63 protein-coding genes and 2 other annotated features (2 of these 65 only partly in view) are annotated in these 57,671 nt (G+C 42.3%); of the genes, 54 read left to right on the forward strand and 9 right to left on the reverse strand.

All coding sequences use genetic code 11. The features are described from left to right. The 8 genes from lon to hemL form a co-directional block, all read left to right on the forward strand. A protein-coding gene (gene lon / locus CSV67_RS01080) for an endopeptidase La (RefSeq protein ID WP_099629781.1) crosses the window boundary here: on the forward strand, window positions 1-54 show its end. The gene continues 2,268 nt to the left of window position 1, outside the view; the window shows 54 of its 2,322 coding nt (coding positions 2,269-2,322); its start codon lies off the left edge, out of view; it ends in the stop codon at window positions 52-54. After that, complete coding sequence (gene yihA, locus CSV67_RS01085) at window positions 51-632, forward strand: ribosome biogenesis GTP-binding protein YihA/YsxC (RefSeq protein ID WP_099629782.1); 582 nt, start codon at window positions 51-53, stop codon at window positions 630-632. The genes lon and yihA overlap by 4 nt, the downstream gene beginning before the upstream one ends. Before the next feature lie 129 nt (window positions 633-761). Beyond that, window positions 762-2,138 (forward strand): glutamyl-tRNA reductase, encoded by a 1,377-nt coding sequence (gene hemA / locus CSV67_RS01090; protein WP_099629783.1) that lies wholly within the window; start codon window positions 762-764, stop codon window positions 2,136-2,138. 221 nt (window positions 2,139-2,359) lie between these two features. Continuing rightward, the gene (ccsA, locus tag CSV67_RS01095; RefSeq protein WP_099629784.1) at window positions 2,360-3,190 is read left to right on the forward strand and encodes a cytochrome c biogenesis protein CcsA; all 831 of its coding nucleotides are present in this window, start codon (window positions 2,360-2,362) and stop codon (window positions 3,188-3,190) included. Window positions 3,191-3,205: 15 nt separating this feature from the next. Continuing rightward, window positions 3,206-4,135 (forward strand): hydroxymethylbilane synthase, encoded by a 930-nt coding sequence (gene hemC / locus CSV67_RS01100; protein WP_099629785.1) that lies wholly within the window; start codon window positions 3,206-3,208, stop codon window positions 4,133-4,135. Then, a complete protein-coding gene (locus tag CSV67_RS01105; RefSeq protein ID WP_099629786.1) occupies window positions 4,128-4,910 on the forward strand; it encodes a uroporphyrinogen-III synthase in 783 nt (260 codons plus the stop codon). The genes hemC and CSV67_RS01105 overlap by 8 nt, the downstream gene beginning before the upstream one ends. After that, the gene (hemB, locus tag CSV67_RS01110) at window positions 4,891-5,871 is read left to right on the forward strand and encodes a porphobilinogen synthase (RefSeq protein ID WP_099629787.1); all 981 of its coding nucleotides are present in this window, start codon (window positions 4,891-4,893) and stop codon (window positions 5,869-5,871) included. The genes CSV67_RS01105 and hemB overlap by 20 nt, the downstream gene beginning before the upstream one ends. Window position 5,872: 1 nt before the next feature. After that, the gene (gene hemL, locus CSV67_RS01115; RefSeq protein WP_099629788.1) at window positions 5,873-7,168 is read left to right on the forward strand and encodes a glutamate-1-semialdehyde 2,1-aminomutase; all 1,296 of its coding nucleotides are present in this window, start codon (window positions 5,873-5,875) and stop codon (window positions 7,166-7,168) included. A gap of 98 nt (window positions 7,169-7,266) precedes the next feature. On the opposite strand, the gene CSV67_RS16970 is transcribed toward hemL, so the two are convergent. Next, on the reverse strand, window positions 7,267-7,395 hold the full coding sequence (locus CSV67_RS16970) for a hypothetical protein (protein ID WP_255397313.1): 129 nt from the start codon (window positions 7,393-7,395) through the stop codon (window positions 7,267-7,269). A gap of 70 nt (window positions 7,396-7,465) precedes the next feature. On the opposite strand from CSV67_RS16970, the gene CSV67_RS01120 reads away from it, so the two are divergent. The 5 genes from CSV67_RS01120 to CSV67_RS01145 all read left to right on the forward strand — a co-directional run bounded on the left by CSV67_RS01120 (window position 7,466) and on the right by CSV67_RS01145 (window position 14,620). Beyond that, window positions 7,466-8,089 carry a hypothetical protein gene (locus tag CSV67_RS01120; protein ID WP_099629789.1) on the forward strand — a complete coding sequence of 208 codons (624 nt, stop codon included), beginning with the start codon at window positions 7,466-7,468 and terminating at the stop codon, window positions 8,087-8,089. 227 nt (window positions 8,090-8,316) lie between these two features. Further along, window positions 8,317-8,534: a binding site (T-box leader), on the forward strand. Window positions 8,535-8,587: 53 nt separating this feature from the next. After that, window positions 8,588-11,233, forward strand: a complete 2,646-nt coding sequence (locus CSV67_RS01130; protein ID WP_099629791.1) for a valine--tRNA ligase — start codon at window positions 8,588-8,590, stop codon at window positions 11,231-11,233. A 495-nt stretch (window positions 11,234-11,728) separates the two neighbouring features. Further along, window positions 11,729-12,760: a S66 family peptidase gene (locus tag CSV67_RS01135; RefSeq protein ID WP_099629792.1), complete on the forward strand. Its 1,032-nt coding sequence runs from the start codon at window positions 11,729-11,731 to the stop codon at window positions 12,758-12,760. Window positions 12,761-12,810: 50 nt separating this feature from the next. Beyond that, window positions 12,811-13,377 carry a hypothetical protein gene (locus tag CSV67_RS01140; RefSeq protein WP_158232855.1) on the forward strand — a complete coding sequence of 189 codons (567 nt, stop codon included), beginning with the start codon at window positions 12,811-12,813 and terminating at the stop codon, window positions 13,375-13,377. Between the two features lie 649 nt (window positions 13,378-14,026). Continuing rightward, a complete protein-coding gene (locus CSV67_RS01145; protein ID WP_099629794.1) occupies window positions 14,027-14,620 on the forward strand; it encodes a dienelactone hydrolase family protein in 594 nt (197 codons plus the stop codon). A gap of 49 nt (window positions 14,621-14,669) precedes the next feature. Here CSV67_RS01145 and CSV67_RS01150 read toward each other — a convergent pair whose 3' ends face one another. Then, on the reverse strand, window positions 14,670-15,254 hold the full coding sequence (locus CSV67_RS01150) for a helix-turn-helix domain-containing protein (protein ID WP_099629795.1): 585 nt from the start codon (window positions 15,252-15,254) through the stop codon (window positions 14,670-14,672). 158 nt (window positions 15,255-15,412) lie between these two features. Between CSV67_RS01150 and CSV67_RS01155 the strand changes: the two genes are divergently transcribed. Further along, window positions 15,413-15,619: a DUF6980 family protein gene (locus CSV67_RS01155; RefSeq protein WP_099629796.1), complete on the forward strand. Its 207-nt coding sequence runs from the start codon at window positions 15,413-15,415 to the stop codon at window positions 15,617-15,619. 243 nt (window positions 15,620-15,862) lie between these two features. Here the strand turns inward: CSV67_RS01155 and CSV67_RS01160 are convergent, their stop codons facing one another. The 3 genes from CSV67_RS01160 to CSV67_RS01170 are packed head-to-tail and all read right to left on the reverse strand — an operon-like array spanning window position 15,863 to window position 18,428. After that, the gene (locus CSV67_RS01160; RefSeq protein ID WP_099629797.1) at window positions 15,863-16,780 is read right to left on the reverse strand and encodes an MBL fold metallo-hydrolase; all 918 of its coding nucleotides are present in this window, start codon (window positions 16,778-16,780) and stop codon (window positions 15,863-15,865) included. Then, on the reverse strand, window positions 16,777-17,565 hold the full coding sequence (locus CSV67_RS01165; RefSeq protein WP_099629798.1) for an ATP-grasp domain-containing protein: 789 nt from the start codon (window positions 17,563-17,565) through the stop codon (window positions 16,777-16,779). Before CSV67_RS01165 ends, CSV67_RS01160 begins: the two co-directional genes overlap by 4 nt. Continuing rightward, on the reverse strand, window positions 17,562-18,428 hold the full coding sequence (locus CSV67_RS01170) for an ATP-grasp domain-containing protein (RefSeq protein ID WP_099629799.1): 867 nt from the start codon (window positions 18,426-18,428) through the stop codon (window positions 17,562-17,564). Before CSV67_RS01170 ends, CSV67_RS01165 begins: the two co-directional genes overlap by 4 nt. 59 nt (window positions 18,429-18,487) lie before the next feature. On the opposite strand from CSV67_RS01170, the gene CSV67_RS01175 reads away from it, so the two are divergent. From CSV67_RS01175 to CSV67_RS01335, 33 genes are all read left to right on the forward strand, one after another. Continuing rightward, window positions 18,488-19,699, forward strand: a complete 1,212-nt coding sequence (locus CSV67_RS01175; RefSeq protein ID WP_099629800.1) for a bifunctional folylpolyglutamate synthase/dihydrofolate synthase — start codon at window positions 18,488-18,490, stop codon at window positions 19,697-19,699. An 89-nt stretch (window positions 19,700-19,788) separates the two neighbouring features. Then, window positions 19,789-20,229: a type II secretion system protein gene (locus CSV67_RS01180; RefSeq protein ID WP_099629801.1), complete on the forward strand. Its 441-nt coding sequence runs from the start codon at window positions 19,789-19,791 to the stop codon at window positions 20,227-20,229. Then, window positions 20,226-20,705, forward strand: coding sequence for a hypothetical protein (locus CSV67_RS01185; RefSeq protein WP_099629802.1), 480 nt, complete (start codon window positions 20,226-20,228; stop codon window positions 20,703-20,705). Before CSV67_RS01180 ends, CSV67_RS01185 begins: the two co-directional genes overlap by 4 nt. A gap of 17 nt (window positions 20,706-20,722) precedes the next feature. Beyond that, entirely contained in the window at window positions 20,723-22,219 is a 1,497-nt protein-coding gene (locus CSV67_RS01190; protein WP_099629803.1) for a hypothetical protein, read from the forward strand. Window positions 22,220-22,239: 20 nt separating this feature from the next. Beyond that, window positions 22,240-23,721, forward strand: coding sequence for a VanW family protein (locus CSV67_RS01195; protein ID WP_099629804.1), 1,482 nt, complete (start codon window positions 22,240-22,242; stop codon window positions 23,719-23,721). A 15-nt stretch (window positions 23,722-23,736) separates the two neighbouring features. Then, complete coding sequence (locus CSV67_RS01200) at window positions 23,737-25,404, forward strand: GspE/PulE family protein (RefSeq protein WP_099629805.1); 1,668 nt, start codon at window positions 23,737-23,739, stop codon at window positions 25,402-25,404. Window positions 25,405-25,415: 11 nt separating this feature from the next. Further along, entirely contained in the window at window positions 25,416-26,453 is a 1,038-nt protein-coding gene (locus CSV67_RS01205) for a type IV pilus twitching motility protein PilT (RefSeq protein ID WP_099629806.1), read from the forward strand. 2 nt (window positions 26,454-26,455) lie between these two features. Beyond that, on the forward strand, window positions 26,456-27,667 hold the full coding sequence (locus CSV67_RS01210; protein ID WP_099629807.1) for a type II secretion system F family protein: 1,212 nt from the start codon (window positions 26,456-26,458) through the stop codon (window positions 27,665-27,667). A 117-nt stretch (window positions 27,668-27,784) separates the two neighbouring features. Next, window positions 27,785-28,210, forward strand: a complete 426-nt coding sequence (locus CSV67_RS01215; RefSeq protein WP_099629808.1) for a type II secretion system protein — start codon at window positions 27,785-27,787, stop codon at window positions 28,208-28,210. A 636-nt stretch (window positions 28,211-28,846) separates the two neighbouring features. Continuing rightward, complete coding sequence (gene pilM, locus CSV67_RS01220; protein WP_099629809.1) at window positions 28,847-29,839, forward strand: type IV pilus biogenesis protein PilM; 993 nt, start codon at window positions 28,847-28,849, stop codon at window positions 29,837-29,839. A gap of 1 nt (window position 29,840) precedes the next feature. Next, a complete protein-coding gene (locus CSV67_RS01225) occupies window positions 29,841-30,527 on the forward strand; it encodes a PilN domain-containing protein (protein ID WP_099629810.1) in 687 nt (228 codons plus the stop codon). Further along, the gene (locus CSV67_RS01230; RefSeq protein ID WP_099629811.1) at window positions 30,520-31,206 is read left to right on the forward strand and encodes a pilus assembly protein PilO; all 687 of its coding nucleotides are present in this window, start codon (window positions 30,520-30,522) and stop codon (window positions 31,204-31,206) included. Before CSV67_RS01225 ends, CSV67_RS01230 begins: the two co-directional genes overlap by 8 nt. Window positions 31,207-31,217: 11 nt before the next feature. Further along, entirely contained in the window at window positions 31,218-31,973 is a 756-nt protein-coding gene (locus CSV67_RS01235) for a prepilin peptidase (protein ID WP_099629812.1), read from the forward strand. A gap of 91 nt (window positions 31,974-32,064) precedes the next feature. Further along, window positions 32,065-32,691: a hypothetical protein gene (locus tag CSV67_RS01240; RefSeq protein WP_099629813.1), complete on the forward strand. Its 627-nt coding sequence runs from the start codon at window positions 32,065-32,067 to the stop codon at window positions 32,689-32,691. 84 nt (window positions 32,692-32,775) lie between these two features. Continuing rightward, complete coding sequence (locus CSV67_RS01245) at window positions 32,776-33,372, forward strand: Maf family protein (protein WP_099629814.1); 597 nt, start codon at window positions 32,776-32,778, stop codon at window positions 33,370-33,372. After that, on the forward strand, window positions 33,372-34,070 hold the full coding sequence (gene radC, locus CSV67_RS01250) for a RadC family protein (RefSeq protein ID WP_029053688.1): 699 nt from the start codon (window positions 33,372-33,374) through the stop codon (window positions 34,068-34,070). Before CSV67_RS01245 ends, radC begins: the two co-directional genes overlap by 1 nt. A gap of 169 nt (window positions 34,071-34,239) precedes the next feature. Beyond that, window positions 34,240-35,253, forward strand: coding sequence for a rod shape-determining protein (locus tag CSV67_RS01255; RefSeq protein ID WP_099629815.1), 1,014 nt, complete (start codon window positions 34,240-34,242; stop codon window positions 35,251-35,253). Between the two features lie 24 nt (window positions 35,254-35,277). Next, window positions 35,278-36,171 (forward strand): rod shape-determining protein MreC, encoded by an 894-nt coding sequence (gene mreC, locus CSV67_RS01260; protein ID WP_099629816.1) that lies wholly within the window; start codon window positions 35,278-35,280, stop codon window positions 36,169-36,171. Beyond that, complete coding sequence (gene mreD / locus CSV67_RS01265) at window positions 36,168-36,689, forward strand: rod shape-determining protein MreD (protein WP_099629817.1); 522 nt, start codon at window positions 36,168-36,170, stop codon at window positions 36,687-36,689. Before mreC ends, mreD begins: the two co-directional genes overlap by 4 nt. 19 nt (window positions 36,690-36,708) lie before the next feature. Then, entirely contained in the window at window positions 36,709-37,380 is a 672-nt protein-coding gene (gene minC, locus CSV67_RS01270) for a septum site-determining protein MinC (RefSeq protein ID WP_085131026.1), read from the forward strand. Window position 37,381: 1 nt separating this feature from the next. Beyond that, window positions 37,382-38,182 (forward strand): septum site-determining protein MinD, encoded by an 801-nt coding sequence (gene minD / locus CSV67_RS01275; RefSeq protein WP_099629818.1) that lies wholly within the window; start codon window positions 37,382-37,384, stop codon window positions 38,180-38,182. Between the two features lie 99 nt (window positions 38,183-38,281). Then, window positions 38,282-38,824 (forward strand): peptidoglycan DD-metalloendopeptidase family protein, encoded by a 543-nt coding sequence (locus CSV67_RS01280; RefSeq protein WP_099629819.1) that lies wholly within the window; start codon window positions 38,282-38,284, stop codon window positions 38,822-38,824. After that, window positions 38,821-39,438, forward strand: a complete 618-nt coding sequence (locus tag CSV67_RS01285; RefSeq protein WP_099629820.1) for a metalloprotease — start codon at window positions 38,821-38,823, stop codon at window positions 39,436-39,438. The genes CSV67_RS01280 and CSV67_RS01285 overlap by 4 nt, the downstream gene beginning before the upstream one ends. A 70-nt stretch (window positions 39,439-39,508) precedes the next feature. Continuing rightward, window positions 39,509-39,585, forward strand: a sequence feature (ribosomal protein L21 leader region). Window positions 39,586-39,598: 13 nt separating this feature from the next. Further along, window positions 39,599-39,907: a 50S ribosomal protein L21 gene (gene rplU, locus CSV67_RS01290; protein ID WP_085131022.1), complete on the forward strand. Its 309-nt coding sequence runs from the start codon at window positions 39,599-39,601 to the stop codon at window positions 39,905-39,907. 6 nt (window positions 39,908-39,913) lie between these two features. Beyond that, the gene (locus tag CSV67_RS01295; protein WP_085131021.1) at window positions 39,914-40,240 is read left to right on the forward strand and encodes a ribosomal-processing cysteine protease Prp; all 327 of its coding nucleotides are present in this window, start codon (window positions 39,914-39,916) and stop codon (window positions 40,238-40,240) included. A gap of 12 nt (window positions 40,241-40,252) precedes the next feature. Beyond that, window positions 40,253-40,546, forward strand: a complete 294-nt coding sequence (gene rpmA, locus CSV67_RS01300; RefSeq protein WP_083031825.1) for a 50S ribosomal protein L27 — start codon at window positions 40,253-40,255, stop codon at window positions 40,544-40,546. Between the two features lie 331 nt (window positions 40,547-40,877). Beyond that, entirely contained in the window at window positions 40,878-41,411 is a 534-nt protein-coding gene (locus CSV67_RS01305; protein WP_099629821.1) for a Spo0B domain-containing protein, read from the forward strand. Between the two features lie 3 nt (window positions 41,412-41,414). Beyond that, the gene (obgE, locus tag CSV67_RS01310) at window positions 41,415-42,707 is read left to right on the forward strand and encodes a GTPase ObgE (protein ID WP_099629822.1); all 1,293 of its coding nucleotides are present in this window, start codon (window positions 41,415-41,417) and stop codon (window positions 42,705-42,707) included. 31 nt (window positions 42,708-42,738) lie between these two features. Continuing rightward, window positions 42,739-43,194 (forward strand): ACT domain-containing protein, encoded by a 456-nt coding sequence (locus tag CSV67_RS01315; RefSeq protein WP_029053700.1) that lies wholly within the window; start codon window positions 42,739-42,741, stop codon window positions 43,192-43,194. A gap of 31 nt (window positions 43,195-43,225) precedes the next feature. Then, window positions 43,226-44,110, forward strand: a complete 885-nt coding sequence (gene pheA / locus CSV67_RS01320) for a prephenate dehydratase (RefSeq protein WP_099630009.1) — start codon at window positions 43,226-43,228, stop codon at window positions 44,108-44,110. Between the two features lie 449 nt (window positions 44,111-44,559). After that, entirely contained in the window at window positions 44,560-45,660 is a 1,101-nt protein-coding gene (locus tag CSV67_RS16755) for a LysM peptidoglycan-binding domain-containing protein (protein WP_199173102.1), read from the forward strand. Between the two features lie 6 nt (window positions 45,661-45,666). Beyond that, entirely contained in the window at window positions 45,667-46,536 is an 870-nt protein-coding gene (locus tag CSV67_RS01330) for a phosphotransferase (RefSeq protein ID WP_099629823.1), read from the forward strand. Window positions 46,537-46,548: 12 nt separating this feature from the next. Next, the gene (locus tag CSV67_RS01335) at window positions 46,549-47,274 is read left to right on the forward strand and encodes a YebC/PmpR family DNA-binding transcriptional regulator (RefSeq protein ID WP_099629824.1); all 726 of its coding nucleotides are present in this window, start codon (window positions 46,549-46,551) and stop codon (window positions 47,272-47,274) included. A gap of 188 nt (window positions 47,275-47,462) precedes the next feature. On the opposite strand, the gene CSV67_RS01340 is transcribed toward CSV67_RS01335, so the two are convergent. From CSV67_RS01340 to CSV67_RS01355, 4 genes are all read right to left on the reverse strand, one after another. Beyond that, complete coding sequence (locus CSV67_RS01340) at window positions 47,463-49,211, reverse strand: GMC family oxidoreductase (RefSeq protein WP_099629825.1); 1,749 nt, start codon at window positions 49,209-49,211, stop codon at window positions 47,463-47,465. A gap of 17 nt (window positions 49,212-49,228) precedes the next feature. Continuing rightward, window positions 49,229-50,068 carry a gluconate 2-dehydrogenase subunit 3 family protein gene (locus CSV67_RS01345; protein ID WP_099629826.1) on the reverse strand — a complete coding sequence of 280 codons (840 nt, stop codon included), beginning with the start codon at window positions 50,066-50,068 and terminating at the stop codon, window positions 49,229-49,231. A 74-nt stretch (window positions 50,069-50,142) separates the two neighbouring features. Continuing rightward, a complete protein-coding gene (gene tatA, locus CSV67_RS01350; protein ID WP_099629827.1) occupies window positions 50,143-50,346 on the reverse strand; it encodes a twin-arginine translocase TatA/TatE family subunit in 204 nt (67 codons plus the stop codon). 677 nt (window positions 50,347-51,023) lie between these two features. Beyond that, window positions 51,024-51,647, reverse strand: a complete 624-nt coding sequence (locus CSV67_RS01355; RefSeq protein WP_099629828.1) for a hypothetical protein — start codon at window positions 51,645-51,647, stop codon at window positions 51,024-51,026. Window positions 51,648-51,803: 156 nt separating this feature from the next. On the opposite strand from CSV67_RS01355, the gene CSV67_RS01360 reads away from it, so the two are divergent. The 7 genes from CSV67_RS01360 to CSV67_RS01390 form a co-directional block, all read left to right on the forward strand. Beyond that, complete coding sequence (locus tag CSV67_RS01360; RefSeq protein WP_099629829.1) at window positions 51,804-52,370, forward strand: NADPH-dependent FMN reductase; 567 nt, start codon at window positions 51,804-51,806, stop codon at window positions 52,368-52,370. A gap of 483 nt (window positions 52,371-52,853) precedes the next feature. Next, a complete protein-coding gene (ruvA, locus tag CSV67_RS01365; protein ID WP_099629830.1) occupies window positions 52,854-53,459 on the forward strand; it encodes a Holliday junction branch migration protein RuvA in 606 nt (201 codons plus the stop codon). Window positions 53,460-53,478: 19 nt separating this feature from the next. Next, on the forward strand, window positions 53,479-54,477 hold the full coding sequence (gene ruvB / locus CSV67_RS01370) for a Holliday junction branch migration DNA helicase RuvB (protein WP_099629831.1): 999 nt from the start codon (window positions 53,479-53,481) through the stop codon (window positions 54,475-54,477). Window positions 54,478-54,495: 18 nt separating this feature from the next. After that, window positions 54,496-55,548 carry a tRNA preQ1(34) S-adenosylmethionine ribosyltransferase-isomerase QueA gene (queA, locus tag CSV67_RS01375; RefSeq protein ID WP_099629832.1) on the forward strand — a complete coding sequence of 351 codons (1,053 nt, stop codon included), beginning with the start codon at window positions 54,496-54,498 and terminating at the stop codon, window positions 55,546-55,548. Continuing rightward, window positions 55,549-56,688, forward strand: a complete 1,140-nt coding sequence (gene tgt, locus CSV67_RS01380) for a tRNA guanosine(34) transglycosylase Tgt (protein WP_099629833.1) — start codon at window positions 55,549-55,551, stop codon at window positions 56,686-56,688. Window positions 56,689-56,738: 50 nt separating this feature from the next. Next, window positions 56,739-57,002 (forward strand): preprotein translocase subunit YajC, encoded by a 264-nt coding sequence (gene yajC, locus CSV67_RS01385; RefSeq protein WP_099630010.1) that lies wholly within the window; start codon window positions 56,739-56,741, stop codon window positions 57,000-57,002. 108 nt (window positions 57,003-57,110) lie between these two features. Next, window positions 57,111-57,671, forward strand: partial view of a DUF421 domain-containing protein gene (locus CSV67_RS01390; RefSeq protein WP_099629834.1) — the 5' portion only. 75 nt of this gene lie beyond the right edge of the window; only the first 561 of its 636 coding nucleotides appear in the window; it begins with the start codon at window positions 57,111-57,113; the stop codon falls past the right edge of the window.

The raw sequence follows: 57,671 nt of genomic DNA on the forward strand, positions 1-57,671 counted from the left end.
CTCGTGTCGGATGCTCATGAAGTACTCGATATCGCTTTGGAGGAAAAGAAATGAAAGTCCATAACGTAGAAATGATTATGAGTGCGGTTCGTCCTGAACAATATCCAACAGAAGGTTATCCTGAATTTGCGTTGGCCGGCCGCTCGAATGTAGGGAAATCTTCCTTTATTAATAAAATGATTGGGCGTAAAAGTTTGGCGCGTACATCTTCAAAGCCAGGAAAGACTCAAACGCTCAATTTCTATAAGATTGAGGAAAAATTATTTTTTGTTGACGTACCGGGGTACGGTTACGCCAAAGTGTCGAAAACTGAAAAAGAAAAATGGGGCGGTATGATCGAACAGTACATTACATCACGAGAAGAATTGCGTGCGGTAGTGCAGATTGTTGATTTACGTCACCCACCGACAAAAGATGACTGCATGATGCATGATTTCCTTTCTCATTACAATATCCCGACGATTGTCATAGCGACAAAAGCAGATAAAATACCTAAAGGTAAATGGGAGAAGCATAAGAAAATCGTTCGTACAACATTTAACATGGAGATACACGAGCCGCTCATCCTATTTTCCTCTGAAAAGGGTATTGGGATGGATGAAGCATGGCATGAAATTGAAAGTCGCATGTAAGTAACGATCTAATTTTATCGAATTGTTACATTATGACTTCAAACGATGTTCACAATTTGCATTCCGACTAAAGCGCTATGTATGTTATAATGAGTATAAGAAAATGATTCCGAAAGGTGTGAGCACCTAATGTATACAGTCGTTGTCGGTGTTAACCACCGAACCGCCCCTGTCGAAATTAGAGAGAAGCTATCATTCGTCGAGGCTGATTTGCCACAAGCGATGCAAACATTGCAACAGCAAAAGAGCATCTTGGAAAACATCATTATTTCTACTTGTAACCGCACAGAAATCTATGCGGTGGTGGATCAGATTCATACAGGACGATATTATATAAAAAGATTCCTAGCCGATTGGTTTTCTATTCCCATGGAGGACTTTTCGAGTCACTTGATCATTCATGAAGAAGATGGTGCAGTGGAACATTTATTACGTGTAACTGCAGGCATTGATTCCATGGTACTTGGGGAAACGCAAATATTAGGACAAGTTCGTAGTAGTTTTTTCGCTGCGCAAAATATTGGTACAACTGGTACCGTATTCAACGAATTGTTCAAGCAAGCGATTACGACAGCAAAAAGAGCACATACCGATACAGCAATTGGTGAAAATGCTGTGTCAGTTTCCTATGCAGCAGTAGAACTCGGAAGAAAGATTTTCGGTTCACTCAAGGATAAGCATATTGCGATTCTTGGTGCAGGTACGATGGGTGAATTAGCAGTTAAGAACTTGCAAGGAAGCGGTGTTGGGAAGATTACTGTAATCAACCGAACATTCTCCAAAGCAGAAATTCTAGCGGCGAAATTTAATGGTGAAGCGAAATCTATGCAAGAGTTGCAATGCTTATTACTAGAAGCAGATGTTTTAATCAGCTCTACTGGTGCTACTGAATATGTCATTGATTATGAATTGATGGATTTTGTAGAGAAACTACGTAAAGGCAAGCCGTTATTCATGGTGGATATCGCTGTGCCACGTGATCTTGATCCGAAAATCGGTGAACTAAGCAATGTATTCTTGTATGATATCGATGATCTACAAGGCATTGTCGAAGCAAATTTGGCTGAACGTAAGCGTGCAGCTGAAGAGATCGGTCTGATGATCGAACAGGAAGTAGTTGCCTTTAAGGATTGGTTAACAACGCTTGGTGTCGTGCCAATGATTTCTGCATTACGCAAGAAAGCAAGTCGTATTCAGAGCGAAACGATGCAGAGTATCGAAAATAAAATGCCCGATTTAACCGAACGTGAAAAGAAAGTGCTGAACAAGCATACAAAATCCATTATTAATCAATTGTTAAAAGAACCTATTTTACAGGCTAAAGAATTATCTACTGATAAAAAAGCAGCAGAGAAACTCGCTCTTTTCGAACAAATCTTTGGAATTTCTGAAGATGTCGTAACAGAAAAGGAACAGCTGGCATTACAAGCAAAAGAACGTCTTCAAAAGCGCGCTGATCGAAAATCAGATGGTGTGGATGTGACGAACTTACATTATCAACACTAATCCCAGGTGGTTCTGTATCTGTCTTTCACAAGAATGATACAGGCCCACTTTTTTATTGCAGTTAAATAGGCAATACATGCATAAATATTCGGTAAACTAGTAGAAAGATGCTTATTATGGATGCAATTATTTGCAGTAACACCCTCTCATTTGAGACAATATAGACGAACACTCCTTACTATCAAAAGAGAGGTTTTCGCTTGAAAGGCAGAGAATAGCATATGGTTGATTTAACCGTCGCAAGACTTCAGGAAGTCATGATTGTTCTTTATGCCCTCGGTCTTGTTTTTTACTTAATTGATTACTTGAAGAAGTCAAAAGTTGTTCATCGTACTGCTTTTTGGCTTATCGTTACCGTCTGGGTTACACAAACCGCGATTTTATCTCTTTATATAATTCAGATGAAGCGCTTTCCAGTATTATCGCTAGTTGAAGGAATCTATTTTTATGTATGGTTACTGGTCACATTATCTATTGTGTTCCAGTTGATTTATAAAGTGAACTTCATGGTGTTTTTCACAAATATCATTGGATTTGTATTTTTAATGATTCATGTCTTTTCCAATTTGAAATACACAGCATCCACTGTTGGTGATTCGCTTATTTCGGAAGTACTGTTTGTCCATATTACGTCAGCAATCCTCTCGTATGCAGTGTTCGCGTTAGCATTTGTTTTTGCTGTATTGTATTTGATTGTATATAACGTACTAAAAAGTAAGAAATTTGGAAAACGCTTTTCCAGTCTACCGAATTTGCATCAGACGATGATGGGAATGAAAATGTCGATCTATACTGGCATCCCGATTTTATTCGTCAGTTTATTATTCGGTGTTCAATGGGCGTATGTAGCGCTTGAGAATTGGTCTCTATTTGATGTAAAAATTATGGGATCCTTTGCAGTATTACTCATCTATTCTTCGGTTATTTATTTCAACTATAAGGGTAAGCTTCAATCAGTGGAGTTTGCTTGGATGACGATATTTGCATTTCTTTTAACGGTTGTGAATTTCTTTTTGGGCAGCACGCTGTCACAATTTCATTTATGGATATAAGAAAGGAAGAGTTTTTTGAGAAAAATTATTGTAGGTTCACGTAGAAGTAAGCTGGCATTGACTCAAACGAAATGGTTTATTGAACAAATGAAGCAAGCAGGTGCACCATTTGAATTTGAAGTAAAAGAAATTGTGACGAAGGGCGATCAAATCTTAGACGTCATGTTATCAAAAGTAGGCGGTAAAGGGTTATTCGTAAAAGAAATCCAGCAAGCATTATTTGATAAAGAAATTGATTTTGCCGTACATAGCATGAAAGATATGCCTGCGGTAATTCCAGATGGTTTAACAGTCGGCTGTATCCCTAAACGTGTGGATCCACGTGATGCTTACATCGCAAACGACCATGTTCGCTTCATGGATTTACCAGTAGGCGCGGTTGTTGGAACATCCAGTCTTCGTCGTAGCTCACAATTATTGATGTTGCGCCCAGATATTGAAATTAAGTGGATTCGTGGAAATATTGATACACGTCTACGTAAGCTCCAAGATGGTGAATTTGATGCAATCCTCTTGGCTGCGGCAGGACTTAAGCGTATGGGCTGGGATGACAGCATCGTCACAGAACACCTATCGCTCGAAGATTGTATTCCAGCAGTAGGACAAGGTGCATTAGCGATTGAATGTCGTGAAGACGATACAGAATTACTAAATGAACTAGCGAAATTAACAGATGAGAGCACATGGATTGAGCTACAAGCTGAGCGCACGTTCCTTAATGAAATGGATGGTTCTTGTCAAGTACCAATCGGAGGATTTGCAAAGTTTGATGGTAATGAAGTGGAAATGACTGGTTTCATCGCGTCTCCGGATGCAATTCAAGTGTTCCGTGAAACAGTGAAAGGAACAGATCCTGTTGCAGTGGGTAAAGAAGTCAGTAAAATTTTACGTGAACAAGGTGCTGCTGAAGTAATTGAGAAAGTGAAGGCGGAAATGGATGCGTAACGCTTTACCGTTAGCAGGAGAAACGGTTATTTTCACAGGAACACCAAAATCCACGGAAGCTGCCGAACTGGTGAAAAAGTATGGTGGCATTCCGGTTTCAATTCCTCTAATTGAAGTGGGAGAAATACAAAAGAAGGCTGATCAGCAAAAGTTGCAACAAGCAATGAAAGCTGATTGGCTCATTTTTACGAGCCAATCAGCAGTTGCTGCGTTCCGTGCAAAAATGTTGCGGTTCAATGTAACAGCAGATACGTTCAAAGGAAAAGTGGCTGCAGTCGGAACTCGAACAGCGGCAGCGTTAGATCGACTCGGCTTTGCCGTATCTTTCATTCCAAGCGTGTTTAGTGCAGATGTTTTCGTCAAACAGTTTAATCCAAAAGAGTCGGAACGATTACACGTGGTCTTTTTGAAAGGTACTCTTGCTGGTAGTTTGATTCGTGAGGAGTTGCCGTTTCATGTTTCAGAATGGACAGTCTATGAAACCAAAAGTGCAACGAGTGAAATAGATAAATTGTGTCGTTTTATACTTCATAAAAATCAAGTGTCCGTGTTGTTCGCAAGTCCGTCGGCGGTGGAAGTATTCTCTTCACGGATTGCCCCGAAAACAACATGGTTCGGCTTTACGGTTTGCGCGATCGGACATGTTACGGAACGCGCACTGTTAAAAGTGGGTGCGCCTGTTCACGTTAAGCCAAAAACGTATACATTAGTCGAGCTAGTCCATGAACTGGCTAAACGAAAGGGAGAGTTCACAAATGAGTCCAATAGAATTTAAGCGTCATCGTAGACTTCGTACACATCCTACCGTTCGAGCGATGGTTAGAGAGACAGAAATTAAAGCAGCGGATTTCATTTATCCTATCTTTGTTACAGAAGGCGAGAACGTGCGTAATCCAATCGCTTCTATGCCAGGAGTAGATCAGTTTTCTATTGATTTATTATTAAAAGAAACGGATGAAGTCGTCGAATTAGGTATTTCATCTATTATTTTATTCGGCATACCTTCGGAAAAAGATGCAACGGGTACTGAAGCATATGACGACGAAGGAATCATTCAACGTGCAACACGTGCAGTGAAAGAACGGCATCCGCAATTGGTCGTTGTAGCGGATACTTGTTTATGCGAGTATACAGACCACGGTCACTGTGGCGTTATTCACGACAATGATGTAGATAACGATGCTAGTCTCGTTCTGCTAGCGAAGACAGCAGTCAGTCAAGCAAAAGCGGGAGCGGATATCATTGCACCTTCGAATATGATGGATGGTTTTGTAGCGGTCATTCGTCAAGCGCTAGATGATGCAGGGTTCCAAAACATTCCCATTATGTCGTATGCAGTTAAATATGCGTCTGCTTATTACGGTCCATTCCGTGAAGCGGCGCAATCCACACCACAATTTGGCGATCGTAAAACGTATCAAATGGATCCAGCAAATCGTATGGAAGCAATGCGTGAAGCGGAATCTGATATTCTTGAAGGCGCAGATTTCTTAATTGTTAAGCCAGCATTGTCTTATCTCGATATCATTCGCGACGTAAAAAATCATGTACTCCTACCTGTCGTGGCATATAACGTCAGTGGGGAATACGCAATGGTCAAAGCGGCTGCATTAAACGGCTGGGTAGACGAGAAGAAAATTGTGTTAGAAACATTAACAAGTATGAAGCGTGCAGGTGCAGATATCATCATGACATATCATGCAAAAGATGCAGCTCGCTGGTTGGAGGAGAAATAATATGGGACAAAAAACATATACGAAATCTGAAGAAGCGTTTAAAATAGCAGTGGATTTAATGCCAGGTGGCGTCAACTCACCAGTGCGTGCTTTCAAATCAGTTAATATGGATCCGATCTTTATGGAAAGTGGTAAAGGTGCGATTATTAAGGATATCGATGGCAATGAATATATTGACTACGTTCTATCTTGGGGTCCTCTAATCCTAGGACACACACATCCTGACGTAGTATCTGCAATGCAGAAAGTAGCTGAAACAGGTACAAGTTTCGGAGCGCCTACACTTCTGGAAAATGAATTGGCAGAGCTTGTAATCGACCGTGTACCATCCATCGAGATGGTACGTATGGTGTCTTCTGGTACAGAAGCAACAATGAGTGCACTTCGTTTAGCACGTGGCTATACGAAGCGTAACAAGATCCTTAAATTCGAAGGTTGCTATCACGGGCATGCGGATTCCTTACTTATTAAAGCAGGTTCGGGTGTTGCTACTTTAGGTTTGCCTGATAGCCCTGGAGTGCCTGAAACGATTGCACAAAACACGATCACGGTCCCGTATAACGATCTGGAAAGTGTTAAATTGGCCATTAAAGAGTATGGAGACGATCTAGCTGCAATTATTGTAGAACCGGTTGCAGGAAACATGGGTGTTGTAGGACCGGATAGTGGCTTCCTTAAAGGCTTACGTGAGTTAACAGAAGAAAACGGTTCATTATTAATTTTCGATGAAGTCATGACTGGATTCCGTGTAGGATATAAATGTGCACAAGGTCACTTCAACGTCAAACCCGACCTTACATGTCTTGGTAAAGTTATCGGTGGTGGACTGCCTGTAGGAGCATACGGCGGTTCTCGCGAGATTATGGAACATGTAGCACCGGCAGGAACTATTTATCAAGCGGGTACATTGTCTGGTAACCCGTTAGCTATGACGGCAGGTATTGAAACGTTGAGAAAGTTGACGCCAAAAACATACGAACACTTCATCAAGCTTGGCGATCAGTTGGAAGAAGGTTTCCGCGCAGCAGCGAAAGCTAATAATATTCCACATACCGTCAACCGTGCTGGTTCGATGATCGGGTTCTTCTTTACGGATCAACGTGTCAATAACTACGATAAAGCGAAAACTTCCGATTTGGAACTGTTCGCAGAGTATTACCGTCTAATGGCAGAAGAAGGTATTTTCTTACCACCTTCCCAATTTGAAGGTATGTTCTTGTCAGCAGCCCACACAGAAGAGCATATCGCGAAGACTGTGGAAGCTTTCCATACAGTGTTTGAGAAGTTGAAACGATAATCTTGAAGCGTCAAGCAGATTTTATTGCTTGGCGCTTTTATGTTCATTTTTTATGATGATGGCGCGGTGTTGGCGAGGATTGGCGCGGTTTTCAGATGTTATGGCGCGGTCTTCGGGATCAATAGCGCGGTGTACGCTGGCATTTGCGCGGTGTGCTGTCCTTTTGGCGCGATGCTAGGCTTTAATAGCGCGGTTGCGATCGTTTCATTCCCATTCCCATTCCACATTATACTTCACTTCTAAATTCCTTTATTTCTTCATATAGTAGCCTGAGTTAAGAAAAGGAGTGAAGCGAAAATGACAACACATCAATGGACATTGCAAGAGTCTTTTTATTTCCCTGTGGAGTACGGGGCATTTGCTAAATCGGCTGAGGTAAAGGTGACGCCAGGGTTTACGGAAGAACGTACGGAAGATGCAATCCGTTTGCAAGGGATCTATCATATCGCGGCAAACGTTGTATTTGATGCAGACAAGCAAGTAGAATTGGCAACTGAAGATGTATTAGTCATTCATGACGTGGAAGTAGAAAACAATAAAGGATATTTTGAATATGCTGTGCCTTTGAATGTTGATCTACCAGTAGAACTCGATGGCGACTTGCAACTGGAAGTGCGAGATATTAAATCTTCATCACAGGAAGACGGGGGATTGAAACTGGAGTGGACCGTTCACTTGAAACAGGAAGAGCCCGTACAAGAACCGGTTGTAATTGAAGAAGAGCCTGCAGCACTACAGTTCGTAGCTGCCTCGACATCTCATTTAGAATTTCTTGCAAATGCTGATCGTGCGGTTGAACAAGTAAATAATGAAATGGAAGACTTTCTCTTATACATCGCCGAGATGGATGACGATATAACGAGAAAGATCTTCCACTCAAATAATGTTTTTGTAGAAGCAGAAGGACAAAGCAGCGAGTAAGCAAAATACTAAAAAATCGCCAGTGGTCGGGATAAGTAGTAATCGAATCAATTGAAACACGGTGATCGGGATGATACAGCCTTTACAGTAAAATCTCGTTTTCCGAAGCCACGGCGGCAACAGATAGGGATTATAACCTTTTCGCATCGTTCACCATCCTTTCTCTATAGACTGCTATTCAGTTGACGGACTCTACATGTTTCGCTTATAATAATGTGTATATGAATATAAATGCGAAGAGTAGGAAAGTACATGTGAACCGTTTTCTTTAGAGAGGGTACGATTGGTGGAACGTACCTGGAAACCGCATATGGAAGTCCCCTATGAGCAGTTTCTGTGAAATATGAGTAGCAGGAACCGGTGAAGACCGTTACCAAATCATGAAGATGTAATGCTTTTTGCGTTCATAAATAAAGGTGGTACCACGAGCTCCTTCGTCCTTTTACCGGGATGAGTGGGGCTTTTTTGTATCCCTTTTTATTTGAAGGAGGAAATGAAATGACTGACGAATTGACGATGCCGACCAAATACGATCCGCAGGCAGTGGAAAAAGGACGTTATGAATGGTGGCTTGAAGGTAAGTATTTTGAATCGAATGTAAAAAGCGAGAAAAAACCGTATACAATTGTGATCCCACCACCGAACGTTACCGGAAAGCTTCACTTAGGACACGCATGGGATACGACTTTACAGGATATGCTCATCCGCATGAAGCGTATGCAAGGGTATGACGCACTATGGTTGCCGGGAATGGACCACGCAGGAATTGCGACACAAGCAAGAGTAGAAGAAAAACTTCGCGCCGATGGTAAAACACGTTATGATCTTGGACGTGAAAACTTTGTACAAGAAACATGGAAATGGAAAGAAGAATACGCGAGCCATATCCGTGCACAATGGGCGAAGCTTGGTCTAGCTCTTGACTACTCACAAGAGCGCTTTACTTTGGATGAAGGATTGTCAAAAGCAGTACGTGAAGTATTTGTTAAGTTGTATGAGAAAAAGCTGATCTACCGCGGAGAGTATATCATCAACTGGGACCCTGCAACGAAGACAGCGATATCTGATATCGAAGTTATTCATAAAGATGTGCAAGGTGCATTCTATCATATGCGCTACCCATTGGCAGATGGCACAGACTCGATTGAAATAGCGACAACACGTCCTGAAACGATGCTTGGTGATACAGCTGTTGCAGTTCACCCCGATGACGAACGCTACCAGCATTTGATCGGTAAGATGGTTAAATTGCCAATCGTAGGACGCGAGATTCCGATCGTAGCGGATGACTACGTAGAAATGGATTTCGGAAGCGGTGCAGTGAAAATTACACCTGCGCATGACCCGAATGACTTTGAAATAGGTAACCGTCATAACTTGCCACGTGTGCTCGTCATGAATGAAGATGGCACGATGAATAAATTAGCAGGCAAGTACGAAGGCATGGATCGTTTCGAATGCCGTAAACAAATCGTCAAAGACTTACAAGAGATGAATGTGCTATTTGAAATTGAAGACCATATGCACTCTGTCGGACACTCGGAACGAAGTGGCGCGGTAGTGGAGCCGTATCTATCTACACAATGGTTCGTCAATATGCAGCCACTTGCCGAGCAAGCAATCAATCTGCAGAAAAATGAAGAAGAAAAAGTGACGTTTGTTCCTGAACGTTTCGAGAAAACCTACTTAGGATGGATGGAAAATGTCCATGACTGGTGTATTTCTCGTCAACTATGGTGGGGCCATCGAATTCCGGCTTGGTATCACAACACAACAGGTGAAGTCTATGTGGGTCAAGAAGCTCCAGCTGATGAAGAAAACTGGACTCAGGACAATGACGTACTAGATACTTGGTTCTCATCTGCCTTATGGCCATTTTCAACTATGGGCTGGCCAGATGTTGACAGCGAAACATTCAAAAAATATTACCCAACAGATGCCCTTGTTACAGGATATGATATTATCTTCTTTTGGGTGTCCCGCATGATTTTCCAAGCTCTTGAATTCACGGAAGAGCGTCCATTCAAGGATGTCTTGATCCACGGATTAGTACGCGCGGAAGACGGGCGAAAAATGTCTAAATCTCTCGGTAACGGTGTAGATCCAATGGACGTAATTGAGCAGTACGGTGCAGACGCATTGCGTTACTTCTTGGCAACAGGTTCTTCACCAGGACAAGATCTACGTTACTCTACAGAAAAAGTAGAAGCGATCTGGAACTTTGCCAATAAAATTTGGAATGCTTCCCGTTTCGCCTCAATGAATATGGATGGCATGACATATGAAGAAATCGATTTGTCAGGAGAGAAATCTGTTGCAGATGCATGGATTTTAACTCGTTTGAATGAAACAATTGAATCGGTAACTAGCTTGGCTGACCGGTATGAGTTCGGTGAAATGGGCCGCGCGTTATATAACTTCATCTGGGATGATTTCTGTGACTGGTATATCGAAATGGCGAAATTGCCACTATACGGTGAAGACGAAGCAGCGAAAAAAATGACACGTTCGGTTCTTGCGCATGTTTTAGATCAGACGATGCGTTTATTGCACCCATTGATGCCTTTCATAACAGAAGAGATCTGGCAGAACCTTCCCCATGAAGGTGAGTCGATTACAGTAGCACAGTGGCCTGAAGTGGATGCGGCTATGATGGACAAGTCGCGTGCTTCGGATATGAAATTGTTGATGGATATCATCAAATCCGTGCGTAATATCCGTGCAGAAGTGAATACACCGATGAGTCGTAAAGTCGATTTGTATATTTCAGCGAAAGACGAGAAGACCGTGGCGGTACTTGAAGAGAACCGTAACTATCTTGTGCGATTCTGTAATCCTGAAACATTAACAATTGGTGTGAAAGTGAATGCGCCAGGCAAAACGATGTCAGCAGTCGTGACGGGTGCAGAGCTGTACTTGCCACTTGAAGGATTGATTGATATAGACGAAGAGTTGGCTCGTTTGACGAAGGAACTTGGCAAGTGGCAAGGTGAAGTGAAGCGGGTTCAAGGCAAGTTGTCGAATGAACGTTTTACTGCGAAAGCACCTGAGTCAGTTGTTGAAGAAGAGCGTGCGAAAGAGAAGGATTATTTGGAGAAGTACGCGGCGGTTGAGCGTCGTATTGCAGAGTTGAAAGAGATTTAAAAGTAGTTTAAAAAAGAAGGCCTATTCGACAGTGTGATGCTGTTGAATGGGCTTTTTTTAATGTTGAAGTAGAGAGTGGTGGGATGAAAGGATGCCTTCATAAAGTGCGCGCGGTAGGCCAACCAGTTCGCTTTGCCCTCTTTGGTTGTCTCGCTTGTCCGACTAATGCTCTGAGAGTTGCCGTTCCTATGCCTGAATTCCTACTTTTTGAGGAGGAAATAGTTTAATAAGTAAAAACCAAAACCATCTAAGTCAATGTTCTTATAAAAACATAGTACCCTATAAATAGTGTTATTGGATTCTTATGGGTATAATTGAATTCATAATATTTAGACCGTGTGTAGAAGGTTGTTTATGGATTTTTTGTTAAGTCGGCTTAGCTTTGCAGTTAAGTTAAAAAAATCCGCATTATAGGATGTTTTACCACGTGTATTCCGGCCGTGTATCTACTGTATATTTACTTTACAGCTATGAATATGTAAAGGGGAGAAGCGCATGTTAATTAAACCGAAGAAATTGCAACGTGGTGATCGGATCGCAACAGTGAGCCCTTCGTGGGGAGACGCAGGAGAACCGGAAATTAGGTGGCGGTACGAACAAGGCGTAAAGAGATTAGAAGATCTATTCGAACTAACTATCGTGCCAATGCCAAACAGTTTAAAAGGAGCCGACTTTCTCTATGAAAACCCGAAAGCTCGTGCAGAAGATCTAATGGCGGCATTTAGCGATCCCAATATTAAAGGGATCATTGCGAATATCGGTGGGGAGGACAGTATCCGATTACTTCCATACATTGATTTTGACGTAATACGAGAAAATCCAAAAGTCTTCATGGGATACTCTGATGTTACGGTATCGCATTTATTTTGTCATAAAGCGGGAATTTCTTCATTCTACGGACCCGCAATATTAACTGATTTTGCCGAGAATGTTGAAATGGATTCCTACACGGTCGAGATGGTGAATCGAATTCTCTTTTCTAATGAAATCATAGGTGAGATACAACCGGCTGAAAGATGGACAAGCGAGCGGTTGGAATGGATCGAGTCGAATAAGAGTAAGCGGCGTACGATGAATCAGAATACTGGATACGAACTACTTCAGGGCTCTGGTATTGTGCAAGGCCGATTGATTGGTGGATGTATCGAAGTATTGGAATTTGCGAAGGGTACGGCGATTTGGCCCGAAGACAAGTATTGGAACGATAGTATAGTATTCTTTGAAACATCCGAAGAGAAGCCTGATCCTAGTTTGATTCGATACTGGTTAAGAAATTATGCAGCACAAGGAATTTTACATCATGTGAATGGGATAATTTTCGCGAAGCCTCAAGACGAGAAATACTTTGATGAGTATAAAGAGGAAATCCTTACTGTGATGAAAGAGTATGACTTGGAGCATTTGCCTATTTTGTATAACTTGAACTTCGGTCATACGGAACCTAAATGCATTTTACCATATGGAGCGTTGGCGAAAATAGATTGTATACGAAAGACGTTTTCAATTGTAGAGAGTGGCGTTGAGTAAAATAGTTAAGAAATGGGGTGTTTATAATATTTACTGATCGGCAGTTACAAATGTTCATTGAAGGGGAGATTATGGGGGATACTTTTCCTTATGATAGTGATGATGAACAGGAAGTCTTGGCACATATCAATCGGTTATTTTATCGAATCTGTCGTATCCACAATGTGGTCTGCGAAGCGGAATGGGATCATTTCGGCAGCGGCTATGCTTCCTTTGTGGAGTTTTTTTGTTATCGGAAAGAAGATTATATAACCGTACAAGAAAAGTATGGAATGCGTGAGATAGAGATAAAAGGTATTATACTTTATGTAAGTCGTCTAGCATCAGTTGCTATAATGGGTGAAGATGTAAGGTGTAGAACAATTCGGATAGAGACGGCTGAGGAAGTAAGTGGTGGATATGGTTCAATACTTGATACACCTACTTCGCTAGCTGTTAGTGAGGAATTGGAAACACTAGCAACAGAATTACAGAAAGCTTTACAAGAGTTTAATTACAAATTATTAGCTGCGAATGAGATGAGTACGCCACTATTGTTTAAAACAAAAATACCGACGATTTATCGGAATGAGCGACAATATCTAGTCTTGGATGCGATCTTTTATTGGGAAGATTAATAATGGTAGGGAGAAAGCATATGAGAGACTAGCTAGCATATTTCCTGACGACTTAAAATCTTATATAGAAGGGAAAAGTATGTTTGTGAAGGAATTAGAGCGAAAAGCGCTTAGTTGGTACGATACAAAAGAGTGATATTTAGAAGGAAAACTGAAAAATAGAAAGATGTTGAAGATATTCGGGAAGTTAGGAATCGTAGTATTTTCCACACTTCCACTAACCGATCTAGTTTACATAATATAATTATAGATCTAAGCGGAAAGGAGTTTAGCTATGCAAGCAATTAGTGAAACTCTATGTATTGTTTTTCCTTTCATTGTACCGTCACTAATTGTAGTCTTTGTCATAAAGAGATTGGATCAGAAAACTAATCTAGGTTCGTTGGCTAAGAAAAAACCGAAGTGCGCTCAGTCATGATTAGACAGTCTGATACCACTTGGAATGTTGATTGGTTGTAAACTGGTTTGCTAATTAGTATGATCTCTCCCATTTCATTAAGAAAGAAGAGATGTAATGATAGAAGCTACAGTCTAGACAAGGGGAATTCGGTAGTATGAATAAGCAGTATCTGCGCTAGTAGCTATACGTACAGTTAAGTCAGTAACTTCTAGAAAATACGTTTTATGAATGACGTGAGGAGAAAATAGAATGAGTAAAACAAAATCTACTTCCGAAACTTGTATCATAGTTCTTCATGAAATATACGGTATCAATCAATTTATGAAAGACATATGTGTTGCGTTGTCTGAGAAGGACTTCGATGTGATCTGCCCAAATCTGTTGCCTCAAGAAACACCTTTTGATTATTCACAAGAAGAGGTAGCTTATGAAAATTTTATGCAGCATGATAGTTTCGAAAACAACGCACGTAAGGTAAAAGAGTTATTGGTGGAGATGAAGGACCAGTACGAAAAAGTATTTATACTTGGATTCAGTGTAGGAGCGACAATTGCTTGGCTCTGCAGCGAAGAAGAGTGCGTAGATGGGATGGTTGGATACTACGGATCACGAATACGAGATTATGCAGGAATGAACCCCACTTGTCCAACTTTGTTGTACTTTCCGAATACCGAGAAGTCATTTGATGTGAAAGAAATGGTTTTGAAATTAGAAAAGCCGAATGTGGAGGTATATACGTACGATGGGAAGCATGGATTTAGTGATCCATACGCTTTTGCATACAATGAAGAATTAGCTCATATTACCTTTAAGCAAACGATAGACTTCTTTAGAAATAATTGAAAGAATTGTGTAGGGGGAAGCACTTCATGAATAGAAGTGCTTTTGCTGTTTAGATATATTGATAGAATAAACCGAACTGTGTATCGTACCATAACAGTGTGCCATGTTTTCTCAAAGGTAGACGTGTTTGAAAACTCCATTCAGGATACTGTTTGATAATCTGGACATGATCGCCAGTCGCGAATGCGATAAAGGAGATATAATGATCTTTTGTCATCGGGTGGTCGCTTGAGATAAAACGTTCATTATCGATTTCTTCAATCGTAAGTTTTTCTTCGTCGCTCGCTTTCTTCGCTTGTAGCGCTTCGAGTTTCCTGCCACAGCAAGATAGTGTAATATTTCCCGTTGCCAATACAATATTATTACAAGATGGACAGACAAAGTACTTTGATTTTTTCATATTTCCTCCTATAAACTCATTAGACAGTACTTCACCGTCTAAAATATTTTCTATATTCACACCAAGTAGCTTAGATAGATTGGATAAAAGTGTTACATCCGGACAACCATATCCGCGCTCCCACTTTGAAATCGTTCGATCCGAAATATTCATTTGATCGGCTAATTGTTTCTGGGTGAATCCTTTTTCTTTGCGTAATGTATATATTAATTCACCAACTTTACTTGTATCCATCGGTTTCCCTCCTGCTCTCTATTATCATAGGCGAATATCCAACAGGCATCAACAAACGTTCCGTGGAGTTTGTTACACTTATATATACTGGCGTGGTTAATTTACTAGATACTATAAAAAGAGTAGATCTGAGATAGTAGAAAGCAAGGTGAGTAGGAATGAAACAGCATTGCTGCGAAGACATGGCGTATCATGCAACTTTTACATGTGACGTACACAAAGACCCGTATGATTGTCCTGATCAATTGATTCTTTTTGATAAAACAGATCAAGATTACGGATTGTTAATTCATGATGGAGGTACTTCAAGTATCGGGATTTCATTTTGCCCATGGTGTGGAAGTACATTATTGGAAAGGGGATAGAATATGAATAAACTTTAAACGTACGCTGTCGCAATTGCGTTTTTAGCACTCGTCTTTTTCTTCGTTCTTTCAGTAGTAACGAGTAATTGGAAGTTTTTCTTGTGGAGTATCATACCGATCCTTTTATGGCTAATGACGGCTTTCCTAGCTAAAGTCAACGCTAGAGATTAAATGGAGTACATCTCTCTACGTAAAAGGGCTGTTACCGAATATCATAATGACTTTCGGTAACAGCCCATATGTTTACAACCACAACGTTTCCCCAATAAGCAACTTTTTTAATCGATTTTCATCCAACTGCAATCTTCTCCACTCAGCATTCAGCCTTTCAACAGCTTCCGGCCCTGTATCATCCGCTAAATGATAAGCTCCATAATGTATCGGAATGAATATTTTTCCAGCCAGATCCAAAAATCCTTTCACTGCATACTCGGGAGTTAGGTGACTTTCCTTCATAAACCATTCCGGCTCGTACGCTCCAATCGGCATGAGCACCGTATCAATAGTGAACTTCTTGGCAATCTCTTGAAAACCTCGGAAATATCCCGTATCCCCAACGAAGTAAATCGATTGCTCAGCACTTTCGATAATCCAGCCGCCCCAATGGGAAGTATTCGTGTCCGTCATGGTCCGTTTTGTCCAATGTTGTGCTGGAACAAATGTGAACTTTGTGCTTTCAAACACGAATGAGTCAAACCATTCCGCTTCGATGACCTTTTTAAATCCTCTTATCTGAAATTTACTGCGTAGGCCAACTGGAACAAAATAGCTAGGATTACCTTTTAGATGTCTGATCGTGCCAAAGTCCAAATGATCATAATGTCCGTGTGAAATAATTACAACGTCAATCTCTGGCAATTCAACGAGTGCGACTCCTGGTTCCGTCAATCGTTTCTGAAAACCCATCCGCTTTGCCCAGACTGGGTCCGTAATTATGTTGAGCCCGTTGATTTGAATCAAACATGTAGCGTGTCCAATCCAAGTAATGGATGCTTTCGACCGATTAATAGCGAGTTTTTCTATTTCTTTATCTGGCGCTTGCTCGATTACGATACGTAAATCTTTCTTTCCCTCATTACGTTCTATCTGCCACCGAATCATTTCTCGCAGGGTCTTACGCGTATCTACGTTATCTAAATTAGTATAGCGTTTTCTCCTCATGATTCATCACTCAACTGATTTTTGATATACTTCAATAATTTCTTCGCTACTGAAAACTCATGTGTTTGATAGAGTGAACGGGCACCAACGGGATCCTCGATTTCATTCAGTAACCAGCCGCCTTTAATTGGAAGTATGAAATCAATGCCGATATAATCGCTAGAAATTGCCCGGGAAATCGTTTGAACTTGTTTGGTTTCAGTGTCGTTCAACGTATACTTTTCCACGGTGCCGCCCAATGTGTAATTGGATTTGAATGAATCTTTCGCGCCTGTTCGTTTCACTGCACCTAACAATTCATTACCGAGCATAAACACACGGATGTCCGTCGCGTCAGATTCGATGAAAGGTTGTGCAATTAGTTTAGTAGGATCGAATTGATTTAGGATATCTTCTGTTTGTTGTGCAGATTCACATAGAAATACTTCGCTTCCGCCGTGACCCCCGCGTGTTTTCAGTATAAAAGGCAATGTAGGAAGTTGATCCACTCTGAATGTGGGGACTGCGGGAATACCAAGCAGGGAAGCCAGTTCAAATGTACGTAGTTTATCATTGGCGATTTTTTGTATACTCGCTCGATTGAACACACGATAACCGGCTTGTTCCAATTCTAAGGCTAATTCAGGATCACGATCGCGGAATAAAATGAAATCAAGCGGTTCAGCAGGTGAATCCGTTATCAACTCCACGTTCATATCTAATACCTTCGCTTCTTTTAATAGATCGTCGATAAACGCATGATTCCGCTTCGCTTCCTCCTCATTATAGTAGATGGCACCTTTCATTTAATCTTCTCCAATATATACGCAATCATTGCATCAGCGACGTTGATACCGGTGACGTTCAACAGGTTGCGGATATGTGCCGCGCCGTTCACTTCACAAACCAGGGGTTGTTCATCGGCACCGAATAACAAATCTACTCCTGCGAATTCTGCACCAACTGCTTTTGCAGCTTCCATAGCCAATGTTTCCTGAGCGGACGTCAATTTTACAACTTCAGCTACGCCGCCGTTCGTAATATTTGCGCGGAAATCCGTCTCTGAATGGCGATACATGGCCGCAATGATTTGATCGCCCACTATATTGACGCGTAAGTCCCGCCCTCTACTTGTCTCGATGAACTCTTGAAAGACATAATCGACACCACGCAACTCATCGACTTTTTCATAGAAAGCTTCTTTCGTTTCGATCAAATACACTTTCATACCAAATGAGCCATGACCTTCTTTAATGATCATGGGCAAGCTGAGCGTTTCAAGGACGTTCTCGTAATAGCCACTATCTGCAATCGAAAAGTTTGGATAGACCTTCGGTGCGATGATCGTTTTCGGCATCGCGACACCGTGCTTCGCGAGTTCAAGATACTGCTTGGCTTTATTATCACATGTCTCAATAACTTCAGGATCATTGAAGACGGGGATTCCTGCATTTTTTAAATACTGTCCAAGCAATGTATCTTTATCGAGGAAGACGACGAAATCAGGGGCATCTTTTATCTGATTTTGCACATCCATCTGCACCTCATAATTTTTTAAGAGTGTCGCCTGTACCCCAACATTTTCTGCCGCTTCTTGTACAAGCCGCGCTTGATCGGCAAATTTATCACTCGTTAAACTACCATTATAAATAACCCAACAACTTTTCAATCCCCACGCCACCTTTGCTATACTGTATATAACTTAATTTTAGCACAGGAGGAATTTCTTTGATTCCAAAACTTGATGAATATAAAAAACAATTTGACATAATGAGTGACGACGAGATTAAACCTGGATTAGATGCAATAGAAAAGGCATTGGCGAGTGTATTGAACCCCGAGAAAGACTTGCGGATTATTCATGTGGCGGGTACGAACGGGAAAGGTTCGACGATTGCAGTAATGGAAGCGGTGTTACAAGCGCATGGATTTGAGACCGGTGTGTTTTCTTCACCGGCCATATTGGATATATATGATCAGATTCGGATCAATGGAAAGCCGATTGCGCAAGAGGAATTGGAATATGTGTTTGAGGAGATGGAAGCAGCAGGATTGAGCGGTTTGCTGACGGACTTTGAATTGCTGACGGTGGCAGCGTTTTTAGCGTTCCGTAATGCAGGACCGGACTACGTCTTGCTTGAGACGGGGATGGGTGGTAGATACGACTGCACGAATGTGGTGACGCCTTTAGTGTCCGTCATCACGTCGATTGCGCTGGATCATACGGGGTTTCTAGGGGATTCAGTTGAAAAGATTGCCGCGCATAAAGCTGGCATTATTAAGCCGTATATTCCAGTCGTTGTAGGGGAATTTCCAAAAGAAGCGAAAGAGATTGTCTTGGCAGAGGCGAAGTCGAATAAAAGTTTAGTACGTGCGTATGACGAAGAATTCACAATGAAGCAAGGAACTATGGAGACCTTCTGCGGTATGTATACATTTGAAATTCCGGTGCGTAATATGAAAGGGCCACATCAAGCAATTAATCTTGCCGTTGCTCTAGAAGCATTATCATTGGCGGGGGTACCTTTAAAACAAGATCATGTGGCTAAAGCTGTAGAAAATGTAGCTTTGCCGTTTAGATTCCAAAAGCTTGCAGAACACGTTTATGTGGATGGAGCTCATAATCCTGCTGCTGCGCGTATGTTGGTACGTACTATTTCCGAGCAATTTCCAGGAAAGAAAGTGGATTGGATTGTAGGAATGTTGAATACGAAAGATTATAAAGCAACGTTGGAGATTTTAGCACCACTTGCGAATAGTTTTACGTTTGTGGATTTTTCGCATGCACAAGCTGCAAAAGCGAAGGATTTACAAGCGGTTTGCCCTATAGAGACGAGTCGTGTGATTTCGTTTGAAGAAGTCGATGTAACAAGTTCGAAAAAAAACATAAAGGTAGTTGTTGGCTCTCTTTACTTATTAAGTAGTTTAATGAGACAATAGGCTTAATAAAGTTAGTTTTATAGACCATTACGTTTAGGAAAGGGTATTTAGTTTTAGTAGGAGAATATAAACGGGAGGAATGTCATGTCATGAATACTACGAAAGAAAAAGGATTTACACTAGTCGAAATTCTAGCGGCTTTGACAATTTTGGGTATTGTATTCGTTAGTTTCATGACGATTTTTTCTCAAATGAATGTATTTAATACTCGGACAGAATCTAAACTTGAAACGATCCATTTGGCTAAAAAAGAATTGATTTTTTGGAAAGAGAATCCGATGCCGTTAGAGAATAATGAAGGGGTTTCAGTTCTAAAGAAAGATACTGAATCGTCATCTGATTTTATTTTTTATACATATACACGTCAAGATGAACCTAAATACGAATACCGTGTGAAATACCGTGTACCATCAGACTTGAAATCTTTCACAGAAACTTCTGTTACACTCCATAGATTGCAAATTTCTATTTATGAGAATAGCAAGGAAATTAGTGAGACGTTTGGTTATGTGGAGGATGGGGCTCTATGAATGTAAAGTGGACAATAAGAAAGAATCAGCAAGGAATGTCTGTTGTTGAACTATTAGCAACGCTACTACTTGTTTCCTTGGTATCTGTAATTATCTGGACAACATTCTCAATAAGTACTCGAATGAATACATCGGAGACGGCAAAATTACGCTTACAGCAAGAGATAAATTATATTGCGACAGAAGCACAACGTTTACATCGTAAGTGTTCAAGTTATGAATTTGTTGTGAAGCCTCAAAGAGTGAGCGTTCGAAATTGCCGAACGTCATCTCAAACTATAGAAGATTATATTCTTAGTACGAACTTTCTGTATTATACAGATCAAAAAAATCCAGAAGCTACTGAAGAAAGATTCTATGTAAACGCAAAGAGAGGGAATTTAGAAATATCAAAGTTTTGGGTTGTAAATCCAAAAAACGATAAATTGAAAGTATCCATCCCATTGGAATTATCCAGATATAAGGAAGCCCCTTGAGGAAAGGAAGCGGTCGTGTGCAATTACCTAAAAATGAAAAAGGCTATGCATTAGTGCTTGTCTTGCTTGTCATCATATTTATCATGATTGGTAGTGCTGTTTTCATGAGGGGATCGATTAGCAATGCTAAACAGCAACGTATTGTAGATGACAACAATCTGGCATATACTGCTGCTGAAATGGGTGTAGATTATTATAAATGGCTGTATATAAATAAATTTAAAGCAGAAAGACGTAAAATTTGGAACAATACGAAGTTGGACTATGAGAGCGATAAGATCATGATAAATAACAAAAGTATAACACCTGAAAAAAAACAAGAAGAGCTTAAGCAAGCGGCAAAAAACCGGCAAAATCAAATGGTTGATCAACTTCTCAACCTTCACTTCACTAATCTTGAAAAAACGAAGCCAGATACAACAGATTCTTTACAATATAGTATTTTAGGACCTGTAAACTATACTAGAGTAAAAGACTCCGCGGATAGGTATATAGGTTTACTAGTCAAAGGCAAAGTTCTGGGGGAATATGGAAAAGGAAGCAAGCGAGCGAAAAGTTTGGATTTTGAGCTGCTGTTTGATTTTCCGTTGCTAGTTGAGGATAGTATTTCCAACCCGCCAAACAATGGAGGGAATTCTTTGACGATTCCCGTTGTGGACATTCAAAGTTTAATTGAAAGCAATAAGCAAACTACACCATGTACTATTAATCCTAACAATGAAAAATGCTTGGGACAGAAATCTACTGATACTCATTTTACCGCAATAAATTCCATTGTGTATTTTCCATTCGGTTATACAAAAGGAAATGGTAATATCGGAATAGATTTTAAGAATACGCAAATATATTCAAAAGGAAACATTGAGCTACCTAATATGAATACTATGAATAACATAACCATGTATGCTGAGGGAAATATTGAACTGAAAAACTTAAATGGAGCTAATCAAGCAAATCTATATACAACCGGAAGTATTGAATTTAAGAATGCTAGCTCGGGTTATTCGAATTCTATACTTTATGCAAAAGGAGCTATGGACGGGAAAAATACCGAATTCAAAAACATGAAAATAGTTGTCGACGGTAACTACACTGGAGAAAAATTTGCGCTAACTAGCAAGTCAGTTATGGTAGTCGGTAAAGAACTTACAATGAAGAAAGCAGGTTCTATATACAATTCCAACTTAGTTGTTAAGGGGAATTTAGTTGTAGAGAAGTCGCTTGTTATTAAAAACAATTCCAAAGTTTGCGTTGGTGGAAATATTGATTTTAATAAGATAGATCTGAAAACAATGGATTCAAATAGTAAAATTTATTTTGTGGAGGAAAAAGCCAACCCCCAAAATATTATGGGTAAATATACAAACTTAATTCCGGTGAAAGAATCTGTATTTAAAACTAATCCACAAGCGTTATATGATAACTGTGTTGGCGGTGGAAGTGGAAGCGACAGTTCGGGAATTACAGATAACCCTAATTGGGAGCCTCCTGAAATCGATGTTACATATAATTAATCAAAGTCAGGAGATTTACTATGAAACTAAAACAATACAAAATTAGCCTCGTCTTAGGTGCTCTATTACTAGTCATCTCCGCCATTTTCGCCCAACAAGCTTATGCAGGGGACGGCTTCTTCTCAAACTTTAAAAAGTTTAGTAAACACACGTATGCGGGGCCGTTTGACATATCAAAGCATAATCGTAAAGAGGCGAAAGAAAAACTAGTAAATGATTTTTTAGAGCTTGAACAGAACGTGGCCATGCAGCTGATTGTGCAAGATCTTCGAGTAGACGTTCCGGCAGAGGTAGTACATTTTGATCCAGACGCTACGCTAAACGAAGCGAAAAGTGGAGTGGATAATTCATTAATCGCAAATGTCTCTAGGGAAGGGCTTCGTACGGTAATGAAACAAAATTTCCATTCGCTTTCATTCAGTGAAGATGACGTGGAGAAAATAGCCGCACAACTAGAAGTTCAGCTACAGAGCGGCATTATGCCACAACAAGTATATATAGCGGATTTTATACCTGATTTATACGAGCAGAAACAAGTGATTGCTACTGCCGCATATGAAGTGGATGAGTTAGAAAAAGGTTTGCGTTTATTGATGGACGATTTGAATGGTTTAGAAATTCAGCCGAATTCTACCTTTTCATTCCGTGAATATTTGAGCGGTAAAGAGTCTGCTAGTGCGACAGATTTACAGATGACTATTATGTCTTCTCTTCTGTATAAAGCAGCATTGCAGACGAATTGGGTTATAGATGAACGCAATATTTCATCTGAATTACCTGCGGGCGTTGAACCAGGATTTGAAGCAGCGATCAATCGTAAGCTCGATTTAGATTTTCAGTTCACGAACCCCAATCAAACCGTCTTCACGATTCGTACGGCTTGGACAGGCGCTCAATTGGAGCTGTCGATTGAAGGTCTACCGTTTGTGCATCGTTACGATACCGAAGTGGAGAAAATCACAAAGTATGATCCGAAAACGGTTATCCGTTATAGCGCCTTTGTAAATGCAGGGGCGATTGAAGTGGTGGATAAAGGCAAGAAAGGCATGGAGGTTGCGGTTAAACGGAATATTCTATTGAATGGTTCATTGCAAGAAATGGAAGATGTGTCAATAGATTTCTACGCACCGAAACCGATTATTGAACGACATAGTTTAAAAAAGGTAGTAGAGAAAGTTCCTGAGAGTGATGTGGATAGTGCTTCTAGCAATACCGATGGAAACACATCAGGTAATGGCTCGACAGATAAACCGTCTACTTCATCTAACGGAAAAGGTTCGACTTCTTCAAATGGTGGCGGATCAGGTAGCGATGGAAGCCCAGGCTCGGGCAATACGGGTTCTTCTTCAAGTAATGGAACGGGTAGCGGCGGTTCGGGAGCAGTTAATGGAAGTGGTTCAAGTAACACAAATGTCCCGACTGGAAAAGATGATGTGAAATATGATTACGATAAAGGTGGCAATCTTATAAAAGTCGACAAGAATGGTGATCCAATCGATTGATAGAGGGGGATTGAGATGGCGACAACTAGAAAGCGTCTTGGAGATTTATTAATAGAATCCGGTTTGCTGACGGACGAGCAGTTAATGAGTACGTTGAAAGAAAAAACTCGCGATGAGCGACTAGGTGATGCGTTATTGCAACGCGGGTATATTACGGAGCAACAGTTGATTGAAGTGTTAGAGTTCCAGCTAGGAATTCCTCACGTCAACTTATTCCGTTATCCGTTTGATCCGAAGTTGTTTAATATTGTACCTAAAAGTTTGGCGCAGCAAAAAATGATTGTTCCGTTAAAAAAAGATGGAGATAAATTATTCGTCGCCATGGCGGACCCGATGGATTACAATACAATTGAAGATTTACGGTTGTCTACTGGTTTCCATATTGATACTGCAATTGCGTCAAAAGACGATATTACACGAACAATCACTAGATATTATGATGATGAATTATTTGATGACTTGCTGTTTGAAGAACCCGAAACATCTGCTAGTCAGGCAGAGCAACAGGATGACATCGTTGATAATGATTCTCCTGTTGTACGTCTAGTGAACCAGATTATTTCTAGTGCAGTTTCTATGAAGTCGAGTGATATACATATTGATCCTCAAGAACACCAAGTCATCATCCGCTTCAGAATTGATGGAAAACTGCAGACTGAACGGGTCATACCGAAGCATATGCAGGCTATGCTTCTAGCCCGAATCAAAATCATGGGGAATTTGAACATTACTGAATCACGCATGCCACAGGATGGGCGCATCAAAGTAATGATTGATTTCCGTCCAATCGACCTACGGTTATCAACTTTACCGACAGTTTTTGGTGAAAAAGTCGTTATGCGTATTTTGGACTTGAGTAGCTCATTGAATGATATGACAAAGCTTGGTTTTGGTCCAACGAATCTGGAACGTTTTCTTGGAGAAATTGAGAAGCCGAACGGTATTGTGTTGATCTCTGGACCTACTGGTTCGGGTAAATCATCTACATTATACGCGGCGTTGAATCGGTTAAATAGCGAAGAGGTAAATATTATTACGATTGAAGATCCGGTAGAGTATCAATTGGAAGGAATTAATCAGATTCAAGTGAATACGAATGTGGGATTAACGTTTGCGAAAGGGTTACGTTCTATATTGCGTCAAGATCCTGATGTGGTCATGGTAGGAGAAATTCGGGATAAAGAGACGGTAGAAATTGCGATACGAGCTTCTTTGACAGGACATTTGGTTTTGAGCACAATCCACACGAATGACTCGGTTGCATCTATATCACGGCTACTTGATATGGGTGTAGAGCCATTCCTTTTGACTGCCTCCCTTAATGCAATTGTAGCTCAACGATTGATCCGACGTGTATGCCGGGACTGCGGCACTACACAGCTAGCTACTGATCGTGAAAAAGAAATTTTCGCTAGACGTAGGAAAACGATTGAAACGATTCATCGCGGTGCGGGTTGTTCTGCATGTAATATGACAGGATATCGCGGAAGGATTGCGATTCATGAAGTATTGATCATCAATGCTGAAATGCGTAATGCGATCAACAATAGCGCATCGCCTACTGTATTCCGTGAAATCGCAGAGAAGAGTGCAACGATTTTCCTGATAGATGATGGTTTGGAAAAAGTGAAACAAGGCATTACCACTACTGAAGAAGTGTTGAGAGTGGCCTTGATAGATTAGGAGTGTTTGCGGTGACCGAAAGAATAGATCAATTATTAACTGAAGCCTTTACTATCAAAGCGTCTGATATTCATTTGACTGTTGGCGTGCCCCCAGTTTTCCGAGTACATGGTGATTTGAAACGATTTGGTGAAATCGTTATGACCGAGGAAGACACAAAAGAAATTGCTTATCAAACGATTCCAGAAAAGATGATTCCTGCATTTAAAGAAGCTGGACAGATTGACTATTCTTATGAAATCGCTGGCGTTTCTCGTTTCCGTGTCAACGCATTCCAACAACGCGGTGCGATATCATTAGCATTTCGGACGATTCCTACAAAGATACCTACGATCGATGAGTTGAATATGCCGGGAACGTTGAAGAGCTTATCTGACACTGCACAAGGACTAATTTTAGTTACAGGGCCAACTGGTTCGGGTAAGTCCACAACACTTGCGGCAATGATTCGTTATATGAATGAAACGATGCGAAAGCATATTATTACGTTAGAAGATCCAATTGAGTATATGCATGAGCATGGTTCTTCTATTATCGATCAACGGGAAGTCGGTTTTGATACACTGTCGTTTGCGGACGGCTTACGTGCTGCTTTGCGTCAAGATCCGGATGTCATATTAGTAGGTGAGATGCGTGACCTGGAGACGATCTCTACGGCTATCACTGCTGCGGAAACCGGTCATTTAGTTCTTGCGACGTTACACACATGGAGTGCCGCTTCGACAATTGATAGAATTATAGACGTATTTCCTCATGGGCAACAGGCACAAATTCGCGTGCAGTTGGCAGGTGTTTTAAAGGCAGTCGTTTCCCAGCGATTATTCCAGACGATGGATAAGCAAGGAAGACGTGCGGCGACAGAGATTATGATTAATAATCCCGCTGTATCAAACTTGATACGGTCTGAGAAAATTCACCAGATTCCGAACGTCATTCAGACAAGCCGTGCACTTGGAATGCATATGATGGACCACTCCGTAAAGAATTTGATGGATCAGAGAATCATTTCGTATGAAGCGGCATTGCCGTTTATGCAAGGGGATGATTAAGAGTGGCTCGTTTTACATATGAAGGGCGAGATGCGAAAGCGATTCGCCGTGGTACAGTGACGGCTACGAATAAGCGAGATGCAGCGATTAAACTTAAAGATCAGGGAATTCGTGTAGTAAATCTTGTTGAGCAGAAAGAAACGATGCTAACGAAGGATATTACGATCGGTAGTCCGGTGAAGCGTGATCAATTGATTATGTTCTTACGGCAGTTTTCTACACTTCTTCAAGCAGGAGTCACGATTGTGGATGCAGTAAGGATATTATCTATGCAGGTGGAGCAAGCGGCATTACGAAAGATTTTGACTGCAGTTCAGGAAGATTTACGTACAGGTACAGCGTTATCTGTAGCTTTCGGAAAACATCCTAAAGTATTTGAACCGTTAATTTTAAACATGGTGGCGGCAGGAGAAGTTTCGGGTACGGTAGATGAATCATTGGATCAATTAGCAGAGCATTTCGAGAAAGCGTATCGTACAAGACAAAAAGTCACATCAGCGATGGCATATCCAGTTGTAGTAGGCATTATAGCGATCACTGTAGTCATTTTTCTTCTATGGTTCGTCGTACCGATGTTCGTAGATATGTTTGATAGCATAGGTGGACAACTACCTTGGCTAACTCGAGCGGTAATGGCAGCTAGTGAATGGATTGCAAACTACTGGTACTTGTTCATTCTTATAGTTTCAATTCTAGTTGTTGGGTATATCATGTTCAGAAGCAACCCAAAAGGGAAATATATTCTGGATACCATCTTGTTGAAATTACCTATATTCGGTAGCATTGCTCAAAAGTCTTCCCTCGCAATGATGACGCGCACATTAAGTTCCATGTTTTCGAGCTCTGTACCGATTTTACAGGCCCTGTCTATGACAGAAAGAGTGGTAGGGAATGAGGTCATTTCAAAAGTGATTGGTGAGTCTAGAGTATCAATGGAACGTGGTGGATCTTTGACAGAACCTATGTTAAATCACTGGGCATTCCCACCATTAATTCCTCATATGATTGCAATTGGTGAAGAGACTGGTTCTTTAGACTCTATGTTAGCCAAAGTTGCCGATTTTTATGAGAAAGAAGTAGAAGCAGCTACAGACCGCTTAAAGGCTTTGATAGAGCCTTTAATGATTGTTTTCTTAGCTGCTATAGTCGGGACTATAGTTTTGGCAATCATGTTACCGATGTTTAGTATGTTTGAACAGATAGATAATTTGTAACGGAAATAACAAATGTTAGTAATAATTTTAAGTTTTTTCAATTAAACTGGTTTTAATTTACTAGATTCTCTGGTATACTTTACTCATAAAGTATGATAGACAAGAGGGGGGAATTATATGAAAAAGTTTATGCAGAAGAAATTGAATCAAAAAGGTTTGACACTTGTCGAGCTATTAGCGGTTATTGTTATTTTGGGTATTATTGCTGCGATTGCGGTGCCGGCTATTGGGAATATTATTACGAATTCTAAGGTTAATGCATTAAAGTCTGATGGACAAAACGTATTATCTGCTGCACAGATGTACTTTGCAGAAAACGGTGAAAAGTCAGTTGACCTTACGAAGTTAACTACAGAAGGATTTTTAAATGAAGTTGGTGGCCTTACATCAGCAACAGTTACAAAAGTAGATGGCGGATCAAATACTTTAGTAGGTACCGCAACGACAAAAGGTGTTACAGTAACTTTCAAAGGTTCGACTTCTAAAAATATTACTGATGCTGCAGTTAAAGGAACTACCGGTACAGTTGAAGTGACGAGATAAGTATCTTTCCATAATTATATTACTTAATTCATTAAAACTCTGCAGATATTCCCTGCAGAGTTTTTTTAAAATCAATTTTTTTTAGAAATGTGAATAATCATAGATTCAATAAATTCAATTGTGCAACTTATAAGATTGTACTCTTGTGAAGAAACTTCTTGCCGACACTCGTCGTGTTACGCTCGTTAAAGATGCTAACGGTTATATTACTAAACGTTGCTAGTTCATATTTTATTGAACACATTGAAATTAATTATTATATTAACTCTGTAGGTATTCTTACATTAATTCAACTGTGTTCTCTTTAAAGCGAAAACTTAGTCAATTACATATTGTGCATTGTTGAAGCTAACCCCTTTGGATTTGTAGTAAAGCATACGTCGAGGAAAATGACGTTAAATTTCGAAAACCACTGTCGAAATGATTAATAATAGTGAGAAATCCACAAAAGTTAGAACTGAAAAATGTGATGAATTACCCTCCATATCAGGTGATTAATTACAATGCTTAATATTTCGTAAGCTCTTCCTACCAGTCTTCCTTTCTCCCAACACTTTTGCTATACTTACCATAACTAGTTTACTAGGAAATAATCACCAAACACCCCGCGTTTGCTCGTCTGGAAGGAGTTCATTTATGTCAATTTTTTCTAAACTAAAACGCCCACTTTCCAAACTTTCTATACCTACACTCAGCCGTAAAAAGCGTGTGCATTCGTTAACTCTTGACGACGATGCGATCCGGTACGTGCGTATAAAGTCCTTGAATCCGATCGTGCTGGAAATCGCGAAAGAATTGTTGTTGCCAGCACATATCATAATGGAAGGCCGAATAGCCGAAGGGGATAAGCTCCGCGATGTTCTGACGGAGGTTGTGAAAGATTGGAATCTTGTGAAGCGTGACGTGGCGTTTCTTGCGCCTGATACATATGTCATCATCCGACGCGTTGCGTATCCTGACACGGTGGAAGATGAAGAGCTGAAAAGCCATTTCTTTATCGAGATCGGTTCGACGATTTATTTGCCTTTTGACGATCCGGTGTTTGATGTCGTTCCTTATACAGCTAATCAATCGCAAAATGAAGCGATTTTGATTGCGTCTAAAGAAAGTATTATGCAGACCTATGAGGAAGTGCTGAAGTCCGTAAAAGTGGAACCAGTTGTGGCGGATATTGCACCGCTTTCTCTGTATCGCCTGGCACATCATGTGCACCAATTTGAGGGGTCAGAACATATTCTCCTTGCTGATTTGCGTGGCCGTAGCCTGACTGTGTCTATTTTCTATTCTCATTATCCTTTGTTTATTCGCTCGATGGAACTGGAAGTGCCGCTTAGCATGGCAACAGGCGAAGAGCTAGAGCAACAAGTTGAGCCGGATACGATTGTCATGGAACTTGAGAAGCTAGCAAACTTCTATCGCTTTAATTTGGCGGAAAACGATTCCACTATTACCCATCTAGTGTGGAATGGTACATATAGACAACAAGAAGAATTATTGCAGATGGTACGAGAACGTTTAGCAATCGAAGCACTTCCCTTAGTGAAAGAGCCGATTAGTTGTGTGGACGGAACCGCGATTACTGCGGATTTCCACCGAGTTATTGGTCTCGCGCTGAAGGAAGAGGTGTAATATGTTAGTTAATATAAATCTACTGCCGGAAAAGATACGTGAGAAGGCTACTTTTCTTTGGATAGCGATTGCAATACTTTTAGTCGCTTTTATTAGTTGGGTTGTGCTTTATTTCATTGCGCAAAAATATGAAGATGAAGCGGCGAGGTTGCAACAATCCACGTATGAAATACAGAAACAACAAGAAGGTATCACGTCGCAAATGCATTTGTCTGCATTTGGTCAGGAAAAAGAACAATTAGCAGCGACTGTAGAGTTTCTAAAAGGGCACCAATATAAAACACAACCGCTTATAGATGATCTAACGAAAGCCTTGCCAGATCGAGGGTTTTTCCAAGAGCTAACGTTCACTGCGCCCAATGAAGTGACATTGAAAGTACAGTTTGATGACTTGATGGAGCCGGCGCTTTATCTAACCCGAATGAAAGCTTCGTCGTTAGTGATCGACGCGACGTTCGAAGGAATTGAAACGGAAAAATTAGACATCGATGAGCGGGAGAATGTCTTGCCTAGATATTTTGCTACCTATTTCATTCAATTTGTCGATGAACGTGCGCTACCAGGAACAGACGCAGACGTTGATCCTGATGTGATTTCAGAACCGCAAGAGCAACCACAAGAACCTGCCCCTGAAGAACTACAACCTCCTGTAGATGCGAATACGGAAGGAGGCGATACGGTTGAATAAATATTTATCTAAACGTCAGATGGAGATTGGTTTAGTCGTATTGGCTTCCATTTTCCTTATTGCACTTGTCTATTACACGGTGACGAACGTCTACTTGCCGGCAAAAGAAATGAAGGATCAGACGGCGGCTCAGTTTGCTTCAGAACGTGATGTGTTGTTTTCATTACAAAAACAATTAGCGAATCGAGATGTAAATGAAACTGTAACGTCTGCACCACTTCAAAAAGTTGTGCCTGTCATTCCGTTAGAAGATGCATTGCTGATTCGTCTGGAGAAGGCGGAAGTAAAGTCCGATAGTCGAATTGAAGAAATTAATTTCTCGAAGGAAGTATTCGATATAGAACTACTGCCGGAAAATGTACAAAATCTCGAAACCGTGTTGATGGAAGTGACACTCGCTGCAGATACATATAAGCAAGTCGATTCGTTCATTTACGAGATTGAAGAAATGATTCGACTGATAAATGTAGAGACGATTCAATTCGAAGCGACTGCCGAGAAAACGGAAGAGGAATCGGATATCGGTGAAATGAAAGTTGTGATTTCATTCCATGCGTACTTCCGTCCGGATCTCGTCAATTTACAAAATGAGGCGCCGAAAGTAGACGCGCCGCCACCTGCGATGAAATTCGATCCAACGACGATCAATAAAATGACAGGTACTGAGAAAGCGGGGTGAGGAGGTAATCCATGGAATGGCTCTATAGTAGTTTTTTCTTCCTTTACGGCATTACGTTTGGCTCGTTCTTTAACGTAGTCGGCATACGTTTGCCGGTAAAGGAATCCATCGTGTCACCACCTTCTCGCTGTACGACATGTGATCGTAATCTGACCGCAGTAGATCTGGTGCCGGTTTTCTCTTACGTGTTTTTGCGTGGGAAGTGCCGTGGATGTAAAGAGAAGATCAGTGCTTTATATCCCGTGATGGAGCTGATCACGGGTGTGCTGTTCGTCTGTGCGTTCTTACACTTCGGATTTCAATGGGAATTCGTTGTGGCTTTGTTATTTATTTCCATGTTGGTTATTTTAACGGTATCCGATCTAAAGTATATGTTGATTCCGAATAAAATTTTATTGCCGTTTGGTATTGCAATTTTCATCTTGCGCTTCGTCAGTCCGCTGACGCCCTGGTGGGATAGCTTGCTTGGAGCTGCGGTGGGGTTCGGTTTGTTGCTATTGATTGCCTTCGTGTCGAACGGTGGTATGGGCGGTGGCGATATTAAGTTGTTTTTCGTTATTGGTTTGGTGCTCGGAACGATGCAGACGTTAGTGACGCTGTTTCTCGCTTCATTGATAGGCGCGATTGTCGGCATGATCTTCTTAAAAAAGACGAAGCAAGGACGTAAAACACCTGTGCCATTCGGTCCTTCGATTGCGGTCGCTGCACTAATTGCTTATTTCTATGGGACGCAGCTTGTCAGTTGGTATACAGGTTTGTTGAACTAAATCGGTAAATGTTTATGGACGAGACGACAACAGTCTCGTCTTTTTTTACGTTCATTTTGATATGGTGAAAGAAAACTAGTGGAGTGATGGAATGAATTTCCGCAGGACGTATTCAAAGAACATTGTGATTCGGGCGTTAGTGCAAGGGATAGCGATCGGCTTGGTCGCAGTACTAGTGATCGGGCTGACGATATCGACTACGGGAGAGAAAAAGGATAAGGCGAATGAGACGGTAGCGACGACTGGGCCGAAGACAGACGAGCAAGGCGGAGCGGCTGAGGGTGGAGATACTATGTTCGTTAAGCAGCATGGTGTGTTTTCCAGTCAGGAGGCAGCGACGGATTTCGTGGCGGACAATCCGAGTCTCGCAAGTACGGCTATCGTGCCAGCGGGGGGACAGTTCTATGTCTGGGGAGCGGTTTGGCTGAACGAGAGTGATGTAATTTTGAAGGAAGGCGAAGATGCATTTAAGAAGAGAATTACAGTCGTACCGGGCACTTGCAAGTCTGCGGATGCCGGCGAGGTGAGAAAAGCGTTGCTTGCTGAGGATCTATCGAAAATTGAATTGTCTAAAGATGCAAAAGACGCGAAAAAAGGGGGAGACTTTGCGAAGAAAATGACCGCCATTACTGCATTTACAAAGGATTCCTCTGTCGCGAGACTGCATCTGTTGGCGCATTACTCGAATCAAGACCCGTGCTTCAAAATTCAATTTTGATCCCATATACGGGGGAGAATTGAATTTTGCCCTTTTTTCAAATCGCGTGGAATAGCGTACACTAGGAAAAAGGGGGTTGTTCCAATGAAATTTAGTAGTTTAAAACCTATTGTGCTCGCATCTTCCTCGCCGAGACGTAAAGAATTATTACAGCTTGCAGGAATTGATTTTATCGTGAGACCGAGCGATGTAGACGAGAATTTACCGTTTACACCGGAAGAGCCATATGAATATGCGGTTCGTCTGTCTGAGCAAAAGGCGCTTTCGGTAGTTGAATCAGAAGAAGAAATCATCATTGCGGCAGATACAATTGTAGTGAAAGATGACAAAGTGTTCCCAAAGCCAGAAGATGACGCGCAAGCCATTGACTTCTTGATGGAGCTTTCTGGAGAGCTACATGAAGTGATTACAGGTGTGACGATCCTTGCGAACGGGAAGACGATACAGTTTGCTGATTTGTCTCAAGTGAAGTTCAGGAAACTGGATGAAGAGCTCGTTCGTGCATATGTGGAATCAGGAGATGCTTCAGATAAAGCAGGTGCGTACGGCATCCAAACGCAAGGGATGCTGTTTGTGGAAAATATGGTAGGCGATTATCAAAACATCGTAGGGTTGCCGATCAGTGATCTAGTCAACCGGATGCGTCAGGAAGGGTTGCTAACTTTAGAAGGTGGTGCGTAATGCCGCTTGATTTAGCTCCGCAAATGATGATCCGTGATGTGCATATCGCTGACAGGCCTCGTGAGCGTTTAATACGAGAAGGGGCGAGCAGTTTATCCAACCAAGAGCTGATGGCGATTCTGTTGCGCACCGGCTCCCGCTCGGAATCTGTTCTCGTACTCGCCAACCGTGTGTTGTCGACAATTGACCGTTTACAAGATTTGAAAGAGTTAACAGTGGACGAGATGACCAAAATTAAAGGGATTGGTGAAGCGAAGGCGGTGCAGTTATTGGCTGCCGCAGAACTCGGCAAGCGATTGTATCGAACGGCCCCGCACGAACGCTATAAGATTCGTTCACCGGAAGATGCCGCGAATTATTTAATGACGGATATGTCGTCGTTGAATCAAGAACATTTCGTGGTGTTATTTTTGAATGTAAAAAATGAAGTGTTACATAAGCAAACGATTTTCATTGGCAGTTTGAATTCTTCCATAGTACATCCGCGTGAAGTGTTCCGTGAAGCTTTTAAACGGTCGGCCGCATCGATGATTATTTCACATAATCATCCAAGTGGCGACACGACACCTTCGAGGGAAGACATCGAAGTGACGAAACGACTGATGGAAGCGGGGCAGATCATGGGCGTGGATGTGCTCGATCATATCATTATCGGTGATCAGAAATTCATCAGTTTAAAAGACAAAGGGTACATCTAAAAGCGTAAAAATTGTCGCGCGAAAGTAGAGAGACTGGTAAATCAGTCTCTTTTTCGATGTTTTTTGCAAACTGGCCGGGTGACACTGTAAATTAAGTTACCTTTCCGTTATAATGTGGTGTATGCTTTTAAGAATACCGATGATGGTTTTATAGAAAGGGAGAATTGACTTGTTTGGTTTCAGATCAAGAAACGTAGGAATTGACTTGGGGACAGCCAATACTCTAGTTTTCATTAAGGATAAAGGTATTGTGCTAAGGGAACCTTCTGTCGTAGCGAAAAATACGACGACCGGTGAAATCGTAGAGGTAGGCAGTAAAGCGCATGCCATGATCGGACGTACACCGACTTCAGTCGTGGCAATTCGCCCGATGCGAGAAGGAGTCATTGCAGATTTTGAAACAACAACTGCCATGATTCGTCATTATTTAAAAGAAGCGCTAAAATCAGCAGGAAATTCATGGACGAAACCGACCGTTATGGTTTGTGTGCCATATGGTATTACATCGGTTGAGCAACGCGCGGTGATCGATGCTGCACGTCAAGCGGGTGCGAAAGAAGCATATACGATCGAAGAACCTTTTGCGGCTGCAATTGGTGCGAATTTGCCAGTATGGGAACCAACGGGCAGTATGGTCGTCGATATAGGCGGAGGTACGACGGAAGTGGCCATCATTTCTCTAGGCGGCATCGTGACGAGTACTTCGATCCGTGTTGGTGGAGATTCTATGGATTCAGCTATCATAACGTATATCCGTAAAGAATATAAATTGATGATCGGTGAACGTACTGCCGAAAACATCAAAATGCAAATTGGTTCGGCATTTGATTTAGATAAGACGGAGAAAATGGACATCCACGGTCGTGACTTATTGACAGGCTTGCCGAAAACGATGGAAATTAATTCGCAGGAAATCACGAAAGCGTTGCGTGAGCCGATGGATTTGATTATTGAAGGTATGAGAAAGACGCTGGAACAGACACCACCTGAATTGGCGTCAGACGTTATGGAACGTGGAATTGTCTTAACAGGTGGCGGTTCATTACTTCGTAATCTCGATAAAGCAATTTCTGAAGAAACAAAAATGCCTGCATTTGTAGCAGAAGATACGCTAGACTGCGTAGTGATTGGAACAGGTAAAGCTTTGGATAATTTAAAACTCATTAAAAAAATTCAATCATAATATTAATTGGAGGAGATGTAGGCAATGCCGCGTTTTTTTTCCAATAAACGATTAATCATTTTATTAGTAGGAGTAATCGTCCTTGTGGCATTAATTGCATTTTCACTTCGCGACCGAAATCATGCAAATGTACCGGAACAAGCAGTGAAGGATGTCGTAGGTTTCGGGCAGTCGCTCGTTACGAAACCAGCCCACTTTGTGACGGGACTGATTGAAAATATTGATACGATGCTTAATACATACGAAGAAAACAAACGATTAAAAAAGCGTCTGGAAACGTATGCCGCCATGCAAGCGGAGTTGGTGGATGTCAAAGCAAATAATGTGAAGCTACGTGGAATTATTGATAAGCAAGAAGATCTGCGCGCATTTGAGCCGATACAAGCCACGGTGATCTCACGCAATCCTGATCAATGGGAAGAGAAGATTATCATAGACAAAGGAACGACAGCTGGAGTGGACGTCAATATGGCGGTCATGACGGCGCAAGGTCTGATTGGTAAAGTCATTTTGTCGACTCCATTCACGTCAACAGTCGAATTGATTTCAACGGAAAATAGCGATTTCCGTGTGGCGGCTATGGTAGTTGGCGAAGAAGAAATGTTTGGTTTAATCGAAGGATACGATCGGACTTCGAGACAATTGATCATGAAGAGGCTAGATTCGAGCTTCAATGTAAAAAAAGGGATGCAAGTGATATCTTCAGGGCTTGGAGGAATCTTCCCTAAAGGCATTTTAATAGGGGAAGTAACCGAAGTTTCTACGGACGACTACGGACTGACGAAACTGGCCTATATAAAACCGGCAGCTACTTTCTCAAAACTAGATCATGTGATGATCGCAAAGCGTTCCATGACGGTTGTCGATGGGACTGACGGGGGCAACTCCGCAACGACTAAAGGAGACGATGAGTCATGATCCGATTCATCATTCCGTTAATTGCTATCCTATTATTTTTCCTAGAACCTATCTTCAGTCTGTTTTCACCGATTGAAATTAACGGTAATTTATATGTCACGGTCCCTAGGTTCCTAATTGTCTATTTAATTTTCATTGCGACTTATTATACAAGCAAGCGAGCGATTATTTACGGATTTGTCCTTGGACTGTTGTATGATATGTATCATATTGATATTATTGGATTATACACATTCATGTATCCACTGATTTGTTATGTTGCGGCGTTAGTAATTCGACAAATTGAGCGTCATACCGTGACGGTTATGGTATTATCAGTAGTAATGATTGTGTTACTGGAATTGTTGTCGTACTTTTTTGCTAGTGTGATTGCGTTAACGTCCATTGATTTCGGCGAATTCTTTACGAGTCGACTCGTTCCGACAATGATTGCGAATTCATTATTTATCGTGATGTTCGGCTATATGTTCAAACAGATTACAGAGAAAAGATTTTTTCAAAAACAAGCAGGTTTTTAAGTATTGTGAGGTGATGTAGGTGACGAAATCACAGTTGATAACGATAAAAGGAACAAAAGACGGCTTAGTATTACGATTGGATGACCATTGCGCATTTACCGAATTGCTAAGTGAGTTGAAAGAAAAAGTTCAGAGCAGCGTACTTGAAGGTGTGTCTGAAGTACAGTTGCATCTAGGGCATCGTTATTGTGACGAGAAAGACATGAACAAGATTCAATCGGTCATTCATACTTCCCCTCATTTGCGAGTTTCGAAGGTACATAGTGACGTCATTTCGTTAAAAGAGTGTGAGAGAAAGTTGATCGAGAAGCAGTCCGAAACCTATATAGGAATCGTTCGATCGGGTCAGGTCGTAAAGGCTGATGGCGATTTGGTCATTATCGGTGATGTGAATCAGAGTGCGCAAGTCATTGCGGGCGGCAGTATTTATGTACTGGGTCGTGTCAAAGGCATTGCACATGCGGGAGCACAAGGCAATAAAGACGCAGTCATTGCTGCATCTTGGCTGGAGGCGACGCATCTGAAAATTGCGGATAAGATCGAAATCATGACCGACGAATTGACGATTCTTTCTGAGCAACCTGAAATGGAATGTGCGTATCTTCAAAAGAATGGGCAGATTGCGATAGACCGTCTTCAGGAGCTCCGATATTTACGTCCGGACCTTGCTACATTTAAGGGAGGTATATAATTTGGGAGAAGCAATTGTCATTACTTCTGGTAAAGGTGGCGTTGGAAAAACCACGACGTCAGCCAATCTTGGTACCGCTCTTGCGTTACAAGGGAAAAAAGTGTGTTTAGTCGATACAGATATCGGTCTGCGTAACTTGGACGTAATTCTTGGCCTGGAAAACCGAATTATTTATGATTTGGTCGATGTGGTGGAAGAGCGTTGCAAAGTACATCAGGCCCTTGTGAAAGATAAGCGCTTCGAGGATCGATTGTTCTTGCTGCCAGCAGCACAGACGACCGATAAGAGTGCCGTGAATCCGGAACAAATGAAGAAGCTCGTTTTAGAATTAAAACAGGATTATGATTATGTTTTAATTGACTGCCCAGCAGGAATTGAACAAGGATTCAAAAATGCGATTTCTGGTGCGGACCGCGCGATTGTCGTGACGACTCCAGAGATTTCTGCTGTACGTGACGCAGACCGTATTATTGGACTGCTTGAAGCAGAAGAAGAACTTGAACCGCCGAAATTGATTATCAACCGCATTAGAAGCGGTATGATGGAAAGCGGCGAAACATTGGATGTCAATGAAATCACGACGCATTTATCGATTGATTTATTAGGTATCGTAATGGATGATCAAAACGTTATTTCTGCTTCAAATAAAGGCGAACCTGTCGTGATGGACCCGACAAACCCTGCTGCAATCGGTTATCGCAACATTGCACGACGCATCTTAGGTGAGTCTGTGCCGTTGATGACGATGGAGAAAAGCAAAGCAGGATTCTTCGGCAAGATCAAGAATATGTTCAGTAAATAATACAAACTCAAAGCTCAGTGCCTTTTACGGTGCTGAGTTTTTTCATTCGTCATTTATTTCTCCTTCTTTTCATACACTGCAGGTAAGGGAGGGGACGTGATGAAGTGGAAAACAAAATGGATCATGGCCATTGTGCTGTTGGTGTCTGTTGTAGGTTTATCAAAACTGGAAGAACGTCAGCTAATCAATATACCTATTACGCAATATGTGACGACAGGGAAAGATTTTGTGGTGATGAAGAAGTGGGTTTCTTCCTTGATATCAGAAGATGAAGTCATCACGGTATCAGGGAATTCGGCATTTAATCCATTAAAGACGTACGAATCGTTCCAACCCTATCAAGACGGAGCTATTATCTCGTATACACAACCTATGTCGATTACTTCACAAGGAAGCGGACTAGTCGTCTTTACAGGCTATACCAGGCAGTCAGGAAAGACGGTGACTGTTCAGTACGATAACGGTGATGAAGTAACGTATGGGTTTGTAGGCTCGTTCTCAACGCTTCCATACACAGCTGTGAGACTTGGGGATGAGATTGCGGTAATGGCAGAGGAGGCAGTATATATCCGCGTGAAACGTAATGGGATACCGCTGGAGCCTACCGTGTTGGCAACGTATATGTCGGGCGGCCAGCAATGAAGTATCGTATTCATCCGGTATTGTTGCCGATTTTTTTATTTTTCATGATTGTCGGTGGTGTGTCAATGTATGCGATGCTCTTATTCTCTTTACTTTTTCATGAACTTGGACACGTTTTGGCCGCACGACACGTCGGAATGAAAATTAGGAGTTGTACCATCTTACCGTATGGAGGGGAGTTACAATTTGTTAATCGGCAGTTGGCAAATAAACAGCAACGGCTGATCGTGGCGCTAGGTGGACCTGTCGCGACAGCCGTTTTATTAGTACTTGGCATATGTTTGACATTCCCGGGGGATACGCAGTTTTTAAGGATTCAGATGATCTTGCTAAGCGTGAACTTACTACCCATTCTGCCACTTGATGGTGGACAAGTAGTGTCTATTTTGCTAGAGACGGAAGCAACGAAATACACCACTCGCTCAAATTTCCTACTGTATTCTATCGTCGTGTCTGCATCGCTTTGTGCATTTTTAATTGCGTACTTGCCCGATAGTATGCCACTCGTAATAATCACCTCTTTTTTAGCAGTGCAAAACATTATTTCCTATCGTTTTAGAAGGTATGAGCGAGTCTTTGAACAGCTCACTAAAAAAGAAACTTCCTTCTTTTAAAAGATTCTAGGAAGAATGCTTGACCTGCTCTTTTCTATGTGATAATATTTTACTGTTATTGATTGTAGCACCCGTGCTACAACCGCACTAAACAGGTTCAAGTATTCGTAGGTTGAATCACCTGTCAAGGCGAGTCTGTATAATTAGAGGAGGTGCAAGTATGTACGCAATTATTGAAACTGGTGGAAAACAAATCAAAGTTGAAGCAGGCCAAGAGATCTTCATTGAGAAGATTGCTGGTGAAGCTGATGAAGTGGTAACTTTTGACAAGGTGCTAATGGTGGGCGGAGATGACGTTAAAGTCGGTGCTCCATTCGTAGAAGGCGCAACTGTAACAGGTAAGGTTGTCAAGCAAGGCCGCGCAAAGAAAATTGTTGTTTTCAAATATAAGGCGAAGAAAAACTATCGCAAAAAACAAGGACACCGTCAGCCATACACGAAAATCGTTATTGACGGAATCAATCTATAATCCGGCATGATACATGTCAGAATTATAAAAGAGCCTTCTGGGCGCATCTCAGTTTTTGAGATGGATGGTCATGCAAACTTTGCCGAACACGGACAAGATCTAGTTTGTGCTGGTGCTTCTGCCGTATCATTTGGTGCGGTAAATGCTATTATGCAGTTGACTTCGATTGAACCCGATGTGGATCAAGGTGCGGATGGTGGATACTTACGTGTGGCATTTCCGGTAACGGAACAAGATGCGCAAGTTCAACTACTCCTGCAAGCAATGATTATTTCTTTACAAACGATTGAATTAGACTATGCAGATTATATAAAATTATCCTTTGAAAAGTAGGAGGTGGCAGCTATGTTACGTTTAGATCTTCAGTTTTTCGCATCGAAAAAAGGTGTAGGTTCTACTAAGAACGGTCGTGATTCACATTCGAAACGTCTTGGTGCTAAGCGCGCAGATGGACAAATCGTTTCCGGTGGATCAATCCTTTATCGCCAGCGTGGAACTAAAATTCACCCAGGTGAAAACGTTGGACGCGGTGGAGATGATACTCTATTCGCAAAAATCGATGGCGTCGTTCGTTTCGAACGTCTTGGCCGCGACAAAAAGAAAGTCAGTGTCTACCCAGCAGCAACGCAAGAAGCTTAATTGGATAGCATGACAATGTGAAAAAGGACTGCACTTGTTGCAGTCCTTTTTCTTATGTCAAGATTATCGGGGTATGAGCGGACGGCAGGAAAGTATGAGCGCTTAGCCTGGTTGATAGAGCGGATAGCAAGTATGTATGATCGCTTGATCACGGTTATGAGCGGCTAAAGGGTTTATTGATCGCTTACGGGGGAATAATGAGCGCTTGACCAATTTAACATGATGATTGGACATACATTTCAAGTAATTTGTCCCTCCATAACGATTTTTTTAGTGATTTGCGCGCGAAAATGCTATACTAAGAAGTACGAAAACAGCTGGTGGTGAAAATATGGGGAAGAATAAGCTAAATGTGTCGCAGGCAGTGAGATATAGTCGACACGATCACATGAATGATCTGCAATTGATCCTCATGAATATTGATATGGGGAAATATACAGATGCGCGAAACTGTATACTTGAGAAAACAGCGGACATGCAGCGACAAGCTTTGCTTCAGAGATTAGACATGCCTCTTACTGAGGAGTGGATCACGACACTTGAGTGGCGATATCCGGTTTTAAAGGTGCAACTGTATTGTGATATTACTGAAAAAATTGATTCAAGTGAAATGGACCAATTGTTGGCCGACTACTTGGAACAAGTCGTGCTGGCTGTGGAAGCGCAAATTCAGCGCTATGCAGATTGTCCTGTGACGATTGAAGTCACAACAGAAGATGCATCTTGGAGTATGCAACTGACATTTACCGAGCTGTACGCAAAGCAACTAGACATCCCAGAACATTCATCTCAGCTTACGGTCGAAGTCCTCGGTGAACCGAATCAATGGACGTTTACCATCAGTGGACAATTAGGAGGATTATAAATTATGTTTGTGGATCACGTGAAAGTATTTGTAAAAGGTGGCGACGGTGGCGATGGTATGGTTTCGTTCCGTCGTGAAAAATATATAGCCAATGGTGGACCATCCGGTGGGGATGGCGGGAAAGGCGCAGACGTCATCTTTGTCGTGGATGAAGGGCTGCGTACGTTAATGGATTTCCGTTATCAGCGTCACTTTAAAGCGGATCGTGGAGAACACGGTCAAAGTAAGAATATGCACGGTCGTAGCGGTAAGCATATGATCGTTAAAGTTCCGCCTGGCACAGTCGTCAAAGACGCGGAAACTGAAACGATTATTGCAGATTTGGTTGAACATGGCCAGCAAGCAGTCATCGCGCGCGGTGGGCGTGGAGGACGCGGAAACAGCCGTTTCGTTACGCCGCAGAACACAGCGCCAGAGCTTTCTGAAAAAGGTGAGCCGGGCGTTAGTAGGGATATCATCCTTGAATTAAAAGTTCTCGCTGACGTGGGTCTTGTTGGATTCCCAAGTGTTGGGAAATCGACGTTACTATCGGTCGTTTCATCAGCGAAGCCGAAAATCGCGGATTATCACTTTACCACGCTAGTTCCTAATCTCGGAATGATTGAAACCGATGATCACCGTACATTCGTCATGGCGGATTTACCAGGGTTGATTGAAGGGGCACATGAAGGAGTCGGACTTGGACATCAGTTCTTACGTCACATCGAACGTACACGTGTTATCGTGCATGTTATCGATATGTCGGGACTTGAGGGCCGTGAGCCGTTCGAAGACTATCAGACGATCAATAAAGAACTGGAACAGTACAATATGCGATTGACTGAACGTCCACAGATAATTGTGGCGAATAAAATGGATATGCCAGATGCACAAGAAAATCTAGAGGCATTCAAAGAGGCACTCGGTGATGAAGAGATTCAAGTGTTCCCGATTTCCGCATTGACAAGAACAGGTTTAGATCCATTGCTGTATGCCATTTTAGACCTCCTTGAAACCACACCGGAATTCCCTATGTTGACAGATGCGGATGAGGAAACAAGCAATTCTGTATTGTATAAACACGAATCAACTGGACCTGATTTCATTATTTCGCGTGACGATGATGGAGCGTTTATGTTGTCTGGTTATACGTTGGAGCGCTTGTTCCAGATGACCGATTTCAACTTCGATCAATCAGTTCGCAAGTTCTCTCGTCAGATGCGTGGAATGGGAATCGACGAAGCATTGCGTGAACGTGGTGCGAAAAACGGCGATATCGTACGTATCATGAGTTACGAATTCGAGTTCTTGGAGTAAGGTCGAAATGGCTCGTTTTGGGGGGAGCGAAATGGAACAAATCGGGGAAGGCCAGTTTTATTTAGTGCGCGAAGATGTATTGACCGAGTCGATGCAGAAAATGCTCGAAGCTAAACGAATGATGGCAAGGGGCGAAGTGACAACGATCCAAGAAGCAACTAAACGGGTCGGTCTGTCACGGAGTGCTTTTTATAAGTATCGTGATGCCGTGTTCCCGTTCGAATCAATCGCACGGGACCGGATTTTGACGATTTTTATTCAACTGGAAGATTTAAAGGGTTCTTTAGCTGTGCTTTTGGAAGTCGTCTCGGAGGCGAAATGTAATGTATTGACGATCCACCAGACGATTCCTGTCCAGGGGCGCGCCAATATTACATTATCACTGGATGTGACGGAAATGGAAATTAAAGTAGAAGCATTTTTACAGCGACTCAAAGCACCTCGATTTATTGATTCTGTTGACTTAATTAGTTCAGGGGTTTTCTGACCTCTTAAATCAGTGGGGAGATGAAAGAATGATGACCGAAAAGAAGTATGTACCTTCCGTTGCGTTTTTGGGACCCGAAGCATCCTTCACCCATATTGCAGCGTCCGATTTATTCGGCATGGAAGGCTTAACACCACGTCCGACTATTCCGGATTGTATAGAGGCAGTGACAGAAGGACACGTCGCGTATGCGGTCGTTCCATTGGAGAATGCACTCGAAGGTTCTGTACCGTTGACGATTGATTATTTATTCAATAGTGAAGAGTTGTTTATTACTGCTGAAATTTCCATGCCGATTGAGCAGCATATGTTGGTGAATAAATCGCAGAAGGATCATTTGGATGAATTGGATTCGATTCAGTCCCATCCGCATGCGTTGGCACAATGTCATAAGTTTTTGCAGTATCGTTACCGCAGGATTCCGTTGATTCAAACGACGTCTACTGCAGCGGCAGCAAAATCTATTTCTGAGCAGCCAGAACTGCGTGTTGCGGCAATTGGCAACCGTTTGGCGGCAGAAACGTACGGTTTACATATAGCAGAAGAGAATATTCATGACTTCCACTTCAACCATACTCGTTTCGTCGTGTTGTCGCTGCGTAAGGAGAAGATGGAGCATTCGAAGCATGCTTCTTCATCTAAGACGACATTGATGGTGAAGTTGCCTGAAGACGACCGTCCAGGGATGCTACATCAAATTCTGTCGGTATTCTCGTGGCGTCGGTTGAACTTGAGCAAGATCGAGTCACGGCCGTTGAAGACGGGTCTTGGTCATTATTTCTTTATTATTGATATTAATGAGTCAGAAGAGCATCCGATGATGAAGGGTGCGATGGAAGAGCTGGCTGCACTCGGCTGCACAGCGCGTTCCCTAGGTACGTATTATGTCTATGAGTCTGGGGAGTTTGTTTCTTGAGATAAGATAGATTGGTAATCTCTTGCAATGTGACTAGATAATACCTATCGACATTTTTATTGTACAATGACTAGTAATGGTTAACTACACTTGAAATACAACTAGAACTGCCCTTAAACTTAGCTATGTTTAAGGGCTTTACTAATTCATACATTCTCGTAAATAAGAGATATATGTCCATCCACTATAAACGTAGGATTGAAGCGGAAGCTCGGGCCGCGCCCTCCAGAATGCGTTCCCCAGCTGGAGTGGAAATCCCATGCACTATCTTCCTACCTTACTATTAGAACGGACTTAATTCGCAACCATCCTCTATTACCGTGGATGGTTTTTTATTTGGAATAAACAAGTCCCTGATGAATATACATAACAAGAGAGGAAGCCTACACATATTGTCACAAAAGTAGGCGTCCGTTCATACGATGGATTGATGGAAGGGGGAATTGTTAGTGGAAGTTCATATTGTCGTCAAGGGTGATACATTATGGAAGATCGCAAGACAATACGGTATACCGTTCGAGGAATTGAAACGGGTGAATGCGCACCTGGCGAATCCTGACTATATCGTTCCCGGCATGAAAATATTTTTGCCGATGGATAAGAAAAAGCCTCATCATAAAGGTGATCACACGAAACCGCACGAAAAGCCACATGAAAAACCACACCATGAAAAACCTCATGAGAAACCGCACCAGGAGAAGCCGCATCACCAAGCACCGATGAAGCCGCCACACCAGGAGAAGCCTTCTAAGCCGGCGCCTCCACAAACGAAACCACCGAAGCATCACGTGCCGCCGCTTCCACAAGCGCCACAGATGCCACCGATGCAGCAGAAGCCTTTGCCACAAGTACCGCCAATGCAACAACAGCCGGCGCCGCCACCACCGCCGATGCCGCAACAGCAGGCTCCACCGGCAGTGCCTCATATGCCGATGCCGCCAAGTATGCCGGCTCCACCGATGTGGCAAGCAGTATTCCCGATTTGCGGATGGATGCCAATTTTTGATGCGGACTGCCATCCACATATGCCTCAACAGCCGATGCCGCCGATGCAGCCTATGCCACCGATGCCACCGCCAATACAGGCGCCAATCAAACCGATGCCGCCAAAAGAGTCACCGGAATGGTGTGAAGAGTCATCTCATCATCATAAACCAGTGCCCGCACCTATGCCAGATGGCTGGCAGTTGATCGAATCGAGTTCATTACAGATGAAACCGATGCCACAACCAATCCCACAACCGGAGTCGCCTGAGATGCAGCCAATGCCGCAACAACCGACGATGCCGCCTAAAGCAGATGTACCGCCATCATGGTGTCCGTCAAATCAGCCACATTGCTCACCAAATTGGCCGGTTCAGCCGCAATGGTCGACACAACCGGAATGCATGCCGGCGATGCAATGGATGCCGTATCCGCAAATGATGCCGATGCCAATGCCAATGCATCCGATGTGGCAACAACCTCCAGGTTATCAGGGTGATTGTGGGTGTAATACACCTCCACATCAACCGATGCCAATACAGGAGGACTGGCACCGAAACCAGTAACCGCGTATGGCAGACAATCAACGATTTACTAAAATCAAAAAGAATGTCTGGAAAATGGAATCCGGCGGAGCGGTGTATTCTGTAAAAAAGTATGCATCACTTGCTCAAGCTGTGAAAGTTCGGCAAGTTCATCAATTACTTAGTGCACAACATTTTCCGTATATCTTGCCGATTGTCGATAAATCGGATCCACTGTTGATCATGCAGCCGTGGCTGGAAAATGCGAAAGCGGTCAACTTTAAGCGCAGAATTGACCGTATTGATTCGTTCCGTGCACTGCAAGCATTACATGATACGAAATATACGATTGATTGGCAATCGATTTCCTGTTTACCGCATTATCATATGATTGAAAAGTGGGAAGTTCGGCTTGCACGGTTTGAAGAGTTGCGGGAAATGTGTGGAGCGTTTCTCGCTTCCACAACGATTGACCAGTTGTTAAAGTACGGACAGGATGCGTTGCACATAGCTAAGAAAGAACCGCCTCCTGTACATTCCTTGACGCTGCTGCATGGTGATGTCGTACATCATAATATTTTGCGTGACTCGAACGGGAATATCCGCTTTATCGATTTTGATTTAGCGTGTCTTGGAACGGAAGAGGATGAACGTGTGTTGTGGATGCATCGTGTGTTGCCACAGATTTCCTATAATCCGACTTTTTTGATGGGTGAGCATCCGGCGCTGCAAACTTTATCAAACCAGTCTCTTGCGAAGCTATTATATCCGAATGAAGTACTTCGCGAATGGTTACATCTGTTGTCGTTGCCATTAGTGCAACAGCAACGGATGGCTAGCAAACTTCTGCATTTCACAGATACTGCGCTCTCACATTGGCCGAGATTATGGTATGATATAGAGCGAATGATGAAGTAGGAGGTTTGATCCATGGCAGGCCATTCAAAGTGGAAGAATATCCAAAATAGAAAAGGCGCACAGGATGCAAAACGAGGAAAGATCTTTCAGAAGATGTCGCGTGAAATTTACGTGGCAGCAAAGTCTGGCGGAGATGATCCAGACACGAATCCAGCTTTACGTCTAGCAATCGATAAATCAAAGAGTGCGAATGTCCCGAATGATGTTATTCAGCGGGCAATTGATAAAGCAACAGGTTCAGGTGCGGATGAAAACTATGAAGAAGTAATCTATGAAGGATACGGACCGGGCGGTGTTGCCGTCCTCGTATATACCTTGACAGAAAACCGCAATCGTACGGGACCCAATATGCGCGTGGCATTCAATAAAAATGGCGGTAGTTTAGGAGAAACTGGCTCTGTCAACTATTTATTTGAACGCAAAGGCCGTCTGTTCATCGAACGTACGCAAGAAACGGACGAGGACGCAGTCATGCTGGCGGCTTTGGAAGCAGGGGCTGAAGATGTTATTTCGACAGAAGACGGATTTGAAATTCTGACGGAATCCTCTGAATTCCTGAATGTAAAAGAAGCGCTCGAAGCGGAAGATTTAGTATTTATTTCAGCAGAAGTAGATATGGTTCCGTCCGTTTATGCGGATTTGAGTGAAGAGCAGCAAGAACAGTTTATGCAGATGATCGATGCGTTAGAAGATGACGATGATGTCCAGAACGTCTATTCTAATGCATCGGATGAGTAAGGAATGTTAGTCCGTCAACAACTTGTAAGTAAAGTTGTTGACGGGCTTTTTGTTATTCACAAGAACAATGGGATTCATTATCGCCCGAGTTAATTGCTTTTGAATGGACCGGCAGATGAATGTGCAGTGGATTCGAAAAAATAACCCCTCACTTTCATACTGCCAAGTGAGGGGTTGTGTTGTAGCTATTATGCTTTGACGCTAGATGCTTTTGGTTGCGTTAAGAGACCGCCGTTTTCTTTTAAGTATTTATCAATACCTTCAGCTGCACGGTATGCAAGCGCACCGATTGTTGGTGTAGGGTGATGACTACTAAAGTGAGGTAGAGCAGATCCGCCAACGACGAATAAGTTTTCCATTTCCCACAGTTGCAAGTAGTTATTTACCGCAGACGTCTCTGGATCTTCACCCATAGCTACGCCGCCAATATAGTGCATACCGAAGTAAGAGTGGTCAAATTGGTCTGGTAATTCGTCCTTATCAATAATATCCGCACCCATTGCTTCAACGATTTCAGCACATTTTTCGATACCGAATTTCGCAATGTTCTTATCTTGGTCTGTTAGTTTGTTTGTAATACGTAATAATGGATCTCCGAACTCATCTTTATAAGTAGGGTCTAGGTCCATATAGTTGTGCCACCAAGGCATAACTGCTGCTGAGTACCACACCGTTAATGTGCGGAAAGCATAGAAGAGTGATTTCTCTTTAAATTCTTCACCCCATGTTGGTGTGCCTTTAGGAACAAAGTTATTCTTAATTGCCGCATCTCCGTATTGACGAAGTTCGATTCCGCCACCGTGAATGAAGTCTAAATTAGTGTGGTCAAATAGGTCAGCGTCATAATCGCTTAAAGCGCCACCTAATCCACCAGCACCCATGTAGTAGTTGAATTTTTTCTCGTTAAAGAATCCTGTAGCCCCTAGGAAAGTACTGTTGAATTGACCCGTAAAGTTACGGCCAATCGTTCCTTTTCTAGTCTCAGGGTTATAGATTTCACCGATATCCGATAACATCAGTAAGCGGTTATTTGAGAATGTGAATGCCGCAAGAACGACAACATCAGCTGGTTGTTCGAATTCTTGACCAGTTCTTGTATCCGTATATAAAACGCCCGTCGCTTTACCATCTTTATGTATAACTCTTCGGACAAGTGAATTGGTTCTGATTTCACAGTTACCTGTTTTCCGAGCAGTCGGAATAACGGTTGCAAGAGGATCCGATTTTGAACCGAAGTCACAGCCGTACATCGTACAGAATGAACAGAACATACATTGGTTCAATGTTTCACCGTCAGGATTCGTATAAGTTTGCGACATGTTTCCAGAAGCCATTTGATACGGGTGTAAGCCGAGTTCTTTTGCCGATTCTTTAAATAGTTTAATCGCAGGTGAAGCTAACATTGGTGGGTTTGGATACTCGTTTGATCTCTTGTCGCCAAGTGGATCTGGTTCTCCTGAAATCCCAGCGGTTTGTTCCCATTTAGCATAATACGGCTCTAGTTCATCATACGTAATTCCCCAGTCACGGATTTGCATCCCTTCTGGAATTTTACCTTCTCCATAACGTTCAATGGTTTTTGAACGAATTTCGAAGTCATAAGAACGCCAGCGGTATACGGAACCTGCCCAGTGCATACTTCCGCCTCCAAGATCCGTCCCCGTATTCATGTCTTTTTGCAAGCGTACAGGTAATGCAGCATCACCTATCGAAACACGAGACGTAATCGTATCGCCAGTTAATTTTTCAATCATTTCATATCTATTTGAATAACGTAGTTCGTCTTTAACACCTATAAAATCTGAACGTGTTTGATCTTTACCACGTTCCAACATTACGACTTGATAGCCTGCTTTGGAAAGTTCAGCTGAAACGATACCGCCAGCCCAACCACTACCAACGACTACAACGTCTACTTTTTCTAATTTTTTAGCCATTTATGCGTCCTCCTCAATTAAAGCCCTTGGTAGTTACGTAAACTTGAAGGCTCCATTACAATAAACTCTTCTTCTTCAATTTTATCTAAAAAGCTCATGATTGGCCCAGGGTATTCTTTCATCCTCCAAGCTTCCATATTACGATTTCCACCGTAAACAGGATCTGCATAGACGCCTTCGATAGTTGTTTGACGCAACAATCTAAAGAAGTCTGAGGAATCTACACCACTGAACTTTACTTCACCTTTTTCAAACATGTGTAAAATTTCATCTTGCTGTTCAGGTTCAAGATTGACAAAACGATCACCAAATTTATCTTGTGAAGTTTTCTCCATAGCGGTAAGCCCTTCAAGGAAAAATGTGCCTCTTGTCATTTTAGTTTGATAGTTAGCCGTTCCAGCAGGTACTTTCACGACGGAAGACGATGTGATGACTTCGTTATTTTGTCGTTTTTCTTCTTGATATCCGTCAGTTTTTATGACCGTTGGGAAAGGACCGTGCATATAATCATCCGCATTTCTTCCCCAGTTGCTCGCACATTGACGGTCAATGAAGTACGGCACACCTAGTTCAATTGCACCCATTCCATTTTTATTCTCTGGATAGATTCTTTCAGTTGCAGCAGATAGCAACGCAAAGTCTTCATTTCGACTGAAAAACGTACGTGCATCAAACGAGACTGGTTTGTCTGCTTGTGGTGTCGCTTCATCCTTCGTTCCTTTTTGGAACTGATTTGTTAGCAAGCCACCAAAGAGAGAGCCGCCTAAAAGTCCACCAGCGACAAGACCGCCACTCTTCAAAAACTTTCTTCGACTTAAATCTTGAGTATCTTGATTGGAATTTTTATTATTGGTCATCGTTTAGTTCCTCCTTCACATTTGTCATTAAATGTGGCGACATTTGCCGAGGCAAGTGTAATCGCACCGTCTACTTACTTTATTGACTCAGACTTTTCCAATTCAGTTTTCTTGTCTTTGTCGTCTTCTTCTAAAATGTCATTTGTTGCCTTTTTAAATTCTGCTAAGGTTTTCCCGACAGCGGAACCAATTTCCGGCAATTTTCGCGGTCCGAATAAAATTAAGATAATTACTAATATGATTATTAATCCTGGTACACCGATGGACGCCAAACTCATCTAACTCCCTCCCTTTAATAGTAGTTTTACATATTTATAATGTATGGGTAGAGCTCTGGCTAGTTTGCTAAATTCGTAAAGGAACTCTGGCCCTCATATATGATAGTGTTATTCGACAAAAAATGCAAAGTAATTTTACAAAGCATTTTACGTATCTTCATTGTATGAATACATGAAATAGTCTGCATAATTAATTTACTATGAATACCTTGAGATACTCATAGAAGTAGAAGTAACGGCAGCTTTAAAGTTGGCGAATGACATATCTTGCCTAATTGTAAATCTAAGATAAATTAATGAAAAAACCAAATAGTGGGAAAATGATAGGTGTCACATGTGATGAATGGTTGCCATATAAAATAGTACTTCTTTCATTCAATTGAAGCTTTTACTAGATTTAATACAAATATAGAATGGCGATAGGACATAGAAAAGAAGAAAACGTAGCTAATTCAAAGAGGGGAATAGTCTATGTAGAAGAGGATTTGGAGTTGGTAGATCCTAGCGGTTTGCGAAGTTGACTGGATGAATAGTATAGGTCCAAGCGAATTCATTTTGCTGTCAACTAAACTACCTAATACGTCTTCATTCCACAGCGAATGAAGACGTATTAGGTAGTGGCTTGCATGTGTACGAATCAATTAAAGAGGTCAAGTAATTCTTTTGGTTACTTTTTGCTATTTACGCACTTCTAATGTCTCCAACATCTGTTCGAATCGTGCACCATGGCCTTCTTGTGCTTCAAGGAAATAGTTCTCTTTAATAAGCAATATGCCTCCCTTAACTTCTATTATATAGATCGTCACGACTTCGCTATCGGATTTTTCTCCTGCAGTACCTTGCAATGAAAGGGCGTGTACCGGTGCGGAAATAGTCTTTTCTTCAAGCGGCATCCGGTATTCTTGTTTCACATCTTCCTTTACATTTTCTGGAGTTTGATCTTCGAGGTATAGAAATGTCATATGTACCTCAGGATAATCAGTAGGCGTCTTGGCAATCGGGGTGAGTTTATCTTCTTTCTCACCGTTCTCAAACGTATAACGCTCGGGATCGATATATAACGAATACAGTGCACCGCTACCTTCGACGAGGTTCATGGTGATAGTGGAGTCTTCACCTTCGACAGATAGTACAACATCCTTCGTCGGTTCACGTTTTGGCAATGATGTAGGAACATCAGCTATTTCTTCGATCACCGTTTCATCGGATGGCTTCACTTCATGAGTAGGTTTTTTGGTTTCCGAATTGCAACCGACTAGTAGCAGCGACAGAGCAAAGTTTACGTAAATAGTTTTTCGCATAGAGCTTCCTCCTTTAAGATGAGGTGTGGCACTTCTTTATATGTATACGTTTACATGGTGATCAAGGTTTCAACAGCTAAGCAAATTATTAGAAATAAAAATAAGCAAGCGCTATGATAAAGCCTGCAGAGATTAAACACAAGGGAGATTTTCATCATGACAATTAAAGTCAAAGCGGTAATCGGAAGTACAAGTTCCACGTCATACAATTTAAAATTAGTGAAATTCATGGCTGAGCGTTATAAAGAGGAATTGGAAATTACACCGGTTCTCATCAACGATTTAGAAATGTTCTCTATTGATATTGAAAGCGAACCAACTGTAGCCGTACAAACATTCAAAGATGACGTGAAAGATTCAGATGCAGTGATGTTCGCGACACCAGAATATAACTTCTCTATTCCAGGCGCAATGAAAAACGCATTGGATTGGTTGTCACGTGGTGGCGACTTTACATTACACGGCAAAACAGGCTTTATTGTTGGGTCATCAATGGGAGTTTTCGGTTCAGTTAGAGCACAGATCCACTTACGCGAAATTCTTTCTAACCCAGCACTAGCGCCAAACTTATTGCCAGGTAATGAAGTATATATCGGTGCTGTTCATACAAAAATGGATGAAGAAGGAAATATTACGGATGAAGCCACGATCGCATTCCTCGATACGGTCGTACAGAATTTCATCGCATTCCATAAGAAACAACAAGCAATCGCTCACGCATGAGTAGGATGAATGGAGCTGTCCAAGTCGTCATTATTTTAAATGACGACTGGTGACAGCTCTTTTTTGGCGCGAAATAGTATGCGATAAGAAAACAAAAGGCTGGCAGAGGACTAAGGGGAGGGATTGGTGCTTCGGAGGGGACGCTATCCTAGAGGACACGCGGTGAGCCAACTGTTCGCTAGTGCAAAGATATGCTCCTAACGCTTCGCTTTTACTCGCAAAAGCCGTTCTTCGTTACGGCTCTTCCTGGTGGATCAGCGTGAGTCCGAGACCCTGGACTGAACGAAGTGAGGGTAGCGTCCCCAACTGGAGCTTCCATCCCATCACACACACAAGTTCCGTCACCACTCCAAAGTATGCGCTGTTGAACGTAAATTAGTGAAAGTACATTCCTATTTTATTTATGCAAATTTCTAGAGGTTGAACAGGTAGAAAACCCGTTCGTATGCTATAATAGCAGGTATACTTTAGGGGGAGAATAATTTGTACGATTACATAAAAGGCCATGTAACACGCGTGACACCGGAATATGTTGTGCTGGAGCAATCGGGAATCGGTTGGCAAGTTATGACGCCGAATCCATTTGCGTTCCACATAACCGACGAGGTGCAGCAAGTGTTCACGTATTTGCATGTGCGTGAAGATACGCAGTTATTGATCGGCTTCAAGACGCTAGAACAACGTGAACTGTTCCGTAAACTGATTACCGTTTCGGGAATCGGTCCTAAAGGCGCGCTCGCAATTCTTGCGAACGGCTTGCCTTCTCAAGTAGTGAGTGCGATTGAGCGTGAAGATGAAGCGTTCCTCGTGCAATTTCCGGGTGTCGGCAAGAAGACAGCGCGTCAGATGATTTTGGATTTAAAAGGCAAACTTCATGATCTATTTACGGAAATTGATTTGCCGGATTCCGAAGACACGCTATTGACACTTGCTGAAAGTGATGAGCTCGATGAAGCGATGCTTGCGTTGACTGCACTTGGTTATTCTGATCGTGAACTGAAGAAAGTGAAGCCTAAACTCGAGAAAGAAGAACTCGATACGGAAGGCTATATGCGACTGGCATTAAAATTACTATTGAAACAAGGCTAATACGATGGAGGTGGTTCCAATGGATGAACGCATACTGACGAATGAAGTGACGGATTTTGATGAAGGCTTTGAACAATCATTACGCCCGCAATTATTGCAACAATATATCGGTCAGCAGCAGGCGAAAGATAACTTATCCATCTTTATCGAGGCAGCAAAAAAACGGGAAGAATGTTTGGATCATGTGCTGCTGTATGGTCCTCCTGGGCTTGGAAAGACAACGCTCGCTACGGTCATCGGCAATGAAATGGGTGTCAATGTCCGCATGACGAGTGGCCCTGCAATTGAACGTCCGGGTGACTTGGCGGCAGTGGTATCTTCATTGGAGCCGGGTGACGTTTTATTCATCGATGAAATCCACCGGCTGAACCGGGCCATTGAAGAAGTGCTGTATCCAGCGATGGAGGATTTTTGTCTTGATATTATGGTCGGAAAAGGTCCGACTGCGCGTTCTGTGCGACTGGATTTGCCGCCGTTTACATTGATCGGCGCGACGACGCGTGCAGGGGCATTGTCTGCACCATTGCGTGATCGTTTCGGTGTACCGCTTCGACTGGAATATTATGAAGTGGAATCGTTGACAGAGATCGTGATTCGAAGTGCGAATTTGTTTGACGTGCACATCGATCCACAGGCAGCTGTGGAACTGGCAAAACGCTCTCGTGGAACTCCGCGCATTGCCAATCGTCTACTGCGAAGAGTGCGCGATTACGCACAAGTGCGCGGTAACGGAATCATTACGCTTTCCATTGCGCAAGAAGCACTTGATATGCTACAAGTAGATCATCATGGACTCGATCAAATCGATCATCAGTTGCTCCATAGCATGATCGAACGGTTCCGTGGCGGTCCAGTTGGTATCGATACACTCGCTGCGAGTATTGGCGAAGAGTCCGTGACGATCGAAGACGTTTATGAGCCATATTTATTACAAATGGGATTTATTCAACGTACATCTAGGGGGCGGATGGCGACGGAAAAGGCTTACGAGCATTTCGGCTATCCGCTTCCTGAATGACAGATAGGAGTTAGCATGATGGAAGTAGAAGACTTTGATTTTGATTTACCAGAACAGTTAATAGCTCAAACCCCGCTTTTGGATCGCACAGCGAGCCGTTTACTTGTCATGGGACGCGATAACGGTAGCGTGACACATAAGCATTTCCGTGATTTAGTGGATGAACTGGAATCAGGGGATTTGCTAGTGTTGAATGATACAAAAGTATTGCCGGCGCGCTTGATCGGTACGAAAGAAGAAACCGGTGCGACGATTGAAGTGTTATTGTTAAAAGAAACAGGGGATGACCGCTGGGAAACGTTGGTCAAACCTTCAAAACGTATAAAAGTGGGGACGGTCGTGACGTTTGGTGACGGCTTGTTGCAGGCAGAATGTACAGCACTCGGTGAACAAGGTGGGCGTGAGTTCAAATTTAGTTATGACGGCATTTTCTATGAACTACTCGACCAGCTCGGACAGATGCCGTTGCCGCCTTATATTACTGAGACGCTGGAAGATCAGACGCGTTATCAAACGGTTTTTGCAAAAGAGCGCGGCTCTGCAGCAGCACCTACAGCAGGTTTGCATTTCACGGATGAAATTTTAGATGCATTGCGTGAAAAAGGTGTTCAAATCGCTTTCATTACATTGCATGTCGGACTGGGTACATTCCGTCCCGTTAGTGTGGATTCCATTGAAGACCATACGATGCATGCGGAATATTATGTGATGACGGAAGAAACGGCGGCACTGGTTCGAAAGACAAAAGCTAGTGGTGGCAGCGTAGTGGCGGTGGGTACGACGTCTACTCGGACGCTTGAGACAATTGCTTCGGAGAATAATGGAGAAGTAGTCGCAGCAAGTGGCTGGACTTCGATTTTTATTTATCCTGGGTATGAGTTTAAAGCGATTGACGGGTTGGTGACGAATTTCCACTTACCTAAATCTACGTTATTGATGCTGTTGTCGGCATTTGCCGGACGCGATCATGTGATGCATGCATATGAACAAGCAGTGGAAGAGCAGTATCGCTTTTTCAGTTTTGGGGACGCGATGTTCATCCGCCCTGCTACAAGAAAGGAACGAGATTAATTGGCAGCTATTACGTACGAACATATCAAAACATGTAAACAAACGGGTGCGCGACTTGGAATTGTTCATACGCCACACGGTTCATTTGAAACACCTGCTTTTATGCCAGTCGGAACACAAGCTACGGTCAAAACGATGGCTCCGGAAGAATTGAAAGCAATGGGTGCAGGCATTATTTTAAGTAATACGTATCATTTATGGCTACGTCCAGGTAATGAAATCGTCAAAGAAGCGGGCGGACTACATAAGTTCATGAACTGGGATCGTCCGATTTTGACGGATTCCGGTGGCTTCCAAGTGTTTTCACTTAGTAAATTCCGTGATATTAAAGAAGAAGGCGTTCATTTCCGGAATCATATCAATGGAGATAAGCTGTTTTTAAGTCCGGAAAAAGCGATGGAAATCCAAAATGATCTTGGAGCCGATATTATGATGGCGTTTGACGAATGTCCTCCATTCCCCGCGACGCATGAGTATATGAAAGCAAGTGTCGAGCGTACGTCACGGTGGGCAGAGCGTTGCCTAGAAGCACACGGACGTCCTCATGATCAAGGATTATTCGGTATCGTACAAGGCGGCGAGTTTGAAGACCTACGTAAGCAAAGTGCACATGATTTAGTATCCATGGATTTCCCAGGCTATGCAATCGGTGGATTGTCTGTCGGAGAGCCAAAAGATATTATGAATAATGTGCTGGATTTCACGACACCTCTTCTTCCGCAAGATAAGCCTCGTTATTTGATGGGTGTTGGATCACCGGACTCGTTGATCGACGGCGCAATGCGTGGAATCGATATGTTTGACTGTGTCTTGCCGACGCGTATCGCACGTAACGGTACGTTGATGACAAGTGAAGGTCGCGTAGTTGTCAAAAACGCAAAGTACGAAAGAGATTTTGGTCCGCTTGATCCGAACTGTGATTGTTATGCGTGCAAAAACTATAGTCGGGCATATATTCGTCATTTAATTCGTGCGGGTGAAACATTTGGCATACGTTTAACGTCCTACCATAACTTGCACTTTTTGCTGAATTTAATGGAGCAAGTACGCCAGGCTATACGTGAAGATCGCCTCGGTGATTTCCGTGAAGAGTTTTTTGAGCAATACGGCTTTAACAAACCGAATGCAAAAAACTTTTAAATCTTGTATAATAAAAAATGATGCATCAGGAAGGGGGAAAATGTATAATGATGGAACAATACGGTGGTATTTTTACACTAGTAATCATGGTAGCTATTATGTGGTTTTTACTCATTCGTCCTGCTCAAAAGAGACAAAAGGCAGCGAAAGAGATGCAAACTAGTTTAAAACGTGGAGACGAAGTAGTGACAATCGGTGGTATTCACGGAACTGTGGATGCAGTAGATGAGACTTCTGTTTTCTTGCGTGTATCTGACACTACAGTTTTGCGTTTTGACAAGCAAGCAGTAGGCAGAGTTGTAACAGCGTCATAAGTAAAAGCGGTTATCTAGTGGTATATCCATAGATTGCCGCTTTTTTGTTTGTGTACGTATAGAAAAAAGATCTGCCGGCACACTAAGTGTGAAGGAGGCAGATAGACTGTGCACGAGTTGCTCATCATCGGATTACGTACGGTATTTTTATATGTTTTTCTTCTTGTAACATTGCGTATTATGGGGAAACGAGAAGTCGGTGAATTGGGTGTTATCGATATCGTCGTCTTCATTATCATGGCGGAAGTAGCTGCGATGATTGTGGAATCTCCCGATAAACCGATTATCAAAGGGGTCCTGCCTATACTTCTATTGCTGATCATTCAATATATTTCGTCGATGATTTCTTTAAAAAGTAAAAAGTTTCGAGATCTAGTCGATGGCGATCCTTCGCTGATTATTCGACATGGGGTAATTCAAGAAGAAGAGATGCGTAAACAGCGTTATAATCTCGATGACTTGTTTCAACAATTACGCGAAAATCAAGTCGGTTCGATTCACAATGTAACGTTTGCGTATCTCGAATCTTCCGGAAATTTATCTGTATTCACAAAAGACGGTGACTTGCCGATTGTCGGAATCGTGCTCGACGGTGAAATTCAGCCCGAACACCTGGAGTTGATCGGCAAGACGGAAGAATGGCTGTTGCGAGAGTTGCATGCAAGAAAT

Origin of the sequence: Sporosarcina sp. P2, from assembly GCF_002743255.1 — a bacterium.
Lineage (GTDB): Bacteria > Bacillota > Bacilli > Bacillales_A > Planococcaceae > Sporosarcina.

What these genes read in the sequence shown, in the direction of transcription:
- CSV67_RS01180 (WP_099629801.1), top strand. Translation starts at nt 19,789, where the DNA reads ATGAATACTACGAAAGAAAAAGGATTTACACTAGTCGAAATTCTAGCG.
- mreD (WP_099629817.1), top strand. Translation starts at nt 36,168, where the DNA reads ATGATCCGATTCATCATTCCGTTAATTGCTATCCTATTATTTTTCCTA.
- CSV67_RS01185 (WP_099629802.1), top strand. Translation starts at nt 20,226, where the DNA reads ATGAATGTAAAGTGGACAATAAGAAAGAATCAGCAAGGAATGTCTGTT.
- hemA (WP_099629783.1), top strand. Translation starts at nt 762, where the DNA reads ATGTATACAGTCGTTGTCGGTGTTAACCACCGAACCGCCCCTGTCGAA.
- hemL (WP_099629788.1), top strand. Translation starts at nt 5,873, where the DNA reads ATGGGACAAAAAACATATACGAAATCTGAAGAAGCGTTTAAAATAGCA.
- CSV67_RS01235 (WP_099629812.1), top strand. Translation starts at nt 31,218, where the DNA reads ATGGAATGGCTCTATAGTAGTTTTTTCTTCCTTTACGGCATTACGTTT.
- ccsA (WP_099629784.1), top strand. Translation starts at nt 2,360, where the DNA reads ATGGTTGATTTAACCGTCGCAAGACTTCAGGAAGTCATGATTGTTCTT.
- rpmA (WP_083031825.1), top strand. Translation starts at nt 40,253, where the DNA reads ATGTTACGTTTAGATCTTCAGTTTTTCGCATCGAAAAAAGGTGTAGGT.
- radC (WP_029053688.1), top strand. Translation starts at nt 33,372, where the DNA reads ATGCCGCTTGATTTAGCTCCGCAAATGATGATCCGTGATGTGCATATC.
- CSV67_RS01120 (WP_099629789.1), top strand. Translation starts at nt 7,466, where the DNA reads ATGACAACACATCAATGGACATTGCAAGAGTCTTTTTATTTCCCTGTG.
- CSV67_RS01165 (WP_099629798.1), bottom strand. Translation starts at nt 17,565, where the DNA reads ATGAAAGGTGCCATCTACTATAATGAGGAGGAAGCGAAGCGGAATCAT.
- CSV67_RS01330 (WP_099629823.1), top strand. Translation starts at nt 45,667, where the DNA reads ATGGCAGACAATCAACGATTTACTAAAATCAAAAAGAATGTCTGGAAA.
- yajC (WP_099630010.1), top strand. Translation starts at nt 56,739, where the DNA reads ATGGAACAATACGGTGGTATTTTTACACTAGTAATCATGGTAGCTATT.
- hemB (WP_099629787.1), top strand. Translation starts at nt 4,891, where the DNA reads ATGAGTCCAATAGAATTTAAGCGTCATCGTAGACTTCGTACACATCCT.
- ruvB (WP_099629831.1), top strand. Translation starts at nt 53,479, where the DNA reads ATGGATGAACGCATACTGACGAATGAAGTGACGGATTTTGATGAAGGC.
- CSV67_RS01245 (WP_099629814.1), top strand. Translation starts at nt 32,776, where the DNA reads ATGAAATTTAGTAGTTTAAAACCTATTGTGCTCGCATCTTCCTCGCCG.
- yihA (WP_099629782.1), top strand. Translation starts at nt 51, where the DNA reads ATGAAAGTCCATAACGTAGAAATGATTATGAGTGCGGTTCGTCCTGAA.
- CSV67_RS01155 (WP_099629796.1), top strand. Translation starts at nt 15,413, where the DNA reads ATGAAACAGCATTGCTGCGAAGACATGGCGTATCATGCAACTTTTACA.
- CSV67_RS01335 (WP_099629824.1), top strand. Translation starts at nt 46,549, where the DNA reads ATGGCAGGCCATTCAAAGTGGAAGAATATCCAAAATAGAAAAGGCGCA.
- CSV67_RS01345 (WP_099629826.1), bottom strand. Translation starts at nt 50,068, where the DNA reads ATGACCAATAATAAAAATTCCAATCAAGATACTCAAGATTTAAGTCGA.
- CSV67_RS01200 (WP_099629805.1), top strand. Translation starts at nt 23,737, where the DNA reads ATGGCGACAACTAGAAAGCGTCTTGGAGATTTATTAATAGAATCCGGT.
- pilM (WP_099629809.1), top strand. Translation starts at nt 28,847, where the DNA reads ATGTCAATTTTTTCTAAACTAAAACGCCCACTTTCCAAACTTTCTATA.
- CSV67_RS01280 (WP_099629819.1), top strand. Translation starts at nt 38,282, where the DNA reads ATGAAGTGGAAAACAAAATGGATCATGGCCATTGTGCTGTTGGTGTCT.
- rplU (WP_085131022.1), top strand. Translation starts at nt 39,599, where the DNA reads ATGTACGCAATTATTGAAACTGGTGGAAAACAAATCAAAGTTGAAGCA.
- CSV67_RS01215 (WP_099629808.1), top strand. Translation starts at nt 27,785, where the DNA reads ATGAAAAAGTTTATGCAGAAGAAATTGAATCAAAAAGGTTTGACACTT.
- CSV67_RS01135 (WP_099629792.1), top strand. Translation starts at nt 11,729, where the DNA reads ATGTTAATTAAACCGAAGAAATTGCAACGTGGTGATCGGATCGCAACA.
- CSV67_RS01360 (WP_099629829.1), top strand. Translation starts at nt 51,804, where the DNA reads ATGACAATTAAAGTCAAAGCGGTAATCGGAAGTACAAGTTCCACGTCA.
- pheA (WP_099630009.1), top strand. Translation starts at nt 43,226, where the DNA reads ATGACCGAAAAGAAGTATGTACCTTCCGTTGCGTTTTTGGGACCCGAA.
- CSV67_RS01240 (WP_099629813.1), top strand. Translation starts at nt 32,065, where the DNA reads ATGAATTTCCGCAGGACGTATTCAAAGAACATTGTGATTCGGGCGTTA.
- tatA (WP_099629827.1), bottom strand. Translation starts at nt 50,346, where the DNA reads ATGAGTTTGGCGTCCATCGGTGTACCAGGATTAATAATCATATTAGTA.
- CSV67_RS16970 (WP_255397313.1), bottom strand. Translation starts at nt 7,395, where the DNA reads ATGTGGAATGGGAATGGGAATGAAACGATCGCAACCGCGCTATTAAAG.
- obgE (WP_099629822.1), top strand. Translation starts at nt 41,415, where the DNA reads ATGTTTGTGGATCACGTGAAAGTATTTGTAAAAGGTGGCGACGGTGGC.
- CSV67_RS01315 (WP_029053700.1), top strand. Translation starts at nt 42,739, where the DNA reads ATGGAACAAATCGGGGAAGGCCAGTTTTATTTAGTGCGCGAAGATGTA.
- CSV67_RS01195 (WP_099629804.1), top strand. Translation starts at nt 22,240, where the DNA reads ATGAAACTAAAACAATACAAAATTAGCCTCGTCTTAGGTGCTCTATTA.
- CSV67_RS01355 (WP_099629828.1), bottom strand. Translation starts at nt 51,647, where the DNA reads ATGCGAAAAACTATTTACGTAAACTTTGCTCTGTCGCTGCTACTAGTC.
- CSV67_RS01140 (WP_158232855.1), top strand. Translation starts at nt 12,811, where the DNA reads ATGTTCATTGAAGGGGAGATTATGGGGGATACTTTTCCTTATGATAGT.
- CSV67_RS01295 (WP_085131021.1), top strand. Translation starts at nt 39,914, where the DNA reads ATGATACATGTCAGAATTATAAAAGAGCCTTCTGGGCGCATCTCAGTT.
- CSV67_RS01145 (WP_099629794.1), top strand. Translation starts at nt 14,027, where the DNA reads ATGAGTAAAACAAAATCTACTTCCGAAACTTGTATCATAGTTCTTCAT.
- CSV67_RS01225 (WP_099629810.1), top strand. Translation starts at nt 29,841, where the DNA reads ATGTTAGTTAATATAAATCTACTGCCGGAAAAGATACGTGAGAAGGCT.
- mreC (WP_099629816.1), top strand. Translation starts at nt 35,278, where the DNA reads ATGCCGCGTTTTTTTTCCAATAAACGATTAATCATTTTATTAGTAGGA.
- CSV67_RS01285 (WP_099629820.1), top strand. Translation starts at nt 38,821, where the DNA reads ATGAAGTATCGTATTCATCCGGTATTGTTGCCGATTTTTTTATTTTTC.
- CSV67_RS01340 (WP_099629825.1), bottom strand. Translation starts at nt 49,211, where the DNA reads ATGGCTAAAAAATTAGAAAAAGTAGACGTTGTAGTCGTTGGTAGTGGT.
- CSV67_RS01150 (WP_099629795.1), bottom strand. Translation starts at nt 15,254, where the DNA reads ATGGATACAAGTAAAGTTGGTGAATTAATATATACATTACGCAAAGAA.
- CSV67_RS01305 (WP_099629821.1), top strand. Translation starts at nt 40,878, where the DNA reads ATGGGGAAGAATAAGCTAAATGTGTCGCAGGCAGTGAGATATAGTCGA.
- CSV67_RS01105 (WP_099629786.1), top strand. Translation starts at nt 4,128, where the DNA reads ATGCGTAACGCTTTACCGTTAGCAGGAGAAACGGTTATTTTCACAGGA.
- queA (WP_099629832.1), top strand. Translation starts at nt 54,496, where the DNA reads ATGGAAGTAGAAGACTTTGATTTTGATTTACCAGAACAGTTAATAGCT.
- CSV67_RS01130 (WP_099629791.1), top strand. Translation starts at nt 8,588, where the DNA reads ATGACTGACGAATTGACGATGCCGACCAAATACGATCCGCAGGCAGTG.
- CSV67_RS01160 (WP_099629797.1), bottom strand. Translation starts at nt 16,780, where the DNA reads ATGAGGAGAAAACGCTATACTAATTTAGATAACGTAGATACGCGTAAG.